This window comes from Deinococcus phoenicis, assembly GCF_000599865.1.
GTDB lineage: Bacteria > Deinococcota > Deinococci > Deinococcales > Deinococcaceae > Deinococcus > Deinococcus phoenicis.
In genome coordinates this window covers 115001-171072 of the sequence record NZ_JHAC01000017.1, presented here as the reverse complement: position 1 = coordinate 171072, position 56072 = coordinate 115001, and the positions used below count along the sequence as shown (strand labels likewise).

General features: G+C 69.1%; 53 protein-coding genes and 1 riboswitch (2 of these 54 running past the window's edge). Of the genes, 29 read left to right on the top strand and 24 right to left on the bottom strand.

Annotation, left to right across the window (positions count from 1 at the left end; all coding sequences use genetic code 11):
* The 6 genes from DEIPH_RS05915 to DEIPH_RS05890 all read right to left on the bottom strand — a co-directional run.
* On the bottom strand, window positions 1-45 hold the beginning of the coding sequence (locus DEIPH_RS05915) for a class I SAM-dependent methyltransferase family protein (protein ID WP_034355317.1). Its footprint begins 834 nt before the window's first position; 45 of the gene's 879 nt are visible here — the first part of the coding sequence; the start codon lies at window positions 43-45; its stop codon lies beyond the left edge, outside the window.
* Window positions 46-106: 61 nt separating this feature from the next.
* Complete coding sequence (locus DEIPH_RS05910; protein WP_200868159.1) at window positions 107-772, bottom strand: lysophospholipid acyltransferase family protein; 666 nt, start codon at window positions 770-772, stop codon at window positions 107-109.
* Complete coding sequence (locus DEIPH_RS05905) at window positions 769-1701, bottom strand: phosphatidate cytidylyltransferase (protein WP_034355314.1); 933 nt, start codon at window positions 1699-1701, stop codon at window positions 769-771. The genes DEIPH_RS05910 and DEIPH_RS05905 overlap by 4 nt, the downstream gene beginning before the upstream one ends.
* On the bottom strand, window positions 1698-2303 hold the full coding sequence (locus DEIPH_RS05900) for a CDP-alcohol phosphatidyltransferase family protein (protein WP_034355311.1): 606 nt from the start codon (window positions 2301-2303) through the stop codon (window positions 1698-1700). Before DEIPH_RS05900 ends, DEIPH_RS05905 begins: the two co-directional genes overlap by 4 nt.
* Window positions 2304-2307: 4 nt before the next feature.
* Window positions 2308-2637 (bottom strand): GNAT family N-acetyltransferase, encoded by a 330-nt coding sequence (locus DEIPH_RS20440; RefSeq protein ID WP_051517182.1) that lies wholly within the window; start codon window positions 2635-2637, stop codon window positions 2308-2310.
* A 98-nt stretch (window positions 2638-2735) separates the two neighbouring features.
* Complete coding sequence (locus DEIPH_RS05890; protein ID WP_034355308.1) at window positions 2736-3161, bottom strand: DUF805 domain-containing protein; 426 nt, start codon at window positions 3159-3161, stop codon at window positions 2736-2738.
* Between the two features lie 113 nt (window positions 3162-3274).
* On the opposite strand from DEIPH_RS05890, the gene DEIPH_RS05885 reads away from it, so the two are divergent.
* Complete coding sequence (locus DEIPH_RS05885; protein WP_034355305.1) at window positions 3275-4303, top strand: metallophosphoesterase; 1029 nt, start codon at window positions 3275-3277, stop codon at window positions 4301-4303.
* A 54-nt stretch (window positions 4304-4357) separates the two neighbouring features.
* Here DEIPH_RS05885 and DEIPH_RS05880 read toward each other — a convergent pair whose 3' ends face one another.
* Both DEIPH_RS05880 and infC read right to left on the bottom strand, forming a co-directional pair.
* Entirely contained in the window at window positions 4358-4603 is a 246-nt protein-coding gene (locus DEIPH_RS05880; RefSeq protein ID WP_034355301.1) for a glutaredoxin domain-containing protein, read from the bottom strand.
* 115 nt (window positions 4604-4718) lie between these two features.
* A complete protein-coding gene (gene infC, locus DEIPH_RS05875) occupies window positions 4719-5327 on the bottom strand; it encodes a translation initiation factor IF-3 (protein WP_034355297.1) in 609 nt (202 codons plus the stop codon).
* A gap of 213 nt (window positions 5328-5540) precedes the next feature.
* Here infC and DEIPH_RS05870 point away from each other — a divergent pair, with 213 nt between their 5' ends.
* The 6 genes from DEIPH_RS05870 (at window position 5541) to DEIPH_RS05845 (ending at window position 9180) form a co-directional block, all read left to right on the top strand.
* Entirely contained in the window at window positions 5541-6218 is a 678-nt protein-coding gene (locus DEIPH_RS05870) for an NUDIX hydrolase (protein ID WP_034355295.1), read from the top strand.
* Between the two features lie 71 nt (window positions 6219-6289).
* The gene (locus DEIPH_RS05865) at window positions 6290-6580 is read left to right on the top strand and encodes a YbaB/EbfC family nucleoid-associated protein (protein WP_034355293.1); all 291 of its coding nucleotides are present in this window, start codon (window positions 6290-6292) and stop codon (window positions 6578-6580) included.
* A 28-nt stretch (window positions 6581-6608) separates the two neighbouring features.
* Window positions 6609-7280, top strand: a complete 672-nt coding sequence (gene recR, locus DEIPH_RS05860; RefSeq protein ID WP_034355290.1) for a recombination mediator RecR — start codon at window positions 6609-6611, stop codon at window positions 7278-7280.
* 91 nt (window positions 7281-7371) lie between these two features.
* Window positions 7372-7995 (top strand): GNAT family N-acetyltransferase, encoded by a 624-nt coding sequence (locus DEIPH_RS05855; protein WP_034355442.1) that lies wholly within the window; start codon window positions 7372-7374, stop codon window positions 7993-7995.
* A gap of 57 nt (window positions 7996-8052) precedes the next feature.
* Complete coding sequence (locus tag DEIPH_RS05850) at window positions 8053-8529, top strand: hypothetical protein (protein ID WP_034355287.1); 477 nt, start codon at window positions 8053-8055, stop codon at window positions 8527-8529.
* Window positions 8530-8592: 63 nt separating this feature from the next.
* Window positions 8593-9180, top strand: coding sequence for a TetR family transcriptional regulator C-terminal domain-containing protein (locus tag DEIPH_RS05845; protein ID WP_034355284.1), 588 nt, complete (start codon window positions 8593-8595; stop codon window positions 9178-9180).
* Between the two features lie 13 nt (window positions 9181-9193).
* Here the strand turns inward: DEIPH_RS05845 and DEIPH_RS05840 are convergent, their stop codons facing one another.
* Window positions 9194-9931 carry a helical backbone metal receptor gene (locus tag DEIPH_RS05840; RefSeq protein ID WP_034355282.1) on the bottom strand — a complete coding sequence of 246 codons (738 nt, stop codon included), beginning with the start codon at window positions 9929-9931 and terminating at the stop codon, window positions 9194-9196.
* Between the two features lie 180 nt (window positions 9932-10111).
* Window positions 10112-12172: a vWA domain-containing protein gene (locus tag DEIPH_RS05835; RefSeq protein ID WP_034355279.1), complete on the bottom strand. Its 2061-nt coding sequence runs from the start codon at window positions 12170-12172 to the stop codon at window positions 10112-10114.
* 317 nt (window positions 12173-12489) lie between these two features.
* On the opposite strand from DEIPH_RS05835, the gene DEIPH_RS05830 reads away from it, so the two are divergent.
* Entirely contained in the window at window positions 12490-14454 is a 1965-nt protein-coding gene (locus DEIPH_RS05830; RefSeq protein ID WP_034355276.1) for a DNA topoisomerase subunit B, read from the top strand.
* Between the two features lie 51 nt (window positions 14455-14505).
* On the opposite strand, the gene DEIPH_RS05825 is transcribed toward DEIPH_RS05830, so the two are convergent.
* Window positions 14506-14868, bottom strand: a complete 363-nt coding sequence (locus DEIPH_RS05825; protein WP_034355273.1) for an endonuclease domain-containing protein — start codon at window positions 14866-14868, stop codon at window positions 14506-14508.
* A 138-nt stretch (window positions 14869-15006) separates the two neighbouring features.
* Window positions 15007-18147, bottom strand: coding sequence for a DEAD/DEAH box helicase (locus DEIPH_RS05820; RefSeq protein WP_034355270.1), 3141 nt, complete (start codon window positions 18145-18147; stop codon window positions 15007-15009).
* A 71-nt stretch (window positions 18148-18218) separates the two neighbouring features.
* Here DEIPH_RS05820 and DEIPH_RS05815 point away from each other — a divergent pair, with 71 nt between their 5' ends.
* On the top strand, window positions 18219-18689 hold the full coding sequence (locus tag DEIPH_RS05815; RefSeq protein ID WP_034355267.1) for a hypothetical protein: 471 nt from the start codon (window positions 18219-18221) through the stop codon (window positions 18687-18689).
* 53 nt (window positions 18690-18742) lie between these two features.
* Complete coding sequence (locus tag DEIPH_RS05810) at window positions 18743-19249, top strand: DinB family protein (RefSeq protein WP_051517181.1); 507 nt, start codon at window positions 18743-18745, stop codon at window positions 19247-19249.
* A gap of 62 nt (window positions 19250-19311) precedes the next feature.
* On the opposite strand, the gene DEIPH_RS05805 is transcribed toward DEIPH_RS05810, so the two are convergent.
* The gene (locus DEIPH_RS05805; RefSeq protein ID WP_034355264.1) at window positions 19312-19686 is read right to left on the bottom strand and encodes an MliC family protein; all 375 of its coding nucleotides are present in this window, start codon (window positions 19684-19686) and stop codon (window positions 19312-19314) included.
* Between the two features lie 126 nt (window positions 19687-19812).
* Between DEIPH_RS05805 and DEIPH_RS05800 the strand changes: the two genes are divergently transcribed.
* The 6 genes from DEIPH_RS05800 to DEIPH_RS05775 all read left to right on the top strand — a co-directional run bounded on the left by DEIPH_RS05800 (window position 19813) and on the right by DEIPH_RS05775 (window position 29845).
* Complete coding sequence (locus tag DEIPH_RS05800) at window positions 19813-20787, top strand: ABC transporter substrate-binding protein (protein ID WP_034355261.1); 975 nt, start codon at window positions 19813-19815, stop codon at window positions 20785-20787.
* A 206-nt stretch (window positions 20788-20993) separates the two neighbouring features.
* A complete protein-coding gene (locus DEIPH_RS05795; RefSeq protein WP_034355258.1) occupies window positions 20994-21740 on the top strand; it encodes a hypothetical protein in 747 nt (248 codons plus the stop codon).
* Between the two features lie 215 nt (window positions 21741-21955).
* Window positions 21956-24115, top strand: a complete 2160-nt coding sequence (glgX, locus tag DEIPH_RS05790; protein ID WP_034355255.1) for a glycogen debranching protein GlgX — start codon at window positions 21956-21958, stop codon at window positions 24113-24115.
* Between the two features lie 251 nt (window positions 24116-24366).
* Window positions 24367-26184: a malto-oligosyltrehalose trehalohydrolase gene (gene treZ, locus DEIPH_RS05785; protein ID WP_034355252.1), complete on the top strand. Its 1818-nt coding sequence runs from the start codon at window positions 24367-24369 to the stop codon at window positions 26182-26184.
* Window positions 26181-29030 (top strand): malto-oligosyltrehalose synthase, encoded by a 2850-nt coding sequence (gene treY, locus DEIPH_RS05780; RefSeq protein WP_051517180.1) that lies wholly within the window; start codon window positions 26181-26183, stop codon window positions 29028-29030. Before treZ ends, treY begins: the two co-directional genes overlap by 4 nt.
* Before the next feature lie 128 nt (window positions 29031-29158).
* Window positions 29159-29845: a Bax inhibitor-1/YccA family protein gene (locus DEIPH_RS05775; protein ID WP_034355250.1), complete on the top strand. Its 687-nt coding sequence runs from the start codon at window positions 29159-29161 to the stop codon at window positions 29843-29845.
* A gap of 69 nt (window positions 29846-29914) precedes the next feature.
* Here the strand turns inward: DEIPH_RS05775 and treS are convergent, their stop codons facing one another.
* Window positions 29915-31576, bottom strand: a complete 1662-nt coding sequence (treS, locus tag DEIPH_RS05770; protein WP_034355247.1) for a maltose alpha-D-glucosyltransferase — start codon at window positions 31574-31576, stop codon at window positions 29915-29917.
* Between the two features lie 124 nt (window positions 31577-31700).
* On the opposite strand from treS, the gene DEIPH_RS05765 reads away from it, so the two are divergent.
* The 4 genes from DEIPH_RS05765 to DEIPH_RS05750 all read left to right on the top strand — a co-directional run bounded on the left by DEIPH_RS05765 (window position 31701) and on the right by DEIPH_RS05750 (window position 36312).
* Window positions 31701-32591 (top strand): metal ABC transporter solute-binding protein, Zn/Mn family, encoded by an 891-nt coding sequence (locus tag DEIPH_RS05765; protein ID WP_034355244.1) that lies wholly within the window; start codon window positions 31701-31703, stop codon window positions 32589-32591.
* Window positions 32592-32693: 102 nt separating this feature from the next.
* Window positions 32694-33416, top strand: a complete 723-nt coding sequence (locus DEIPH_RS05760) for a metal ABC transporter ATP-binding protein (protein WP_034355241.1) — start codon at window positions 32694-32696, stop codon at window positions 33414-33416.
* Between the two features lie 85 nt (window positions 33417-33501).
* Complete coding sequence (locus DEIPH_RS05755; protein ID WP_034355238.1) at window positions 33502-34311, top strand: metal ABC transporter permease; 810 nt, start codon at window positions 33502-33504, stop codon at window positions 34309-34311.
* A 420-nt stretch (window positions 34312-34731) separates the two neighbouring features.
* Complete coding sequence (locus DEIPH_RS05750; protein ID WP_235183182.1) at window positions 34732-36312, top strand: ABC-F family ATP-binding cassette domain-containing protein; 1581 nt, start codon at window positions 34732-34734, stop codon at window positions 36310-36312.
* On the opposite strand, the gene DEIPH_RS05745 is transcribed toward DEIPH_RS05750, so the two are convergent.
* Window positions 36309-37556, bottom strand: coding sequence for a TCR/Tet family MFS transporter (locus DEIPH_RS05745; protein ID WP_034355233.1), 1248 nt, complete (start codon window positions 37554-37556; stop codon window positions 36309-36311). The genes DEIPH_RS05750 and DEIPH_RS05745 overlap by 4 nt on opposite strands.
* A gap of 214 nt (window positions 37557-37770) precedes the next feature.
* Window positions 37771-38391, bottom strand: a complete 621-nt coding sequence (locus tag DEIPH_RS05740; RefSeq protein ID WP_034355229.1) for a nitroreductase family protein — start codon at window positions 38389-38391, stop codon at window positions 37771-37773.
* A gap of 87 nt (window positions 38392-38478) precedes the next feature.
* On the opposite strand from DEIPH_RS05740, the gene DEIPH_RS05735 reads away from it, so the two are divergent.
* A complete protein-coding gene (locus DEIPH_RS05735) occupies window positions 38479-38829 on the top strand; it encodes a winged helix-turn-helix transcriptional regulator (protein WP_034355227.1) in 351 nt (116 codons plus the stop codon).
* Complete coding sequence (locus DEIPH_RS05730; RefSeq protein WP_034355225.1) at window positions 38826-39407, top strand: GrpB family protein; 582 nt, start codon at window positions 38826-38828, stop codon at window positions 39405-39407. Before DEIPH_RS05735 ends, DEIPH_RS05730 begins: the two co-directional genes overlap by 4 nt.
* Before the next feature lie 143 nt (window positions 39408-39550).
* Here DEIPH_RS05730 and DEIPH_RS05725 read toward each other — a convergent pair whose 3' ends face one another.
* Window positions 39551-39988: an OsmC family protein gene (locus DEIPH_RS05725; RefSeq protein WP_034355222.1), complete on the bottom strand. Its 438-nt coding sequence runs from the start codon at window positions 39986-39988 to the stop codon at window positions 39551-39553.
* 78 nt (window positions 39989-40066) lie between these two features.
* Between DEIPH_RS05725 and DEIPH_RS05720 the strand changes: the two genes are divergently transcribed.
* Window positions 40067-40951 carry an alpha/beta hydrolase gene (locus DEIPH_RS05720; protein WP_034355220.1) on the top strand — a complete coding sequence of 295 codons (885 nt, stop codon included), beginning with the start codon at window positions 40067-40069 and terminating at the stop codon, window positions 40949-40951.
* Here DEIPH_RS05720 and crtI read toward each other — a convergent pair.
* From crtI to DEIPH_RS05705, 3 genes are all read right to left on the bottom strand, one after another.
* A complete protein-coding gene (gene crtI, locus DEIPH_RS05715; protein ID WP_161636038.1) occupies window positions 40948-42624 on the bottom strand; it encodes a phytoene desaturase family protein in 1677 nt (558 codons plus the stop codon). The two genes, DEIPH_RS05720 and crtI, sit on opposite strands and share 4 nt — an antisense overlap.
* A 117-nt stretch (window positions 42625-42741) precedes the next feature.
* Window positions 42742-43620, bottom strand: coding sequence for a phytoene/squalene synthase family protein (locus DEIPH_RS05710; protein WP_051517178.1), 879 nt, complete (start codon window positions 43618-43620; stop codon window positions 42742-42744).
* Window positions 43621-43774: 154 nt separating this feature from the next.
* Complete coding sequence (locus DEIPH_RS05705) at window positions 43775-44467, bottom strand: class I SAM-dependent methyltransferase (RefSeq protein WP_051517177.1); 693 nt, start codon at window positions 44465-44467, stop codon at window positions 43775-43777.
* 58 nt (window positions 44468-44525) lie between these two features.
* Here DEIPH_RS05705 and DEIPH_RS05700 point away from each other — a divergent pair, with 58 nt between their 5' ends.
* The 3 genes from DEIPH_RS05700 (at window position 44526) to DEIPH_RS05690 (ending at window position 46600) form a co-directional block, all read left to right on the top strand.
* On the top strand, window positions 44526-45404 hold the full coding sequence (locus tag DEIPH_RS05700) for a phage holin family protein (RefSeq protein WP_034355214.1): 879 nt from the start codon (window positions 44526-44528) through the stop codon (window positions 45402-45404).
* Window positions 45404-46111, top strand: a complete 708-nt coding sequence (locus DEIPH_RS05695; RefSeq protein ID WP_034355211.1) for a hypothetical protein — start codon at window positions 45404-45406, stop codon at window positions 46109-46111. The genes DEIPH_RS05700 and DEIPH_RS05695 overlap by 1 nt, the downstream gene beginning before the upstream one ends.
* Window positions 46112-46213: 102 nt before the next feature.
* The gene (locus DEIPH_RS05690) at window positions 46214-46600 is read left to right on the top strand and encodes a Fur family transcriptional regulator (protein WP_034355208.1); all 387 of its coding nucleotides are present in this window, start codon (window positions 46214-46216) and stop codon (window positions 46598-46600) included.
* A gap of 173 nt (window positions 46601-46773) precedes the next feature.
* Here DEIPH_RS05690 and DEIPH_RS18670 read toward each other — a convergent pair whose 3' ends face one another.
* Complete coding sequence (locus DEIPH_RS18670; protein ID WP_152544820.1) at window positions 46774-47424, bottom strand: hypothetical protein; 651 nt, start codon at window positions 47422-47424, stop codon at window positions 46774-46776.
* A gap of 30 nt (window positions 47425-47454) precedes the next feature.
* Window positions 47455-49539: a zinc metalloprotease gene (locus DEIPH_RS05680; RefSeq protein ID WP_034355205.1), complete on the bottom strand. Its 2085-nt coding sequence runs from the start codon at window positions 49537-49539 to the stop codon at window positions 47455-47457.
* A 338-nt stretch (window positions 49540-49877) separates the two neighbouring features.
* Window positions 49878-49969, top strand: a riboswitch (SAM riboswitch).
* 150 nt (window positions 49970-50119) lie between these two features.
* Here DEIPH_RS05680 and DEIPH_RS05675 point away from each other — a divergent pair.
* From DEIPH_RS05675 to DEIPH_RS05665, 3 genes are all read left to right on the top strand, one after another.
* The gene (locus tag DEIPH_RS05675; protein ID WP_034355203.1) at window positions 50120-51457 is read left to right on the top strand and encodes an O-acetylhomoserine aminocarboxypropyltransferase/cysteine synthase family protein; all 1338 of its coding nucleotides are present in this window, start codon (window positions 50120-50122) and stop codon (window positions 51455-51457) included.
* Complete coding sequence (locus DEIPH_RS05670; RefSeq protein ID WP_034355200.1) at window positions 51454-52461, top strand: alpha/beta fold hydrolase; 1008 nt, start codon at window positions 51454-51456, stop codon at window positions 52459-52461. Before DEIPH_RS05675 ends, DEIPH_RS05670 begins: the two co-directional genes overlap by 4 nt.
* Before the next feature lie 160 nt (window positions 52462-52621).
* Entirely contained in the window at window positions 52622-53941 is a 1320-nt protein-coding gene (locus DEIPH_RS05665; protein WP_034355197.1) for a glycosyltransferase family 2 protein, read from the top strand.
* Window positions 53942-54010: 69 nt separating this feature from the next.
* Here DEIPH_RS05665 and DEIPH_RS05660 read toward each other — a convergent pair whose 3' ends face one another.
* Together DEIPH_RS05660 and purH are read right to left on the bottom strand one after the other, a co-directional pair.
* A complete protein-coding gene (locus tag DEIPH_RS05660; RefSeq protein WP_034355194.1) occupies window positions 54011-54880 on the bottom strand; it encodes a bifunctional 5,10-methylenetetrahydrofolate dehydrogenase/5,10-methenyltetrahydrofolate cyclohydrolase in 870 nt (289 codons plus the stop codon).
* Window positions 54881-54912: 32 nt separating this feature from the next.
* Window positions 54913-56072, bottom strand: partial view of a bifunctional phosphoribosylaminoimidazolecarboxamide formyltransferase/IMP cyclohydrolase gene (gene purH, locus DEIPH_RS05655; RefSeq protein WP_034355191.1) — the 3' portion only. Its footprint extends 385 nt past the window's final position; the window shows 1160 of its 1545 coding nt (coding positions 386-1545); its start codon lies off the right edge, out of view — the gene reads right to left on this strand; its stop codon occupies window positions 54913-54915.

The following is a 56072-nucleotide window of genomic DNA, read 5'->3' as shown; positions in this document are numbered from 1 at the left end:
GAGAGGCAGGGGGCGGGACAACTCCTCGTAGGTGGGGTCGGCCATGCTGCATGGTACGGGACGGAACCGGTCCGGCCGCTGGCACAACCTTCAACGTTGCCGCCCCTCAGTCCCAGCGGTAGGTGGGCAGCTCGGCTTCCAGACTGTCCAGCGCGGCCTCCACGGCGGCCAGAAAGGCGGCCTTGTCCGCCTGCCGGGGCACCGGCGTCCCCACCGCGACATACAGATTCAGCGGCACGGGCAGCCATTCCCCTTTGGGCAGCGCGTATCCCAGGCCGCGCAGGGCGACGGGAATCACCGGCACGTCCGGGTGACGGCGGGCCAGGTGCGCGAGGCCCGCTTTGAACGCCTCGCGGACCTCGGGCTGGCCGCGCGTGCCTTCGGGAAACAGCAGGATGATTTCCTGCCGCTCCAGGGAGGCGCTGAGGGGGGCCAGGGGGTCGCGGCGTCCGCCCGGCTGCCGGTCGATCAGCAGCGCCCCGATCAGTTCGCGGCTGACCCAGGCCAGCAGCGGCGTGCGGCTGAAGTAGTCGGCGGCGGCGGCGGGGCGCACCCAGGCCAGGGCGCGGGGCGCGAACAGCGAGAGCAGCAGCAGCGTATCCAGATGACTGTTGTGGTTGGCGACCACGATGGCTGGACCCCGCACGGGCAGCCGCTCGCGCCCGCGCACCCCCAGGCCGAAGCCCAGCAGCAGCGCGGGCCGCACCACGCCCAGAAAGAAGGCGGCGCGCAGGGCGGGCCAGCGCGGACGCACGTCGGCAGGGGCCGTCACCCGCGCACCGGGCCATACACGAAGTAGTAGATGAAGTGGAAGAACACCGGCGCCGTGAAGGTCAGGCTGTCCACCCGGTCCAGGATGCCGCCGTGACCGGGAATCAGGCTGGAGGCGTCCTTCACGCCCAGGTCGCGCTTCACGGCGCTGAGGGTCACGTCCCCGACAAAGCCCACGGCGGGCAGCAGCAGGCCCAGGGTGGCCGCCTCCCAGAGGTGCAGCGGGGTGAGCAGCGGCGCGATCAGGAGCGAGACGGCCAGCGTGACGCCCAGCCCCCCCAGGAAGCCTTCCCAGGTCTTGCCGGGGCTGACCTGCGGCACGATGCGGCGGCGGCCAAAGGCCTTGCCGGTCACGTACTGCGCCACGTCGTTGAGCTGGGTCACGATCACCACGTACAGCAGCAGGCCCACGCCACCCGCCGGATGCAGCGGCGGCAGCACCAGCAGATAGGCCAGGTGCCCCAGCGCGAACACCGTCAGCATCAGGCCCCAGTGCAGCGTGGCCGAGGCGCGCAGAAAGTGCGGGGTGACGCCCGTCAGCATCAGCCGGAAGGGCAGGAACAGGAACACGTACACCGGCACGAAGATGATGAACATGCCGTAGCGCCCGGTATAGACCCACAGGTACTGGAGCGGGATGGTGAGGTACACCCACAGCAGCACCCGCCGGTCCGCGCGGCGCTGCGGAATCAGGCTGAGGTACTCCTTGAGGGCCAGGTACGACAGCAGCATCACGAAGGCGATGCTGACCCGCCGGTCCAGCAGCAGCGCCAGCACGAAAAGGCCCGCCATCACCCACCACGCGCGCACCCGCTGGGCGAGTTCGGTCTTCGGCGCGGTCCCTTTCCAGCGCGGCAGCCCCTCCGAGATCAGGGTGGCGATCACCAGCAGCGTCAGGACGCCGCCCAGGACCAGGGGGACGCCGTTCACGCGCCTCCCCCGGCCAGACCGCGCCTTACCCGGTTGAGAATCGTCAGCACGCCCAGGACGCAGCCCAGCAGCAGCACTCCGGTCAGCCAGGAACCACCGGGCACGCCGAACGCCAGCGGCAGCGCCAGCAGCCCAAAGGCCAGCGCCCGGTCGCTCTTGCCCAGCGGGCCGTCGTAGCGCCGGTTTCCGCCCGCGACCTGCCCCAGCACGCCGGCCAGTTCCCCGGCTCCTGCCAGGGCCACCAGCACGGCGGCGGGCCAACCCCCCGGCAGCAGCGCGAACGGCAGATACAGCGCCGCGTCGGACACCACGTCGCCCAGTTCGTTCAGGTAGGCTCCCAGCGCACTCGTCTGGTGGCGCTCACGGGCGATCATGCCGTCAATGGCATTCAGGGCCATCCTCACCAGCAGAAAGGCGGGCAGCAGCGCAAAGACCCCGCGCCGTCCCCCGGACCCCGCCAGGGCCAGCCCCACGCCCAGCAGGACCGACAGCCCCATTGCCGCCAGCGTCACCGCGTTGGCCGTCACGCCCCGGTCGGCGAGGCGGTGGGCCAGCGGGCGCAGCAACCGTTGAAAGGCAGGCTTCACGGCGTAGAGGGTCACGGGATCAGCGTACCCATTTCAGGGAACTGGGGGACCGCCTCCTACGATCCGCGCAGGGGGTGAGGCGTGCACGCATCAGGGTGCGGGCCACGCCCTGCTTTCTGGCATCCGGGACGGTGTAGAGGTCGTCCAGTTTGGCCGTGCGGTGCGAATGGCCGGAGCGCAGATGGGGGCCGTGGTCGTGAACAGCGGCGTAGCCCAGCAGCCTCCGCCACCAGCAGGGAAAGCGGCCTGCCAGGGCGGCCTCGTCCTCCACGAAGCCCATGCCCCGCAGCATCGGGCGCAGGGCGAAGAAATCGGTGGGGACGGCGGGGCGGACGGTAGGCGGAAGCATGGGCACGTTCTTCTCGACTTCGGCGCGGGAGCGAATGCGTCACATGGCCCAGCACCAAAAAAAGCCCGGCCGCAGCCAGGCTCCGAAGTCGGCGCGGATTACCAGGCGGCCGGAGTCGTGCCCGCACTTCCCAGGCCCTTGGGATTCGGTCCCCACTTGTTGCTGCCAGGTTGGCTGTCCATGACGGTAAAGATCAGCAGGATGATCCCGCCCACGAAGGGAATCAGACCGATCAGCATCCACCAGCCGCTGCGGCCCGTGTCGTGCAGGCGGCGGACACCGACGGCCAGCGAGGGCACCAGGACGGCCAGCCCGTACAGGCTGGAAACGAGCAGGCTGAGCAGCGCCAGTCCAGAGAGTGACTCTCCAGCGGCCACCTGGGCGGCGCCCCCAAACAGATACGGCAGCTGGAGAATCAGGGTGATCACGCCGTTGATCAGCACGAACATCCAGTACTCGCGGCGGCGTGCCCGGCCCCGGAAGTCGGCGTAGTGGTTGCGGATCACGTTCAGATATTCATTCATACGGCCTCCCCGCCCAGTTCAGCCACACCCCAGGCGCGTGAGAACAGCGTAATGGAAACGTGAGGTGAATGTGACGCAAAGCCGTATTGGGCAGTGGGGGTAGCATTCCCCCCATGCGTTCCCTCCTGCCCCTCGGCCTGATGACCCTGCTGGCCGCCTGCGCGCCGGCCGTCACCGGGCCTGTCTCGCCGCTGCCGGATGTGGTGGCGGCGTTGCCCGCCCCCGCGAATCCAGGCCGCGTCCGCGTGATCGTGATGGGCGACCAGGGCACCGGGACTGACGTGCAGCGGCGCGTGGCGGCGGCCATGCGGACGGTGTGCCAGCGCGACGGCTGCGACCTGGGCGTGGGCCTGGGCGACAACTTCTATCCGGCGGGGCCGAAAGACGCCGCCTCGCCGCTGTTCCGGGAACGCTTCGCGGAGATGTACGGCGCGCTGGGCATCCCTTTCCTGATGGTCGCCGGGAACCACGACGAATCGTGGCTGCGGGGCGGCGACGGCGCAGATGCACGCGGCGCGGAGGCACAGGTGGCCTACGCCCGCACGAACCCGCAGTGGGTGATGCCCGCCCGCAGCTACCGCGCCCCGGTGGGTGACCTGCTGGAATTCTTCGCGGTGGACACCTCACCCCTGGCCGCCTACCTGCCGCCGCTGCGCCCGGACGAGCGGCCCGGCGGCCCCTGGGACGCGGCGCAGCGGGCCTGGCTGGCCGGGGCGCTCGCCAGCAGTCAGGCCCGCTGGCGGCTGGTGCTGGGGCATCATCCCCTCTTCAGCAACGGGAAACACGGGGACGCCGGGCACTACGACCGGCTGCCGCTGGCCTTTCAGCGGGGCGACGCGGTGCGGGCGCTGTACGGCGCGACCTGTGGCAAGGCCGACGGCCTGCTCAGTGGACACGACCACGCCCTGCAAGGCTTTGCGCCGCAGCCCGAATGCCCCGGCACCTGGCAGTGGGTCAGCGGCGCGGCGGGCAAGGTGGAGCCGGAGCGCAGCGGCGCGCGTCCGACCAGCTTCGAGGTGCTCGACCAGCCCGGCTTCCTGTGGCTGGAAGTGACGCGGGAGACATTGACCGCCCGCGCCTTCACAGTCGGGGAAGACGGAACCGTGCGTGCGATCCATACCGACACCCTGCACAAGCACTGAGCAACCATGCCAAAGGGCGGCCCCCTGGAGAAGCCGCCCCCGGGTGGGCCGCCTTTACAGCCCGGCTTCGGCCAGGAAGGCGTCGAGTTTCTGGGGACGGAATCCGCTGAGGCTGTGGGCCACGTCGCCGCTGACCAGGGTGGGCACGCTGCGCCGCCCGCCGTTGACGCTCATCACGTACTCGGCGGCCTGCGGGTCCTCCTCGATGTTGATTTCCTCGTAGGCCAGGCCCTTGGTGTTCAGGGCGCGCTTGGCGGCGTGGCAGTCGGGGCACCAGCTGGTCGTGTACATCTTGATCATGCCCCAACTTTACAAAACAAAGCATCGGACATGGTGAGGCGGCCCCACGCCCCCTTCACCGGGAACAGAAAAAGCGGCCTCCCGGAGGGGCAGGCCGCTGGGTTGGAGCCGGGGTTCAGGCGTTGGCGGCGGCTTCGGGCCGGGGGGCCTCGGCCTGGGGAGCAGCGGGAGCGTCGGCCTGCGGCGCTTCGCGCTTGGGAGCCGGGGCCGCCTTGGGGGCCATGATCATGTTCATGTCCATGCCCATCATGCTGGGCATGCCTTCGGGCGTGCCGATGTCGGCCAGCGTGTCTGCCACGCGGTGCAGGATGCGCTCACCCAGCTCGGGGTGGGTGCGTTCACGGCCACGGAACATGATCGTGACCTTGACCTTGTGGCCGTCTTCGAGGAAGCGGCGCACGTGCCCGGTCTTGGTGTTGAAGTCGTGGTCGTCGATCTTGACGCGGAACTTGATCGCCTTGACTTCCTGGGCGCGGGCACGCTTGCGGTTTTCCTTCTCGTTCTGCTGCTGCTCGTAGCGGAACCGGCCATAGTCGAGCAGGCGGCAGACGGGCGGAACGGCCTGGGGACTCACCATCACGAGATCCAGACTCTTTTCACGTGCCATCGCCATCGCGTCGCGCGTGTCGATGATTCCGATCTGCTCGCCCTCCGCACCGATCAGGCGAATCTGACGAACGCGAATCTGCTCGTTGACCTTATGTTCTTTCGCTATGTTTATCACCTCCGCGCGCCTCCCACACACTGGCGGGCAGGCGGCTTGTACGCCCTGTGGGGCATGACACGTCATTTTACCACGTGGGCCGCACCTGCCGCCGGAACCAGTCTCTCATGCGGCGTTGGGCACTTCTGTATCCGGCCTGGCCGCGCGCCGCAGGCCCCAGGCAAGGGCAACATCAGCTTGACCTTGTCCGGGACCCGGCCTAGAGTTTGTGTCATGGGGACACTCTCCCTGCCGCCACAAGCCACCCAGGTCGGTCTGGCCGTGGACGTGGCGGCCTTTGCCATGCACGCCGGGGAACTGCGCGTGCTGCTGGTGCAGCGCGGCGAACTGCCCCACGCGCGCGACTGGGCCTTGCCCGGCGGCTTCGTGCAGGTCGGTGAGGCGCTGCACGAGGCGGCGCTGCGCGAACTGCGCACCGAGACGACCGTGGAACTCGAACCCCGGCACCTGGAGCAGTTCTATACCTTCGGGGAACTGGGGCGCGATCCGCGTGGGCGCATCGTGTCGGTCGCGCACCTGGCGGTCCTGCCGCACGGCACCGTCCACGTGACGGGCGGCGGGCACACGCTCGGCGCGGCCTGGTTTCCGGCGCACCGTCCGCCCGCGCTGGCTTTCGACCATGCCCAGATTCTCGACCGGGCCATCAAGCGGCTCCAGGTGCGGCTGGAATACGCGAACCTGGCGCTGGAGTTCCTGCCCGACACCTTCACGCTGCCCGAACTCCAGGGCGTTCACGAGGCGATCCTGGACCGGCCGCTGGATAAGCGCAACTTTCGCAAACGGCTGCTGGCGCAGGGCGTGCTGGTGCCCAGCGGCGAGCGGCGCAGCGGCGTCGGCAGGCCCGCGCAACTGTACCGGCGCACCAAGGGCACGCGGACGGCGGCGCTGTAGCCCCGGCCCCGGCCGCGTCCCCGTTCTGCCCCCCACGTTCTGCCGCCCCGGCCCCCGCTAGAATCGCGCTCATGGACATGAAGAAGCTCATGAAGCAGATGCAGCAGGCGCAGGTGGCTGCCGCCAAGATTCAGGAGAACCTGGCCGCGCAGACGGTGGAGGGAACGGCCAGCGGCCTGGTGACGGTCAGCATGAACGGGCACGGCAAGGTCCTGGGCCTGAAGATCAAGCCCGAAGCGGTGGACCCAGGCGACGTGGAAGCTCTCGAAGACCTGCTGCTGGTGGCCTTGCAGGACGCGAACGCGAAGGCCGAGGCGCTTCAGCAGGACGCCACGCGCGGGCTGGGACTGCCCGGGTTCTGATGGGGCGCGGGCAAGCTGAGGTGAAGGCATGAAATACCCGCCCAGTCTGGTGGGGCTGATCCGGGAGCTGTCGCGGCTGCCGGGCATCGGGCCGAAAAGCGCGCAGCGGCTGGCCTTCCACCTGTTCGATCAACCGCGTGAGGACATCGAGCGGCTGGCTGGGGCGCTCCTCTCGGCCAAACGCGACCTCCACACCTGCCCGGTCTGCTTCAACATCACCGACGCCGAGCGCTGCGACGTGTGCAGCGACCCGGCGCGCGACCAGAACGTGATCTGCGTGGTGGAGGAACCGGGCGACGTGATCGCCATCGAGCGCAGCGGCGAATACCGGGGCCTGTATCACGTGCTGCACGGAGTCCTGAGTCCGATGAACGGCGTCGGCCCGGAGCGGCTGCATATCCGGCCACTGCTGCCGCGCGTGCAGGAAGGCCAGGAAGTGATCCTGGCCACCGGCACCACGGTGGAGGGGGACGCCACCGCGCTGTACCTCCAGCGCCTGCTGGAGCCGCTGGGCGCGGTCGTGAGCCGGATTGCCTACGGCTTGCCGGTGGGCGGCGCCCTGGAATACGCCGACGAGGTGACGCTGGGCCGCGCCCTGACCGGGCGGCAACGGGTGAGCCAACCCCCGGCGTCTCCCCTACCCCGCCGGGACGATGAGGATGGGCAGGGCGGGTCGGTCCCGGTGCCCACGCCCCGGTAGATCACCCCCTGAGCAAGAGGTTCTCGCCCTGCCCGGCCCCGTCCGGCGGGGCGTTTGCTTTTGCGGACCCCCGAGGTACGGTAGGCGCGTGATACCCCCCTCCGTTCTTCCCGCCCCCGCCCCACTGTCCGAATGGCTGACGCCCGTCACGCTGACCGGACGGCACGTGACGCTGGTGCCGCTCACGGAGGCCCACGCGGCGGACCTGCACGCCGGAGCCGACGAGGACACCTATGCGCTGCTCGCGCGGGGCGGCCCGGAGGAGCGCACGGCAGAAGGCTGGGCCGCCTATATCAAGCAGCTCAATGCCCTGCCCCTGCGGGTGAACTGGGCGGTGCTGCTGCGGGGCCGGGCGGCAGGCCGCATCAGCTACAGCGAGGTGAGGGCGAGCGACCGCTGGGCCGAGATCGGCACGATGCTGGTGCCCACCGCCCAGGGCACCGCCGCGAACCCCGAGGCCAAACTGCTGCTGATGGCCCGCGCCTTCGAGGGGCTGGGCGCGAACCGTGTCCATTTCAAGGTGGACGCCCGCAATGCCCGCAGCCTGCGCGCGATGCAGAAGCTCGGCGCGGTGCAGGAAGGCACGTTGCGGCAGTACCAGGTGCGGCCCGACGGCTTTGCCCGTGACAGCGTGATGTTCAGCGTGCTGTGCGGCGAGTGGCCCGCCGTGAAGGCCGGGCTTCAGGCCAGACTGGACGCCTTTCCCAGGAGCTGACCGGGGCATGAGAAGGGGACACGCGCTTGTCACGGGCGGCTGGGTACACTGACCGGTATGCGCGCCGCCTCCTGCCTGCCCCGCCCGCCGCTGGTGGCCCTCGCCCTGGCGGTGACGCTCGCCGCGCCCGCCCAGGCGCTGGTCGTGCCCCTGAGCGGCTGGACTCCGGTGAACGGCAACGCCAACGTGTGGACCGACGCGGCGGGCGCGTGCCTGCTGCGTGAGGAACGGCACGGGCAGGCGTTTCCCAGTTTCAGGACGCGGGACGAGGCCCACACGTTTGCCCTGCGCCTCCAGAAGACCCTGGGCAGAAGCCGGGTCAGCGAGATCGTCACGCAGCCGGTGGAGCGGGCGGGGGCCTGGACCGTCCTGGCCGCCTATACCCACGAGGCCGGTGGGGTCGCGTACCGGATCAGCCAGCTTTATATCAGTGACGCGGGCCTTCTGCGGACCGTGACCGGCAGCAGCGCCCAGCACGAGGCGAGCGCCTGCGTGAACGAGATGCGGGACTTCATCCGGTACCTGGCGAACTGAGGAGCGAGGGGCGGGCGGCCTTCCCGAACCCGGACGGCCCTCCCGCCTGTTAGCCTGCGCCTCATGGCGCGGCGTGTGAATCCCATTCAGGACCGGGTGCGGCGGGCGGCGCTGGAGAAGGCGGCTTACCTGGCGATCTATGAGCGGGGCTATGCGGGCGTGACGCTCTCGGACATCGCGGGGTATGCGGGCGTCAGCAAGGGGACGTTGGCGTACCACTTCGGGAGCCGCGCCGGGCTGCTCGCGGCGGTGATGCGGCGCTTCACCCGGGCCATCACGGTCGCCACCCGCCGGGCGCTGCGGCAGGCGGGCACCCCGGCGGCCAAGCTCGCCGCCTACGTCGAAAACCAGTTCTACGGCGTGGAGAACACCCGGCGTTTTTACACCGTCTCGCTGGACTTCCTGGCCGCCGCGACCCGCGACCCGGACCTGATGGCCGTGCAGCGCGACTTTCAGCAGGAAACGCTGGCGCTCGACCTCGAACTCGCGCGGCTGGCGGGAGAGGCCGGGGCAGAGGAACGCGCGCGGCTGCTGCGGGCGCTGGTCGAGGGCCTGAGTGTGCGCTTTCTGGCGGACCCGGCCCCGGACCTGGCCGCCTACCGCGCGGAATGCCTGCGGGGCCTGCGGGCGATTCTGGACTGGGAAGCCTGAACCGGGCCGGCCTCTACGCCAGCCGCAGCCCCGCCAGGGCCGCCGCGATCTGGCGCGCGCCCTCGATCAACCGGGGACCGGGGCGACCCAGACCGCTCTCGGGGACGCACACGACGGGAACGCCCAGACCCCGGGCCTCGATCACCTCCGGGCGCAGCTTGCGTGCGCCGCACCACGAACACACGATCAGGTCGGGGGCGGCCTCCCGGACCTCATCCAGCGTGAGGGGCGTGCTGCGGCCCGGGCGCTCGCCCAGCGCATTGACCGCGCCCAGCGTTTCCAGCAGGTCCGTGACCCAAGAGTCGCGCGTGGCCGCGATGATCGGGCGGGGCCACCACTCGGCCAGCACGCGCGGGGGGCGGGGGTAAACGCGGCCCAGAGCACGCAGGTCCGCGTCCAGCCCCGCCGCCAGAGCCTCCGCCCGCCCCGGGAGGCCCAGGACCGCGCCGATCGCCCGGATGTCGCGCAGGGTGTCCGGCACGCTGACCGGGTCCAGGATCAGGGTCTTCAGCCCCGCCCGGCGCAGGCCCTCCACCACCTGCTCCATGCCGGGCACGCTCAGACTCGCCAGCACCAGGTCCGGTCGGGCGGCCTGCACCGCCGCCACGTCGATGTTCAGGTCCGGCCCCACGCGCACCGCCCGGTCCAGCCCCGGCGCGTCGCTGTGGCTGTCGGCGGCCACCACCCAGTCCGCCACCCCCAGCGCCGCGAGAATGTCCGAGTTGCTGGAGGTCAGGGAGGCGAGGTGCATGGGGCAGAGGATAGCGTCGGGGGCTGGCCGGGCCTGCGCCGGGCCGCCCGGAAGTCATACGGGATTGCTCCGATTCCCGAACATCCGGGAGAGCGCCGGATGTTCGTCCACCTCCGCGACCCCGTCCTTTTTGCTTCTCGCTTCGCCCGGATGATTCAAAGGAATCATCGCCATCTGGTCTCAGTCCACCGCCGGCAGTTCGAGCTGGACCTGGGTCGGCAGATAGGTGCCGGGGCGCAGCTCGGCCCCGTCCTCGGCGCGGCGCAGGGTGACGCCGGCGGGCAGGGCGGCCAGCAGGATGCGCGGACCGCTGAGCGTGAGCTTCAGGCCCTGCAAGGCGGCGGCCCCGAACGCTGTGCCCAGGTCCGTGATGCCGGGCCGGAGGGTGAGCGCATGGTCCCCGTAGGGACCGGTGACATGGAGGGTGACGCCGTCGGTCCGCAGGCGCAGCGGCAGGCCCAGCCCGACCAGCGTGCCCAGTGGCGGGTACGGCGAGCGGGCGGGCCGGGCGACCGCCACCCCCAGCAGCGTGCCGGGCCGGATCACGTCGTCTCCCCGCAGCAGGCGGGCACCCTGGCTGACCTCCAGATCGGCGGGCACACGGAGCACGCGCAGGCCGACGCGGTCCTGCTCGAAACGCAGGCCGCTGAGGTGCGGCACGCGGGCCATCTGCCCCAGGTCGAAGGGGCCGCCCAGGGGCGTGGGCACCGCCGTCACCAGACCGGCCGCGCCGACCAGTGCCAGCGTCCGGTCCTCGCTGTACTGGATGCCCTCGACCCCGGGAGGCGCGGAGGACGGCGCGGCCGGAGGGGACGGGCGCACCCGGCGGCGCCGCCAGGCCAACAGCCCCCCACCCAGCAGCGCCAGCAGCAGCAGCGCGCCGAGCAGCAGGCCCGGCAGGCGGGGCGACTTCCCGGACGGCGGCCCCGCGCCAGGGGAGGCGGCGGGCGGCGACCCCGGCGACACGTTCAGGATAATCACCGGCACGGTACGGCTCCCCTCCGTGCCCGTGATGGCGGGAAGGGGGAAGGTGCGGCCCCCGGCGGAAGTCAATCCGGGGGTGACGGCCCTGCCGCCCGCCAGACCCGCGTTCTTGAGGCGCACCGCCAGCTCGCGCCCCCCGGGCAACCGCAGCAGCTCCCCGGCCAAGCCCGGCGGGAGGGTCAGGCGGCCGGGGTCGGTCCCCGCGTCCAGACGGTAGCGCAGCGTGACCGTCTCGCCCGGACGCAGGGTGCGGTCGGCCCCGGGGTTCAGCCAGGTCAGGCCGGGTTCGGGGCCGACATTCAGCCGCAACAGGACGCGGCGCACTCCCTCCCCCGGCGCGGAGGGCGGGGCACACAGCAGCGCGGGGGTGCCGGAGGGCAGCCGTCCGGACACGCTCAGCCGCGCCCATCCACCGCGCGCCTCGCCTTCTGCCAGCCGCACCTGCCCCCCCGCCTCCCCGGCGGCGAGCGTCAGCGGCGTGCCGTCGGGAAAGGGGGCCGGTACGCGGGCCGGGTCGGTCACGGTGACGACCGTGCTGCCCAGCCCCGTCAGCGTCGGCGCCTGCCCCACGGGCAGGGTGAGGCCCTGCGCGTAGCGGCTCTCTTGCAGGGCCGCGCGGGCGTCGGCGGGAATCTCGGTGCCCAGCGCCACGTAGTGCAGCGTGTCGAGCGGGCCACGGGCGTGGAAGGCGGCCAGGGCGCGGGCGGCCGTCTGGGCGGGATCGGGATCGTTGTCGATGCCGTCGGTCAGGACAAACACGCTGGTCGCGTACCGTCCGGCGGCGTCCAGCGGGGCGAGCGCCTCCGCCACGCTGCGGTAGAGGTACGTGTTGCGCCCGTCGGCCTGCACCGCTCCCAGTTCGGCATTCCAGCGCGCCTCGTCGCCCGGAAACGCATAGCCTCGCCGGCTGCGCGGGCCGCTGTCGAACGTCACCAGGTCCACCCGGTCCGGCTTCCGCGTCCGCACGTAGGCATTCACCGCCGCCTTGACCGGCCCGAAAATGTCCGCCTTGCCGTCCCCGATGCCGCGCATGCTGCCGCTGGTGTCCAGAATGAACACCGCCCGCGTCTGCGTGGGCAGCGGCCCCGTGGGAAGCGTGCAGACCGCGCCGGGAACCTGCGGGGCACGCCGGAGCGTGACGCTGGGCGCCGCGCTGCCGGACTGGGCCTGCGCGGCCTGGGCCGGTGCGACCTGGGCATGAGGAAGCGGGCCGCTGGCAAGCAGGGCAGTGAGCATGAGGACGGCGGCAGGACGCATGCGGCCCCCATTGTGCCTGTCGCGCGGGGTGCCGTGAAGGGTATCCACTTTTCCGCGCCCGCGTTGCTCTGCCCGGCCCCTGAAGGCCTCTGCCGTTCCAGGAGAAGCCGAGCGCGTGTCAGACGGAATTTTGCGGGCCAGCCAGCGGAGACAAGTCGCCAGCCCTGATTACGCCCTTTACGTAATCCATTTGACCCGTTTCAACTCAGGTTGTATACTGGAAAGACCTTCGGAGGCGCGCGCAGCGCCATTTTTCAGCACCACAGCTTCCGAATTCGAACATCATCGCTGCCCCACCGGGGCCACGCAGGAGGACCATGACGCAGACCCACGAGTACAACGCCAGCTCCATCTCCATTCTCAAGGGGCTGGAAGCGGTTCGCAAACGCCCCGGCATGTACGTGCAGGGAGGCACCGGCGTGGACGGTTACCACCAGCTGCTGACCGAGATCATTGACAACGCCATCGACGAGGGCCTGGGCGGCTTTGCCGACGAGGTTCACGTGATCATGCACGCCGACGGCAGCGCCACCGTCACCGACAACGGGCGCGGCATTCCCGTGGACATCATGAAGTCCGAGGGCCGCAGCGCCATCGAGGTCATCTTTACCGAGCTGCACGCGGGCGGCAAGTTCGGCGGCGGCGCGTACAAGGTGTCGGGCGGCCTGCACGGCGTCGGCAGCAGCGTGGTGAACGCCCTCTCCACCTATTTCGACGCGACGGTCAACAAGGACGGCAAGCTGCACCACATCCGCTTCAAGAAGGGGGCCGTGTCCACGCCGCTCGAAGTGCTGGGCAAGACGCCCGCCGACGTGAAGTGGTCCACCAAGATTACCTTCCACCCCGACCCGGAAGTCTTTTCCGAGTTCGAGAACCTCTTCAACTACGACCGCATCCGGGGCCGGCTGCGCGAGCTGGCCTACCTGACCGGCCTGAAGATCGTGATCCGCGACGAACGCACCGAACTGCACGGCGGCGAGGTCCGCGAGGAAACCTTCTTCGAGCAGGGCGGCATCGCCAACTTCGCACGCGCCCTGGTCACCGACGATTCCAAGCTGCTGTACGACCAGCCTATTGTGATGCGCGGGAGCCACAGCGAGGTGGAGGTCGAGGTCGCGTTCATCCACGCGAACACCTACTCGTCGGACAACATCCTGACCTACGCGAACATGATTCGCACGCGCGACGGCGGCACGCCGCTGACCGGCTTCAAGACCGCCTACACACGCATTCTGAACAAGTACGCCAAGGACAAGAACCTGATCAAGTCCGGCAACCCGGTGCCCAGTGGCGACGACTTGCTGGAAGGCATCTACTGCGTGGTGTCGGTCAAGCTGGGCGAGCCGCAGTTCGAGTCGCAGGCGAAAGTCAAGCTGCTGAACAGCGAGGCGCAGACGGCCGTCAACGCCATCGTGGGCGAGAAGTTCGCGGAGTTCCTGGAGGAAAACCCCAAGGTCGGCAAGACCATCGTGGAAAAGGCCGCCGAGGCCGCCCGCGCCCGCGAGGCCGCCCGCAAGGCCCGCGACATCGTGCGCCGCTCCAACCCGCTGGAAAACGACGACCTGCCCGGCAAGCTGGCCGACTGCTCTTCCCAGGACCCCTCCGAGTCCGAGCTGTTCATCGTGGAAGGCATCTCGGCAGGCGGCAGCGCCAAGGGGGGCCGTGAACGGCGCTTCCAGGCGATTTTGCCCCTGCGCGGCAAGATCCTGAACGTCGAGAAGTCCGAGCTGAACAAGATCCTCAAGAACGCCGAGATTCGCGCCCTGATCGGGGCCATCGGCGCGGGCGTGGAGGGCACCGGCGACCGGATGCACTTCGACCTGAGTAACCTGCGCTACCACAAGATCATCATCATGACCGACGCGGACATGGACGGCGGGCACATCGCCACGCTGCTGCTGACGTTCTTCTACCGCTACATGCGTCCAGTCGTCGAGCAGGGCTACCTCTATATCGCGCAGCCGCCCCTCTACCGCATCATGGTGGGCCGCGAGAAGAAGGGAACCTACCTCTACACCGAGGAAGAACTCAAGACGCACGTCGCCCGCGCCAACAGGGAAAGCAAGAAGTACGAGATTCAGCGCTTCAAGGGGCTGGGCGAGATGAATGCCGACCAGCTGTGGGACACCACCATGAACCCCGAAACGCGCGCGCTGAAGCAGGTGAAGGTCGAGGACCTGATCGTCACCAACGAGATCTTCGAGGACCTGATGGGCAACGAAGTCGCGCCCCGCAAGAAGTTCATTCAGGACAACGCGCGGTTTGCCGAGATCAGCGTGTAAGGAAAAAAGTCTGGAGCCGCCTGCCCGTGGGGTGGGCGGTTTTTCTTGCACTCAGAATGGAGCATCACCCCGGCAAACCCCGTCAATTGCCGCGCCCACCTCGACGAACTGGCCCAGCACCTCCGCATTGCTGAAGCGCACGACCCGAATCCCGCTCGCCGTGAGCTGCCGCGTGCGCTCGGCGTCGTATTGCTGCGCGGCCTGCCCATCGTGGCTGCGACCATCCAGTTCGATACACAGCTTCAGCGAGGGCGAGTAGAAGTCGAGGATGTAGCCGTGCAGCGGCACCTGACGGCGGAACTTGACGGGGTGGGTGCGGAGGAACTCGAACCACAATTTCCGTTCAGCGGGCGTCTGGTGGTTACGGAGTTCGCTGGCGCGGGACGCCAAGCTGCGGGTGTAGGCGTCGCGCATAGGGAAAGATAACCCCTCAGTCAGCTTCGCTGACAGCTCCCCTCAAGGGGAGCCTTGAAGCGCACGAAACTGGAAAAGCGTTGCCCACGACGGCCTCCCTTTAAGGGGAGGTGCCCCCAAAGGGGGCAGATGGGTTCCTCACCCGAAATACCCCAAAAGATCAATCAACGTCCGCGCGTAGTCGTCCGGCTTCAGCCCGCGCTTTTCCAGCTTCACGGCGGGTGGGAAGGTCGTGACCTCGGTCTTGTGGGGGTAGCGTTTCAGGCCGGCCGCGTCGTAGTCCAACCCCTTGTAGGCGAAGGTCACCTGAAGGTCCGTCATCGTCTCCCCGATGCTCAGGGCGCGCTTGGCGACGGCGGTCAGGCGCAGCTTGGCGAGGTCAATGAAGTTCTGGACCTCGGGCGTGGGCGGGCCGTACTTCTTGCGCAGGTCACGTTCGACACGGCTGATGGCCTGGAGGGTCCGCGCCTCGGACAGGCGGCCATACGTGGCGATGCGCGCTTCCTCGTCGCCGTCGAAATATTCGGGTGTGAGGCGCGAGTTGATGGGGAGGTCGATGCTGAAGCTGGCGGGCGTCTCGATTGTCTCCCCTTTCAGCCGGGCGACGGCCTGCGCGAGCATCTCGGTGTACACGTCGATACTGACGGCCTGGACGTGCCCGTGCTGCTCCTCGCCCAGAATGTTGCCCACGCCGCGAATCTCCATGTCTTTCTCCGCCAGCAGGTGCCCGGAGCCGAGGTCTTGCAGGTCGGCAATCGCCCACAGGCGGCGCTGCGCGTTCTCGGTCATGCGCGGCGGGTAGAAGAGGTAGGCGTAGGCGGTCTGCTGCCGCCGCCCCACCCGCCCGCGAAGCTGGTAGAGCTGCGCCAGCCCCAGCCGGTCGGCCCGCTCGATCAGGATGGTGTTCGCCTCGGGAATATCCAGCCCCGTCTCGACGATGGTGGTGGAGAGCAGCACGTCGAAGGCCCCCTGCTCGAAGCCCAGCATGATCTCCTCCAGCTCCTCCTCGTTCATGCGCCCGTGCGCCACGCCGATGCGCGCTTCCGGCACGAGGTTGCGGAGGTAGAGGCTGCGCGCGCCGATGGAGGCGATGCGGTCGTGGATATAGAAGACCTTGCCGCCGCGCTCGATCTCGGAGAGGATCGCGTCACGCACTGTCACGGGGTCGAAGGGGGCCAGGATGGTCTGGATGGGCTTGCGACCCTTGGGCGGCGTCTGGATGCTGCTCATGTCGCGCAGGCCCACCATGCTCATGTAGAGGGTGCGCGGAATCGGCGTGGCCGACAGCGCCAGCGTGTCCACCGCCTTCACGCCCTCGGGTATGTCCAGCTTGCCGTCCTTGGGCACGTCGGGGAGGCCGCGCAGGGCACGCAGCTTTTCCTTCTGCCCCACGCCGAAGCGGTGTTCCTCGTCCACGATGATGAGGCCCAGGTCCCCAAACTGCACGTCGCTGGAAAGGAGGCGGTGCGTGCCGATGATGATGTCCACCTTGCCCTGCGCGAGGTCCGCCAGAATCTGCCGCCCCTGCTTGTCCCCCGTGAAGCGGGAGAGGCCCTCCACCCGCACGGGCAGGTCCTTGAAGCGCTCAACGAAGGTGGAGGTGTGCTGCTCGGCCAGCAGGGTCGTGGGCACCAGCATCGCCACCTGCTTGCCCTGCCCGATGACGCGGTGGGCGGCACGCAGGGCCACCTCGGTCTTGCCGAAGCCCACGTCACCGGAAATCAGGCGGTCGGCGGGGTGGGGGGCTTCCAGGTCCCTCAGCGTTTCCTTCAGCGCCGTCTTCTGGTCGGCCGTCAGGTCGAACTTGAAGTTCTTCTCCACCTGCGCGTCCCACTCGGGCTGCGGGGGGAAAGCGTTGCCGGGCGTGACCTGCCGCGCCGCGTACTGCACCAGCAGCTTGGCGGCCACCTCTTCCGCGTTCTTGCGGGCCTTTTCCTTGGCCCTGGCCCAGTCCTTCTTGTCGAAGGAGGACAGCACGGGCGGGTCGTCGGTGGTGCCGGGGTGACGGCGCAGCACCGGCAGTTGCTCGATGGGCACCGCGAGCCGCGCGCCGTTCCGGTATTCCAGGTTCAGATAATCGCGGGTCACGCCCAGCACCGTGCGCGTTTCCAGGCCCTGAAACTGGCCGATGCCATGTTCGGGGTGAATCAGGTAGTCACCCACGTGCAGGCCCAGCGCGTCGGTGACGGGCTTGCCGGCCAGCTTCCTGCCGCGTAGGGCCGAGCCGCCCTGGAAGCCGTAGATCAGGTCCTCGGTAAGGACGACCGTGCGGTGTTCGGGAATGGCGAAACCGCCCTCGCCGTTCGCGCGCAGGAAGCCCAGGCCGCCTTCCTCCACACGGGGCACGCTCAGCCAGGGAATCTCGTGGGTGTTCAGCAATTTATCCGCGAGGTAGGCCGCAGTGCGGTCGTGGCGGACCAGAATCATTACGCGGTAGCCCGCCCCGCGCCACTCGTCCACATCGCGCTCCAGGTCGGAGAGGCGGGCGCGGTAGAAGGGCAGAACCTTCAGGCCCAGGTCAAAGTCGGTGAGGTCCAGCGGTGCGCGGCCAAACGAGGTCACGTCCCGCTCGCGCAGCCGGGGCCAGAGGGTGTCCGTCAGCGGCCCCAGCGCGGAAGCGTAGAACTCCGGCGCGTCCAGAAAGACCCGGCCCGGCAGCAGATCGAGGCGGGCCGCGTCCCACTTCGTGGCCGTGAGGTAGTCGGCGGTGGGTTCCAGCGTGAACGTGCCGATCTTCTCACCCGTCAGCTCCCCCGGCGCGAGCTGGCGCAGGGTGTCCAGTTCGTCCCCGAAGAACTCCGCGCGGATCCACACCGGGTCTTCTCCATCGGGTACGCCCGCACCCGGCTCCAGCCGCAGTTCCAGCATGTCGCCGCGCAGCAGGTAGCCCGCCTCGCCGTCGTCCGGGTCTTGCAGGCGTTCGTAGCCGAGGCGTTCCAGGCGGTTCAGCAGGTCCTCGCGCGCATAGCTCGCGCCGACGCGCAGGGTCAGGGCGTGGTCTTCGGGGTGGGCGGGAAAGAGGTCCAGGGCCGTCTGCACGTCCAGCACGACATGTTCGTGGCGTGCCTCCCAGTCGCGCAGGCCGGGATTCACGGTGATCGGCGCACCCAGCGCCCCCGCCGAGGCGTAGGTCGCCACACGGTCTGGCGTGGTGAGCAGCACGGCGGGGCCGGGGTGGGCGGCGAACAGGGCGGCACGGGCCACCTGCGGCAACAACAGCACATTCCCGACCGGCACGGTCGGCAGGAGTCTGGAGAGGTTGGGGGCGGCGACCGTCACTCAGGGATTGTACGCGGACCGGGGAAACGGGAGGGCGAGGGAAGGAACGATGGGGGCGGTACAGTCGGGACATGACGGAGGACATTCACGCCCTGCTCATGGCGTACGACTCCCCAGACCCCAAAGATTGGGAAGCCCCAGCAGGCTTCGACGAACAGGAGCGGCAAGCTCTTCTGACGCAGGTGCGGACTCTGGCGGGCCGAATTGAGACACTTCTGGGCGTACCGGTCAAGTACGACGACCAGTATCAAGACGCGAGCTGTGCCGCTGACCTGTACATCAAAACCGCCGATGGGCGAGAGGCCGTGATTCGCTTCTCAAGCTTCGGGCGGATGGCCGTGATCTTCTGGTGGTCTCCAGGGACTCGTTTACCCGTTCGCAGCCCACTGGAACCGGAGCTTCTGCCTCTCGTTCAGCAAGTCGGCTTCCACGCTATCCCACCCGGAGTTCTGTCTCACCCTTATGACGGTCTTTATGGCGTGTGCTCAGGTCCATTCAACGACCCGATGACGTGGTTCGAGCGGTACTTCGACTACCTCTGAACACGGAGACGAAAGGGCGCGGGAGGTAACGATACAGGGCAGTACAGTGACCCATGACCACCGGGATGACCGACAGGGCAGACGCGGCCCTGCGTGCCCACATCCGCGCGCTGCTCACCGCGCGGCAGGCCCACGTCACGCTGGACGACGTGCTGAAGGATTTTCCCCTGGAGCGCATCAATGACCGCGGGGAGAACCTCCCCTACTCCGCCTGGGAACTCCTCTCGCACCTGCGCTTCACCCAGCGCGACATCCTCAATTTCGTGCGGGACGCCGGCTATACGGAACCCGACTGGCCCGCCGACTACTGGCCGGGCAGGAGCAGAGCGGCCACCGCAGAAGACTGGCAGGCCGAGGCACAGGCGTTCCGGGACGACCTGGCCGCGCTGCTGGGGCTGCTGGACGACCTGCGAACCGACCTGCTCGCCACCGTCCCCAACGGAGCCGCGCCCCACGGAAAGGGTCAGACGTGGCTGCGGGAATTCCTGCTGGCCGCGGACCACAATGCCTACCACGTGGGGCAACTGCTGCTGCTGAAGCGGCGGCTGGGCAGCGGTTAGGTTTCTTCCAGCAATGCGGGGGAGGCAGGCGGATTCCCGTGCCTGCGCGCCCACGCCTCATTTCAGCGCCGGGGCTTGCAGTTGGTCAGCAGGGCGCGGGTGTCGCGGGTGTCGGTGCCCACGAAGGTCTTCAGGTCGGCCTGTCCCTGATGTTCCCACCATTCCAGGCCGCCATCCGCCGTGGTGGGGCCGTACAGGCTCGCGTAGCGCGCGCCGCTGGCCGAGATCGCCTGCGAGAGGCCGTACTGCTGGCCCCGCCAGTTCAGCACCGCGAACAGGGGACCGTTCTTGCCGTAGTTCACGTAGGAAACGTCGATTTTCCTGCCGCCGTCGCAGGTGTAATGGAAGGTGCGGTAGCTGATAGAGGTGGGCGCGGCGGCACCGACACTTCCGAGCAGGGCAGCGGCGGCGGTCAGGAGCAGCACTCTGGGCTTCATGGCCCCAGGGTAAGGGAGGCCGCCGCCCCCTGTCCTCCTGACTTTACACACCATGCACATCCCGGCGGTGGCACCCGTCCAGCCTAGTTTACAAAAGAAGTAAACTTATCTGCTATCTTTTCCCCCATGAAGGGCATCCTCCTCTCTCTCAGCACGCTGGCCCTCCTCGCGGGCAGCTCGAACGCGCAGCAGGCCAGAGAACTCCGCCTGGGCGTTTTTCCCAACGTGACGCATGCCGCCGGACTGGTCGGGGTGCAGCGCGGCCTGTTCCAGAAGGAACTGGGCAACGTCAAACTGGTCGTCAAGGAGTTCGCCAACGGCTCACAGATCAACGAGGCCTTTGCGGCGGGGGCCATCGACGCGGCCTACGTCGGCCCCGGCCCGGCGATGAACGCCTTTATGCGGGGCGTGCCGATTCAGGTCTATGCGGGCGCGGCGAACGCGGGCGCGGTGCTGGTGGGACGGAAGGACAGCGGCCTGCGCAACGTGAAGGGCCTGAGCGGCAAGAAGGTCGCCGTGCCCACGCGCGGCTCCACCCAGGACATCAGCCTGCGCCACCTGCTGCACGAGAACGGCCTGAAGGCGACCGACGAGGGCGGCACCGTGACCGTCGTGCCGATCGACCCGGCCAACATGCCCGCCGCCTTCGCGGGCAAGCAGGTGGACGCCGCGCTGGTGCAGGAACCCTGGGGCGCGGTGATGGAGTCGCAGGGCGCGAAACTCCTCGCGAGCGAAAAAGCCATCTGGGCCGGCGGCAACTACACGACGACTGTGCTGGTCGTGAACACGAAGTACGCCGCGCAGAACCCGGAAGCCGTGAGGGGGCTGCTGCGCGGGCACCTCGCCGCCATCACCTTTATCGGCAAGAGCAATGCGGGCGCGCAAAAGGCGATCGCGGACCAGATCTACGCCTTCACCGGGAAGCGGCCCAACACGGCGGAGCTGTTCAAGGCTCTGGCGCGCACGAAGGTCACCTGGGACATCAACCTGAAGACCCTGGCCGAGTACGCCCAGCTCAACAAGGAGGCGGGCTTCGCGCGCGACGTGCCGGACCTGAACAGGTTCGTGGACCTGAGCGTGGTGCGCGGGCTGGCGAAGTAAGACGGCTTCCGGGAGCCGGATGAACGGCCGGTGCTCCTCCAAGCTGGTCAGGAATCAGGACGGAGTCCGTATCAGAAGCGCCCAGCCGTCCGCAAGCAGCCCAGCCAGCAGCCCAATAAGCAGCAAAGACGCAAAGCCCCGGCCCCCGCTGGGGCTTGTGTGTTGCTGGCCGCTGGACGCTGGCGGCTGGCCGCTACACTACCCCCATGACCGGACCGAAGAAGGGATCAAGAGGCCGCGCGCCCAAACGGAACATGGCGCAGGGGCGTGGTGGCGCCACCCGGGACACCACCCGGCCCGTGCAGGAGCGTTCCTCCCGCCAGGAGGACCGGGGGGAAGGCCGTTCGGCTCAGCCCAGGGCCGCGCAGTCAGGGAAGGCCCAGCCGAAGTCGGCCCAGGCCCGGCGGGAAGATGCCCGCAGCGGCGCGGCCCGGCGGGGCAGCATCAACCCGGCCCGCCGCAAACCCGGCGAGGGGGAAGAGCGCGGCGGACCGGGGGAGCGGACCTTCAAACCCGGCCCGGCCCGCCAGCTCCCACCGAAGCTGGCGAAGAAAAAGCCCCTGCCCGAACTCAAGCGGGTGCAGCTCGACGCGCCCGCCGCCGAGACTGTCTTTCGTGACCGCGACGGCGAGCGGCTGACCTTTCCCGACAGCAACCTCAAAAGAGTCGCGGCCCGCATCCTGACCGAGAAGAACAAGGCGTGGCGCTACCGGGCCTTTCCCTTCCCACTGTTCACCGACAGGGGCAACGAGCAGTCCTTCTACTTCGATTTCTACATCTACGACGCCGAGGACAGCGTGATCCGGCTTCTGCTGGTCGTGCCGTTCGAGTCGCGCGAGGTCTGGGACCGGGTGGGCCGCTTCAAGCGTCAGTACCCGATGTACACCTACGAACTCTGGACGCCCGAGAAGCTGGCCCAGCTCCAGGGGCCGCGCGGACGGCTGGGCTTCTGACAGCCCGGATTCTGACGTCGCCCCGGCCCTTGCGCCATTCTTGAGAAACGGCGTCTGCCGGGGTCTGTGTAAGCCATTTCGCGTGCGGGATGAGAGCATTCTGGTAACGTTTCCAAAGCTGGGCGGCGACTTCACGGGTTGACCGGGAGCCGCCGCTTTTTTTGTTTCCCCTCTCTTTTCCCTATTGACCGGGCCGCGTGCCCGTGGAGGCCAGCATGACGACCACCGAACCCGCTCTCCCCGTGTCTGTGGCAGACACCGCCACCTCGAACATCCTGCCCGGCAGTCCCTATCCCCTCGGCGCGACCTGGGACGGCAAGGGCACCAACTTCGCCCTGTATTCCGAGAACGCGGCCGCCGTGGAGCTGTGCCTGTTCGGCGAGGACGGCCAGGAGACCCGTTACCCGCTCACCGAGCAGACCGCCTTCGTGTGGCACGGCTATCTGCCTGCGGCCCGACCGGGGCAGAGGTACGGCTACCGGGTACACGGCGAGTACGCCCCGGAGCGGGGGCTGCGCTTCAACCCGAATGTGGTGCTGCTCGACCCCTACGCCAAGGCGCTCGACGGCACCGAACGCTTTGACGCGGGCGTGTTCGGCTACGTGCCCGGCGAAGAGGACACCGTGATGCAGCCCGAAGAGCAGCGCGGCGCGCCCCTGGGCATCGTGATCGACCCGGGCTTCAACTGGGTGGGGGATCAGAAGCCGGGTGTGCCCTTTCACCGCTCGGTGATCTACGAGGCCCACGTCAAGGGCCTGACCATGACGCATCCCGACGTGCCCGAGGCGTTGAGGGGCACCTACGCGGGCGTGGCGACCGAGCCGGTCCTGAACTACCTGCGGGACCTGGGCATCACCGCCATCGAGTTCCTGCCGGTGCATCAGCATGTGGACGACCCCTTTTTGCTGGACAAGGGCCTGACCAACTACTGGGGCTACTCCACCCTGAGTTTCTTCGCGCCGGACGTGCGCTACTCGGCGGCGGCGCGGCGCGGCGACCCGGCGGGCGCGGTGCCCGAGTTCAAGAACATGGTGCGCGCCCTGCACGACGCAGGCATCGAGGTGATTCTGGACGTGGTGTACAACCACACCGCCGAGGGCAACCACATGGGGCCGACCCTGAGCTTCAAGGGCATCGACAACCCCACCTATTACCGGCTGGTGGCGGAGAACCCCCGCTTCTACTTCGACTACACCGGCACCGGCAACAGCCTGAACGTCCGGCACCCGCAGACCCTCCAGCTGATCATGGACTCGCTGCGCTACTGGGTCACCGACATGCACGTGGACGGCTTCCGCTTCGACCTGGCGAGTACGCTGGCGCGCGGGCTGCACGAAGTCGACCAGCTCTCGGGCTTTTTCACCATCATCCACCAGGACCCGGTCATCAGCCGCGTCAAGCTGATCGCCGAACCCTGGGACGTGGGCGAGGGCGGCTATCAGGTCGGCAACTTTCCGGTGAACTGGGCCGAGTGGAACGGCATCTACCGCGACGACATGCGCGCTTTCTGGAAGGGCGAGGGCGGCTTGGCCTCCGAGATCGGCTACCGCCTGACGGGCAGCAGCGACCTCTATCAGAACGATGGCCGCAAGCCGTACGCCTCCATCAACTTCGTGACCGCCCACGACGGCTTTACCCTGCGCGACTCGGTGACCTACGAGCACAAGCACAACGAGGCGAACGGCGAGGGCAACCAGGACGGCCACAACCACAACCTCACCTGGAACTGCGGCGTGGAGGGCGAAACCGACGACCCGGAGATCAACCGGCTGCGGCGGCAGCAGCAGCGCAACTTCCTGGCGACTCTGCTGCTGGGGCAGGGCACGCCGATGCTGCTGGGCGGCGACGAGATCGGGCGCACCCAGGGGGGCAACAACAACGCCTACTGTCAGGACAACCCCATCAGCTGGTACGACTGGCAGAACGTGGACGCGGACCTGCTGGCCTTTACCCGCAAGCTGATTGCGCTGCGCAAGTCGCACCCGGCGCTGCACCGCCGCAAGTTCTTCAGTGGCCGCACCATTCGCGGCGAGGACGTGCGTGACATCGTGTGGCTGCGTTTCGACGGCCAGGAGATGAGCGACGCCGACTGGAACAACCCGCAGACCCAGTCGCTGGGCATGTTCCTCGATGGCGGTGGCCTGGACGATGTGGACGCGGGCGGCCAGCCCCTGCACGACGACCACCTGCTGCTGCTGCTCAGCTCCTCCTACGTGGATCTGCCTTTCCGGCTGCCGGAACTGGGCGGCTGCCGCACCTGGGACCTGCTGCTCGACACCAGTGACGACGCCGCCGAGGAAACCCTGGACGCCGGCCAGGAAACGTCCCTGCGGGCACGCAGCGTGAAGCTCTACCGCTGCGCACGCCACCCCTAGCACCCGCCCCTTTACTCGTCCCAGGCGGATGGGGAGCGGAAGCCTACAGAGCCTGCCTGTTCAACACAGAAGTGGGCGGCCTGCGGGCGTTCATCCGCGACGAACAGGCTTTCTTCATCGTTTTCTGTTGCGTCCTACAGCCTCGGGCCAGCGACCTTGAGCCTCGGCTCACCTGTGGCTGACCCGGCACCCCTACCCTGACCCGTTTGCCGCCGTTCGACCCCGGACGGGCGGCCTGGAAGGAGCCTTGCATGACGACCTCTCCGAAGGATCACCCGACACCCGAATCCGCCTCCGACACCCTCGCCACCCGGCTGGGTGCCCACCTGCTGCCCGGGGGGAGCGGCACCCGCTTTCGCGTCTGGACCACCACGGCGCGGGAGGTCGGCGTGCGCGTGAACGGGGTCGTTTACCCCATGCCCGCGCTCGGGGACGGCTTTTTCGAGCTGGTCGTGCCCGTCCAGGTAGGGGCGCGCTACCTGTTCCTGCTGGACGGCGTGCCCACGCCCGATCCCTACGCCCGCTTCCTGCCGGACGGCGTCCACGGCGAGGCCGAGGTGGTGGACCCGCACGCTTACGAGTGGCAGAACACGGGCTGGCGCGGCCTCCCGCTCTCCGACTGTGTGTTCTACGAGCTGCATGTCGGTACCTTTACCCTGGAAGGGACCTACCGGGCGGCGCTGGGGAAACTGCCGGAGCTGAAGGCGCTGGGCGTGACGGCCATCGAACTGATGCCGTTGGCGGCCTTTCCCGGCCAGCGGGGGTGGGGCTACGACGGCGCAGCGCTCTATGCCCCCTACGCGCCCTATGGCCGACCGGAAGACCTGATGGCCTTCGTGGACGCCGCGCACGGGCTGGGGCTGGGTGTGTTTCTCGATGCCGTCTACAACCACTTCGGGCCGGACGGAAATTACCTGAGCGCCTACAGCCCCCGCTACTTCACCGACCGTTTCCAGACCCCCTGGGGGGCCGGGCTGGACTACGCCGAACCGCATATGCGGCGGTACATCACCGGCAATGCCCGGATGTGGCTGCGCGACTACCGCTTCGACGGACTGCGGCTGGACGCCACCCAGGAGATGCAGGACGACTCCCCGGTCCACATCCTGCGCGAACTGGCGGACGAGGTCCACAAGCTGGGCGGCACCCACCTGCTGCTGGCCGAGGACTACCGCAACCTTCCCGAAGTGGTCACCGAGTACCACCTCGACGGCATGTGGGTGGACGACTTCCACCACGAGGTGCGCGTCACGCTGACCGGCGACCGCGACGGCTATTACGGGCCGTTCCGGGGCGGGGCGGCGGCATTGGCGAACGTGATCGACCGGGGCTGGGTCTTCGAGGGGCAGGAGTGGCCGCTGGAGAAGGCTCCACGTGGCAAACCCGCGGGCGCGCTGAACTCGCCCAGCTTCGTCTACTTCATCCAGAACCACGACCAGATCGGCAACCGCGCGGTGGGCGACCGGGTGCATCACCTGGAGCGGGTCACGCCAGCCATGTTCCGGGGCGCTTCCATGCTGCTGCTGAGCCTGCCCACCACGCCGCTGCTGTTCCAGGGGCAGGAGTGGGCCGCGTCCGCGCCCTTCCCCTTCTTCAGTGACCACCACGGCGAACTGGGCCACCTCGTCAGCGAGGGCCGCAAGAAGGAATTCGGCCACTTCGAGGGCTTCAGCGGCGAGAACGTGCTGGACCCACAGGCCGAGGCGACCTTCGAGCTGGCGAAACTGGACTGGGCCGAACGCGAGGGGGGCGAGCACGCCCGCACCCTGGCCCTCTACCGCGAGTTGCTGAGGCTGCGCCGCGAGGACGCCGTGCTGAAGGACCGTGAGCGCCGCAACCTCAGCGCCGGAGCGGTGTCTTCCGGGAATGGCGGGGACGTGCTGTGGGTGCGCCACGCCACGCAGGACGGCGCACGGGTGCTGCTGTGGAACGTGGGGCGGGAAGCGGTGGACGCGGAAAGCCTGGACCTGCCCTTCCCCCTCCCGGCGCGGGTGTTCCTGCACTCCGAGGGCCGCGAGGACCGCACGCTGGAACGCGGCGAGGCCGCCTTGCTGGGGTCCGGGGCATGACCGACCCCACACCCCACACCTCACAGCCCCCGACCCACATCCCTTCCGCCACCTACCGCCTGCAACTGCACGCGGGCTTCGACTTCGCGGCGGCGCGGCGGGTGCTGCCGTACCTGAAACGGCTGGGTATCACCGACCTGTACCTCTCCCCCGTCTGGACGAGCGCACCAGGGTCCACGCACGGCTACGACGTGACCGACCATGCCCAGGTGGACCCCGAGCTGGGCGGCGAGGCCGGCTTGCGGCGGCTGGCGGCGCGGGCGGGGGAACTCGGGCTGGGCCTGATCGTGGATTTCGTGCCCAACCACATGGGCATCCAGGGCGGCCACAACCCCTACTGGGAGGACGTGCTGACCCACGGGCAGGCCAGCCGCTACGCCCACTTCTTCGACATCTCCTGGCAGCCCCTGAAGCGGGCGCTGGAAAATAAAGTGCTGCTGCCGGTGCTGGGCGACCAGTACGGGCGCGTGCTGGAACGCGGTGAGCTGCACCTGACGCGGGAAGGCGGACGCTTCGGGCTGACGTACTGGGAACGGCAGCTGCCTCTCTCGCCCCGCACCCTCGCACCGCTGCTAGAGGAGGTGGCCGCAGAGCTGGCCCCCGGCACGCCGCACGCCGAACAGGCGGAACTGTCCAGCATCGCGCGGGCGGCGGGCAACCTGCCCCGTGCGGGCAGCGCCGACCTGACCGACGAAGGCCGCCTGGCCCGCGCCCAGGAGGGCGAGGTAATGACCCGCCGTCTGGGGGCATTGGCGGACGTGTCCCGCCCGGTCCGGGAAACCCTGGACCGCGTGGTGGAGGCCGTCAACGCCGACCCCGCCCGGCTCGACGCGCTGATTCAGGAGCAGAACTACCGCCTGGCGTCGTGGCGGGTGGCCGCTGAGCAGATCAACTACCGGCGCTTTTTCGACATCAACGATCTGGCGGCGCTGCGGATGGAAGACCCGCGCGTGTTCGCCTGGGCACACGCCAAGCTGCTGGAGCTGGTCCGGGACGGCGTGGTGAAGGGTGTGCGGCTGGACCACACCGACGGCCTGTTCGACCCCGCCGGGTATTTCCAGGCGCTGCAACGCGGCGCGGCGGAGGCGCTGGGGCGCGAGTGGCGGGAGGGCGAACCTCTTCCCCTCTACGTGGTCGCGGAAAAGATTCTGGAACCGGGCGAGCGGCTGCCGGACGGCTGGGCCGTTCACGGCACGACCGGCTATGACTTCCTGGCCCAACTGAACGGCGTGTTCGTGGACGGGACGAACGAGGAGGAGCTGACGGCCATGTACCGCCGCTTCACCGGGGACCGCGAGAGCTACGGCGACCACCTCTACCGGGGCAAACTGCTGATTCAGCGCGTGTCGTTGCCCGGTGAGGTGAACGTGCTGGCCGAGCACCTGGAACGCATCGCCGAGGCGGACCTGCGCTCGCGCGACTTCACCCTGAGTGCGCTGCGCGACGTGATCCGCGAGGTGATCGCCGCCTTCCCGGTGTACCGCACCTACGTCCGCGCGGACGGGTCGCGCGAGCCGGGCGACAACGCCAAGATCGAGCGGGCCATCCGCGACGCGCGGAGCCACAGTCGCCAGGGCCAGCGCGACCTCGACCCCAGCCTCTTCGACTTTCTGGAGGCGGTCCTCAAGCTGGACGCGCCGGACGAGGCCACCCGCGAGCGGTATGCGGGCTTCGCGCTGAAGTTCCAGCAGCTCACCGGTCCGGTGACCGCGAAGGGGGCGGAGGATACGGCCTTTTACCGTTACGCGCGCCTCCTCTCGCTGAACGAGGTGGGCGGCGACCCGGCGCTGTTCGGCACGCCGCTGCGGGCCTTCCACCGGGACGCGGGGCAACGGGCGGAACGCTGGCCCGGCTCCATGCTCGCGGGCAGCACCCACGACACGAAGCGGGGCGAGGACACCCGCGCCCGCATCAGCGTGCTGAGCGAGATGCCGCAGACCTGGGCGGCGTACCTGAGCGGCTGGTCGCCCCTGATCCGCAGCCTGGAGCGCCCGCTCGACCTGGGGCCGGCCCCCACCGCGCTCGACACCTACACCTTTCTCCAGTCCGCCCTGGGGGCCTACCCGCTGGACGGCCAGACGGACGACTTCGCCGACCGCCTGAGCGCGTATGCCCTCAAGGCTGCCCGTGAGGCCAAACTCCGCACGAGCTGGGCCGCCCCCGACCAGGAGTACGAGGAGGCGCTGGATGGCCTGGTGCGCGGGTTGCTGGCAGAGGGACGATTCGCGGAAAGTCTGCGCGAACTGCACACCCGCATCAGCCCCTACGGCGCGCAGAACGGCCTCTCGGCGGCGCTGGTACGCCTGACCGCGCCCGGCATGCCCGACACCTACCAGGGCGGCGAGGGCTGGAACCAGAGCCTGGTGGACCCCGACAACCGCCGCCCGGTGGACTACGCCTGGCGTACCCGGCTCCTTTCCCGCATCGAGAAACGCCACGCGGAAGACGGCCTGAAACTCGCCCACGATCTCCTCGCCCGCTACGAGGACGGCGGCGTGAAACTGCTGGTCACCTGGGCGGCCCTGCGAGCACGCGCCGCCTTCCCCAACCTGTTCCGGCACGGCAGCTACCGCCCCATCGAGGCCGGAAAGTACCTGCTGGCCTTTGCCAGACAGCACGGGGACGAGGTGGCCGTCACGGTCGCGCCGCGCTTCACGTATACCCTCACGCGCGAGGGAACGCCCTGGGCGCGGGGTGAAACCTGGGGCAACCGCCAACTGACCCTCCCCCGCCCCGGCACCTACGAGAACGTGCTGACCGGGCAACGCTTCCGCGCCCGCAGCGAGAAAATCCCGCTGGCGAAGGTGCTGGAGGAGTTCCCGCTGGCGCTGCTGGTGAGAAGGTAGGGGAGCCGCCAGCAGAAGACGGAAAAGCTCTGGCCTGTGCGGGGGCCTTTTTGTTGCTGCAAGCTGAGAGCTGACCCCTGACGGCTCCCCGGGAACCTTTCGCCCCGCCGCCCCGTATCCTCTTCCGTATGCAACTGACTGCTACCCGAACGGAAACTCTGGTCCGCACCTTCATGGCGCGGACGTACTCGTGGATGGCGGCGGGGCTGGCCCTGACCGCTGGGGTCGCCTACCTGACCTGGCAGAACGAGGGGCTGGCGTATCAGGTGATGAGCCTGCGGCTGCCGCTGGTGCTGGCGCAGCTTGCCCTGGTCTTTGTGCTGAGCATGTTCGCGCAGCGCCTCAGCAGCGCTGTGGCGGGTCTGCTGTTTATCGCCTACGCCGCATTGACCGGCCTGACCTTCAGCGCCCTGCTGTTCGCGTACAGCCCCAGTGCGGTGATCTCGGCCTTTCTGACCACGGCGGGCACCTTCGCCGCCATGAGCGTGGCGGGCTTCGTGATCAAGCGTGACCTCAGCGCGATGGGCCGCTTCTTCCTGTTCGCCGTCCTGGGCCTGTTCGTCGCCATGATCGTGAACATGTTCGTGGCGAGCAGCGCCCTGACGTTGGGCATCAGCATCGTCGGCGTGCTGCTGTTCGCGGGCTTGACCGCCTACGACACGCAGATGCTGCGCAACCTGGCCCTCAGCGGCATCAGTGGCGAAACCGCCGAGCGGGCCGCCATCAACGGCGCGCTGGCCCTGTATCTGGACTTCATCAACATGTTCCTGTTCATTCTGCGGCTGTTCGGAATCGGCGGCAGCAGCAACGACTGAGGAAAGCTTCCAGCCAACAAGAATGCCCCAGCGTTTGCCGGGGCATTCTTGTTGTGGCTGCCCGAAGCTTCAGTTCAGCCGCAGCCAGTAATAGTCGTACTTGCCCAGAATCATGGGATACGGCCCTTCCGCGACGGGCGGGAAGGGACTGGCCCCGGCCAGCGTCACCGGCACCCGGCCCATATACGCCGAGAGGTCGAGGTGCGCCGCCTGCGCGTTCCCGGCAAAATTGCTCACGATCAGAAGCGTCTCGTCGGGGGTGGTGCGGACAAAGGCCAGCACGGCGGGATTGCCCGACTCGATAAAGGTCAGGTCGCCGACGGCAAAGGCCGGATGGGCGCGGCGCAGTTCGAGCTGGCGCGACATCCATTTCAGCAGGCTGCTGGGGTCCTGTTCCTGCGCGTTCACGTTCACGCGCTGATAGCCGTACACCGGGTCCTGGTTGGGCGGAAAGAAGCACTGTTCGGGCAGGGCGGTGGAAAAGCCGCCGCTGATGCCCGCGTTCCACTGCATCGGGGTCCGCACGCCGTTGCGGTCGGCCAGCGAGAGGTTGTCGCCCATGCCGATCTCGTCGCCGTAATACAGGATGGGGCTGCCGGGCAGGGCCAGCAGCACGGTGGTCAGCAGCTCGACGCGGCGGCGGTCGTTGTCGAGCAGCGGCGCCAGGCGGCGGCGAATGCCCACGTTAATTTTCATGCGGGTGTCGGGCGCGTAGGCCGCGTACATGAAGGCCCGCTCGTCGTCGGTCACCATCTCCAGCGTCAGTTCGTCGTGGTTGCGCAGGAAGGTCGCCCACTGGCCGAAGCTGGGAATCTGGGGCAGGCGGCCCATGATCTCGCGGATGGAGGAAGTGTCCTCACGCTTCAGGCTCATGTACAGCCGGGGCATCACTGGAAAGTTGAAGCACATGTGGAACTCGGGCGCGGCCTCCGTGCCGAAGTACTCCACGACCTCCTCGGGCCACTGGTTCGCCTCCGCGAGCAGCAGGCGGCCCGGATATTCCTCGTCCACGACGCGGCGGAGATGCTGCAAAATGGCGTGCGTCTCGGGGAGGTTCTCGCAGTTGGTCCCCTCGCGCTCGATCAGGTAGGGCACGGCGTCCACCCGGAAGCCGTCCAACCCCAGGTCCAGCCAGAAGCGCAGAGCGTTCAGCAGTTCCTCCTGTACCTTCGGGTTGTCGTAATTGAGGTCGGGCTGTGAGGCGAAGAAGCGGTGCCAGTAGTACTTCCCGGCCACCTCGTCGTAGGTCCAATTGCTCGTCTCGGTGTCGGTGAAGATGATGCGTGCGCCCGCGTACTCGGTGCCCGTGTCGCTCCAGACGTAGTAGTCGAAGTACTCGTTGGGGCTGCCGTCGGGCAGGGTGGGGCCGCGCCGCGCCGCCTGGAACCACGGGTGATCGGAGGACGTGTGGTTGGTCACCAGGTCGCCGATCACGCGCAGGCCGCGCCCATGCGCCTCCCTTAGGAAGACCTTGAAGTCGTCCAGCGTGCCCAGGTCGGGGTGAATGCCGGTGTAGTCGGCCACGTCGTAGCCGTCGTCGCGCAGGGGGCTGGGGAAGAAGGGCAGGAGCCACAGGCAGTCCACGCCCAGGTTCTTGAGGTAGTCGAGTTTCCCGGTCAGGCCGGGAAAGTCGCCCTTGCCGTCGCCGTTGCCGTCGGCGTAGGTGCGGACCGAGAGTTCGTAGAAGACGGCGCTCTTGTACCATTCGGGGAGGGGGGCAGCCTGGGTCATGGGGCGCAGTGTAAGCCGCCCTGTGGAACCGCTGCCAGGGGGGGCAGGCCGGCCACAGCACACACCGCGAGGATGAGCCGCCATTCATCCGCACCGCTCTACTTTTTGATAAAGATAAATCATTATGCCTCTTCCCCACTTCCCGGCCTCCCTGCGGCTCGCCGTCATCCTCGCCGTCTGCGGCCTGCCCACGGCGAAGGCCGCCGCCCTGCCCGTCAGCGCGACCACCAGCATCATCGGCGACTTCGTGAAGGCGGTGGGAGGCACCCGCGTCCGCGTGAACGTGATCGTGCCGCCGGGCAGCGACGCGCACACCTTCCAGCCGACCACGGGGGCCATTCGCAGTCTGGCGGGAAGCCGGGTGCTGTTCGCCAACGGCGCGGGCCTGGAACCCTGGCTGCCGAAACTGAAGGCCGCCGCGCCCAGAGTCCCGGTGCAGGAACTCACGGCGGGCCTGAAGCTGCGGGCGGCCCCCGGTGGCCGCGCTCCCGACCCACACGCCTGGTGGGACCCGGCCCTCGCCGTGGGCTACGCCCGCAACGCCGCCACTGCGCTGATCAAGCTCGACCCCGCCGGAAAGAAAAGCTACGAGGACAACCTGAACACCTTCGTGGAGCAGGTGATCGGCCTGGACGGCTACGCCAGGAAGCAGTTCGCCACCCTCCCCGCCGCGCGCCGCCAGATCGTCACGAACCATGACAGCCTGCATTACCTCGCGGACCGCTACGGGCTGAAGGTGATCGGGACGGTCATTCCCGGCCTGGGCACCGAGCGCGAACCCAGCGCCCGCGAACTGGCCGGGCTGATCCAGGCCGTGAAGAAAAGCGGCGCGCGCGTGATTTTCACCGAGAACACCGTGAACGCCCGGCTGGCCCAGACCCTCGCCCGCGAAACCGGCACGAAGATCGCCCCGCCGCTCTACACCGACGCCCTCGGCCCCAGCGGCAGCGCGGGCGACACGTACCTGAAGGCGTTCCGGGCGAACGTGGACACGATGGTCAGGGCGCTGAGGTAGGGAGGCGGTGTGCCGGGCGCGGGACGCGGTCAAGAGCTTGTCCCGTCCAGCTTCTTGATTCCGCCCTCGCAATATCAACTCCCCGCGCGCTATGCTGCCCGGATGCTGGGTGTGGAGAACCTGACGGTGCGGTACGGCACCCATCTGGCGCTGGAAGACGCGACGGTGCAGTTCGCGCCGGGCACCTTCAGCGCCGTGATCGGGCCGAACGGGGCGGGCAAAAGCACGCTCCTCAAGACGCTGGTGGGCCTGAATGCGCCCACGGCGGGCGAGGTGGTGTTCACGGAGGGGGGCAGCGCGCGGGACGACGTGGCCTACGTGCCCCAGCAGCAGACCCTGGACTGGGCCTTTCCGGTGACGGTCTGGGACGTGGCGATGATGGGCCGCACCGGGCGGGTGGGCTGGCTGCGCTGGCCGGGCCGCACCGACCGCGAGCGGGTGGCGGACGCCCTGCGGCAGACCGGCGTGTACAAGCTGCGCGGGCGGCACATCGGCGCCCTGAGCGGCGGGCAGCGCCAGCGGGTGCTGCTGGCCCGGATGCTCGCGCGGGACGCCCGCGTGCTGCTGCTGGACGAACCGCTGACCGGGGTGGACGCGGCCACGCAGGAGCAGCTGATGGCCCTGCTGCGCGCCCAGGCCGACGCGGGCCGCGCGGTGGTGATGGTCACCCACGACCTGGAGCAGGCCCGGCGCTGGTGCGATCACCTGGTGCTGGTGAACCGGCGCGTCGTCGCGGACGGCACGCCCGCCGAGGTGTACACGCCGCACAACATCGAGGCCACCTTCAGCTCCAGCCACCTCGGGCACACCCACGCGGAGGCGTGAAGCAGATGGCAGAGCAGACGGCAAACCGCGCGCCGCATCCCGCACCCCACTGTCCCACCGACCACCCGACGCCGAAGGCGACCCCATGCACCTGCTGACCGACCCCCTGCAATTCGACTTCTTCGTGCGGGCGCTGCTGGCGGTCGTGCTGGTGAGCGTGCTGTGCGCGCTGGTGGGCGCGTGGGTGGTGCTGCGCGGCCTGAGCTATATCGGGGACGCGATGAGCCACGCCGTCTTTCCGGGCATCGTGGGGGCGTTTCTGGCGGGCGGGAATCTGCTGGTGGGCGCGCTGGTCGCCGCCGTGCTGACGGCCCTGGGCATCGGGGCCGTTGGGCAGCGCAGCGGGCTGAAGCAGGACAGCGCCATCGGCATCGTGTTCGTGGGGATGTTCGCGCTGGGCGTGGTGATGCTCTCGCGCGCGCCCACCTTCACCACCGACCTCAGCAACTTCCTGATCGGGAACCCGCTGGGGGTCACGCCGGGCGACCTGTGGAGCGCGCTGGGCGTGACGGTGCTCGTGGGTGCCCTGCTGACCGCCGTCCAGAAGGAACTGCTGCTGGCCTCCTTCGACCCCACCGAGGCCCGCGCCACCGGTCTGCCAGTGCGTGGGCTGAACAACCTGTTGCTGATCCTGATCGGGCTGGTGGTGGTGCTGACCGTGCAGCTCGTCGGCACCACCCTCAGCGTGAGCCTGCTGATCACGTCCAGCGCGGCCGCCCGCCTGCTGGCCCGCAGCCTCAAGAAGATGATCGGGCTGGCGGCCCTGCTGGGCACCGTCGGCGGCGTGGTGGGGCTGTACCTCAGCTACTTCCTGAACACCGCGCCGGGCGCAACCATCGTGCTGGTCAACACGGCCATTTTTCTGCTGGCGCTGACGCTGCGCCGGCGGGAGTGATACGACCTTCGGACTGGTCGGAGACGAATCCGGGCTGAGCGAGACGAAGACCGGCGGGCGGCGATAGACCAGGAGCAGGTCTGCTTCCGCCCCTTCCTGCAAGAAGGGCAAAGGGCCGCCCCTGAGCCTGTGGAGAAGATCCGGTGGCTTGCCCGGATGTTCTGGAATCAGAGAGTTGGTCTGACTCGGCCATCTGGCGGAGCCTGTGCGCCCCGCCCGTGCGCTAACCTGACCGCAGCGGTCCGGGTTGCCCGGCGCTCCTGCCTTCCTCCATTCAAAGGATTCCCGGTCTTGCGCCTCCTCCCCCTGCTCTGAAACCGGCTTGAAGCCACGTCCCGCCCGGTCCCGGCGATCCGGGAAAGGTGGGACGGCTCGCCCGCAGGGGGTGACCGTTTGTTGCGGTTGAATGGAGTCGCGCGCGTGTTCGGCGACCGGACGATTTTTGAGGCGGTGGACTTGGAGATCGGTGCGGGCGAGCGGCTCGCGCTGGTCGGAGAAAATGGCGGCGGTAAAACGTCGCTGCTGCGCGTCATGGCGGGCGTGGACCCGCCGGACGCGGGAACGGTGTGGCGAACGGGACGGGTGGCCCTGCTGGCCCAGCACGCCGGCACCGGGACGGGCACGGTGCTGGACGCGGTGACCCCGGAAAACCTGCGGGCGGCGCACCAGGCGTTCAATCTCGCCTCGGCCCGGCTCACCGAGGGCACGGACGAGGCGCTGAGCACCTTTGCCGACGCCGAGGAAACGTACCGCCTGGCCGGTGGCTACGACTTCGGGGCGCGGGCCGCCAGCGTTCTGCATGGCCTGGACCTCGACCCGCAGGCGGTCGCCGCGCGGCTCTCGGGCGGGCAGACCCGGCGCGTGATGCTCTCAAGGCTGCTGCTCTCGCCCGCCGACCTGTACCTGCTGGACGAACCCACCAACCACCTCGACGCCGGCGGCGCGGCCTGGCTGGAAGGCTGGATTCGTGCATCGGACGCGGCCTTCGTGCTGGCGAGCCACGACCGCGCCTTTCTGGACGCGGTGACGACCCGCACGGCGGAGCTGGAACGGGGGCGGCTGACCGTCTATCCCGGTGGGTACACGGCGGCGATGGAGGTGAAAGCTGGGCTGCGGGAGGCCCAGGAGCGGGACCATGCGGCGTACCGGCGCAAACGCGAGGCGCTGATGCAGGAACAGGGCCGCCTGCGTTCGGCGGGCGAGAGTGCCGGGAAGTTCAACCACCGCCGCGCCGGGAATCAGGCCCTGCTGCCCGCGAAGAACAAGGCCGAGAACGTCTCCAACACGCTCGCCGGGCGTGCCCGTGCCCTGGACCGTCAACTGGAACGCCTGGACGCCCAGGCGGGCGACAAGCCCTTTCAGGACCGCCGCACCGTCCGGCTGGACCTGCCGGACGCGCCTCCCGGCCCCGCGGAGGTCCTGACCGTCCGTGACCTGACCGTGACGCGCGACGGGCACGAAGTCCTGTCCGGCGTCCGGCTGGACGTGCGCCGGGGCGACCGGATCGCCCTGACCGGGCCGAACGGCGGTGGCAAAAGTACGTTGCTGGCGGCCCTGCTCGGCACCTTGCCCCACACGGGAGAGGTCCGCTGGGGCCAGGGCCTGGGGGTGTACGCGGCGGGCCAGCACGGCGAGGAACTGGCGGACGTGGCAACGGTCGGGGAGGCACTGCTGGACGCCAACCCCGTCCTCACGCCGCACCAGCTCCACGAGGTCGCCGCGCAAGTGGGCCTTCCCGGCGGCCCCGACTTTCCTGTCCCCGGGCTGTCGGGGGGGCAGCGCACCCGCCTGAGCCTCGCGCGGCTGAGCGTGACGCGGGCGCAGGTGCTCGTGCTGGACGAACCCACCAATCACCTGGACATCCGGGCCATCGAGGCGCTGGAGGGCCTGTTGCTGACTTTCCCCGGCACGGTGCTGCTCGCCAGCCATGACCGCACGCTGGTGGGCCGGGTGGCCACGCGGGTCTGGGAGGTGGGCGGGGGCGGTGTGCGGGAGGGTTAGTCTCCGCCCACCTCTGCGCCGGCCTCCGGCCTCTGTGCGGGCATCCGCCGCAGCACGCTCCAGACCAGCAGTGTCCCGAGAACGGCGAAGGCCGCCCCCATCAGGAACGCCGCGCCGGGCAGGCGGAAGGGTGCGCCGCCGCCGTTGAAGTACGCGAAGACGGCGGTGGCGACGATGGGGCCGACCACGCCCACCAGGCTGTTCAGGCTGGTGATCGCGCCCTGCACGCGCCCCTGCTCGGTTTCGCTGACCTGACGGCTGATCAGGCCTTGTAGGGCGGGACCGGCCAGGCCACCCAGCGCCCCGAAGACCAGCGAGAGGTACAGCAGGGGCGAGGTGCGCGCGAGGCTCAGCACCAGGAATTCCCCGACCGACATCACCAGCCCCAGCAGGATGGTGCGCCGCTCGCCCAGCACCTGAATCGACTTGCCGATCAGCCCGGCCTGCACGCCCGCCGTCAGCAGGCCGAAAAAGGCGAGCGCCACGCCGTTCTGCGCGGGCGACCACCTCAGCACCGCCTCGGTGTATAGCACCCAGGTGCTGAAGATCACCTGCCCCGCCAGCCCCAGCAGCACGAACGTTCCCGCGAGGTTGCGCGTGATGGGGTACTCGGTGAGTGCCTTCAGCGGCGTGAAGGGGTTCAGGGCCTGGCGGCCCAGTGCCCGGCCGCGTGCCGAGGCGGGTAGCGATTCGGGCAGCACGAACAGGCCGTACAGGAAGTTCAGCAGCGTGAGGCCCGCCGCCACCAGGAACGGGAGACGCAGCCCGAAGTCACCCAGCAGGCCGCCCAGCGCCGGCCCCAGGATGAACCCCACGCCGAAGGTCGCCCCCAGCAACCCGAAGTTTTTTGCCCGGGCTTCGGGCGGGGACACGTCGGCGATGTAGGCGTTCGCCACCGTCAGGCTCGCGCCGGTCACCCCGGCCACGATCCGGCCCACCAGCAGCCACCCCAGGCTCGGCGCGAAGAAGAGCAGCAGGTAATCGAGCGCCATTCCCAGCATGCTCAGCAGCAGCACGGGCCGCCGCCCGTAGCGGTCCGAGAGCGTCCCCAGAATCGGCGCGCACAGAAACTGCATCACCGCGTAGGCCGCCGTCAGCCACCCGATAAAGCGCGCGCCCCCCGCCTCCGACCCCGCGAGGTCCTTGACCAGTCCCGGCAGCACCGGAATGATCAGGCCGATGCCCATCACGTCGATCAGGGCGGTCAGCAGAATGAAGATCAGGGCAGCGGGGCGCCGGCGCATAACGGTCCACTCTACCCGCCGGGAATCCGGGGAGGGATAGCGCGACTGGCTTACGGGACGGCGCCAGACGGTCAGCGGCACCCGCCCATTCGTCTCCCCGGCTTGTACTGGGGCGTGTGTTCGCTCGGCACCGGTCAGAGGAGGGGTTCGGAAACCAGCAAAAACCGCCCCCGGTCGGGAGCGGCTGCTGGCTGGACGCCGGGGGCTGAACGCTTCAGTAGAAGGTGGCGATGCGCTCGACGCTGTGGCGGTGGTGCGGGAAGCCTTCTTCCGCGCGCTTGCCGATGGGCAGCATTCCGGCGAACTGCACGTGCGCGGGCAGGCCCAGGAGTTCCCTGACCTTCTCGGGGTCGAAGCCGAGCATGGGCACCGTGTCGTAGCCCAGGCCGCGCGCCGCAACCATCAGGAAACCGAAGGCGATGTTCGCCTGGGTCAGGCCCCACTGGCCGCGCTGGGCCACGTCCTGCTGGACGAAGTTCTGGCGCAGGCCCTCGGCGCGGGTCTTGATCTGCTCCTCGCCCATGCCGGGGTGGACGGTCTCCTCGGCACGCGCCAGCACGTCTTCCATATCGCTGTAGACGACGATGACGGCGGGGGCGCTGGTCACCTGGGCCTGGCCGTAGGCCGCTTCCTGAAGTTTCGCCTGGAGTTCGGGGTTCTGAATCACGGCGAAGCGGGTCGGCTGCACGTTGTTCGCCGTGGGCGCGAGGCTGGCGAGGCGCAGGATTTCGCGCAGGTCCTCCTGGTTCATGGGTTCGGGCACGAACTTGCGGACGCTGCGGCGGGTCTGGATGGCCTCGGTGACGGTCAGCGGACGGGTGAGGGTCGCGGTCATGGCGAAAGGTTATCTCCACCAGTTTAGAATGTCAAGTGATGTGATTTGCGCCGCACTTTATCTGCCCTGAAGGTGTACAGTTGAGGCATGCATCCCGCACCCCCAGCCTTTTGCCCGGTCTACCGGGCCATCGGCGTGTTGCAGGAGAAATGGGTGCTGCACATCGTCCGCGCGCTGCTGGACGGCGAGAAAGGCTTCAACGAACTCGCCCGCGCCGTGGGCGGCTGCAACAGCGCCACCCTCACGCAACGCCTCGAACACCTCGAAGCCCTCGCCCTCATCGCCAAACGCACCGAGGACTCCCAGGGCAAACTTGCCCGCAGCGTCTACAGCCTCACCCCCGCTGGCCGGGAACTCCAGGGTGTGATCGACGCCATCGGCAACTGGGCACGCGAACATCTGGACGAGGCCCCCCACGCTCCCGCTCCTCTGGCGTGAACGCCGCCAGGCGCGTCGTCATCGTTCCGCCTGACCCGGCCTGGCCCGCCCGCTTCCAGGCGGTGGCCCGTGACCTGCGGCGCACACTCGGGGAGCGGGTTTCGGCCATCCACCACATCGGCTCGACCAGCGTGCCCGGCCTCTGGGCCAAGGACGTGCTGGACGTGCAACTCACCGTCCCGGACCTCGGGGCGGCGGAAATGGTCTTCCCGGCGCTCAGGGGCCTGGGCCTCACGCTGCGCCCGGAGGTGACGGCGGACCACCTCCCGCCCGGCCTGGACCTGCCACCGAACGAACTCGCCAAACGGTACGCGCACCGGCCCGGCACCCTGTATATGCATATCCGGGAGGCGGGCCGTTTCAACCAGCGGTATCCCCTGCTGATGCGCGACTTCTTGCGCGCCACGCCCGCCGCGCGGGAGGCCTATGCCGAGATCAAGCGGCAACTGGCCCGGCTGCATCCCACCGACGTGACCGCCTATTACGCCGTCAAGGACCCGGTGATGGATTTGCTGTCCGCAGGCGCGGAACACTGGGCGGCGCGCACAGGCTGGGACCTTCCGCCGTCCGACGCTTAGAGCATTTGTCAAAAAGAGAACTCCTTTTTGACCGAGCGGGCAAGCAGACGCGCAGGGGCCAAAAAGCTCAGAACCCTGACGCCAGCCAAAAGCGCCCCGGTCCAGACCAGGGCGCTGAAAGCTCACCGCTGAAAGCTGCGGGCTTACTCCAGCACCGCCTCGTGCGTGATCTCCACGTTTCCCTTCATCACGCGGCTCAACGGGCACATGTCAGCGGCCTGCTGCACGTGCTTCTCGAACTCGGCGGCGTCGATATTGCCGACCTTGCCGCGCACGGTCAGGCGCATGGTGCTGATCTTGAAGCCGGGGCCGTCCTTGACCATCTCGCAGGTCGCCTCGGTGCGGAGGTCCTGGGGATCGTGGCCGTCGCTGGCCAGCAGCGCCGAGAGCTGCATGGTGAAGCAGCCCGCGTGCGCGGCGGCGAGCAGTTCTTCGGGGTTGGTGCCGTTGCCGTTCTCGAAGCGGGTCTTGAAGGAGTATGGCGCGCCTTCAAGAACGCCGCTCCCGGTGCTGACGGTGCCCTGCCCACTCCGGAGGTCGCCCTTCCACTGGGCGCTGGCCTTGCGTGCGATGTCTGCCATGTCAGGCAGTCTGCGCCGGATGGGGTGACCCGCGCGTTCAGTCTCGCTTCATCTGGGGCGGCCGCTACACTGCGGGGTATGCAATACGCAAGCTGGGAACCGTCCGTCTGGGACCTGTCCACCGGGCAGGGGGCTGCTCCCGTCCGGGGCTACGTCTGGCACGCGAAGCAGCCCCGCGCCGCCGTGCTGCTCACGCACGGGCTGGGCGAGTACGCGGGGCGGTATGTGGACCGCTACAGCCGCCTGATTCCGGCGCTGGTGGAGGCAGGCTTCACGGTGTACGCCTCCGACCTGCGCGGGCACGGACAGTCGGCGGGCCGGCGGGCGGTGGTGGACGCGCGGGAACTGGTGGAAGACCATCTGCGGGCGCGCGAGAGCCTCCGCAGCCAGCCGCTCCCGGTGTTCGCCTTCGGGCACTCGCTGGGCGGCCTGGTCACGGCGGCGAGCGCGGCCCGCGACCCGCGCGGCCTGGGCGGCGTGATTCTGTCCAGCCCCGCCCTGCTGATTGGGGAGGGCGAACCCGCCTGGCTCAAGGCGCTGGCCCCCCTGCTGGCGAAGGTCGCGCCCGCCGCACCCGCCACTGCCCTGGGCACGGAGGGCCTGTCGCGCCTCGCGGGTGAGGTGAGCGCCTACCGCGCCGACCCTCACATTTTCCAGGGGAAGGTGCCCGCGCTGACCGCCGCATCCATGCTGCGCCTGAGCGGCGAGCTGTGGTCTCACTACGCGCGCTGGACGCTGCCCACCCTGGTCGTTCACGGCACCGCCGACCGCCTCACCGACGTGAACGGCTCGCGCCGCTTCGTGGAGGCCATCCCCGCCCCCGACAAGACCCTGCATCTGGTGGAGGGCGGCTACCACGAACTCCTGAACGACGAATCGCGCGAAGATGTCCTGGGCTGGATTCTGGCCTGGCTGCGCGAGCGGACGGAGGGTGCCGGCAGCCGACCCACTGCTCTCCGCTAGCCCTCTCCCCCTTCCCCCTCTGCCCCGTCCCGGACCGCCGGATGCAGCCCGAAGTCCTGCGCGATCAGCCGCGCCGTCATCTTGGCGCTCATCATCACGCTGGGGGTGCCCGCGCCGGGTTGCACGCCCGCACCGACGAGGTAGAGGTTTCGCACGTCCTCCGAGCGGTTGTGGGGGCGAAAGTACGCGCTCTGCACCAGGGTCGGTTCCGGTCCGAAGGCGTTGCCCAGGTAACTGTCCAGCGTGCCCTCAAAGTGGTCGGGCGTGATGGAGTCGAGGTACGTGAGGCGGGCGCGCAGGTCCGGGATATAGCCGCGTTCTTCCAAAAAGGCCAGCACCCGCTCCACCAGCCGCGGCCCCTCCACCTCCCAGTTCAGGCCGCTGCCCTGGTGCGGCACCGGAATCAGCGTATAGGCGGCATGGTGCCCCGGCGGCGCGAGGCTGGGGTCGGTGAGGGTGGGGACATGGAGGTACTGGCTGAAGTCCTGGCCCAGCACCTTCTGCCCGAAGATTTCCCGCAGCAGCTCCTCGTAGCGCGGCCCCAGGATGATGTTGTGGTGGCGCAGGTTCAGCGGGTGGCCGTCATCGCGGAAGCCGAAATAGATCACCAGCAGGCTCATGCTCTGGCGGGCGGCCTTCACACGCAAGTCGCTGTTCACGCGCCTGGCCTGCCGGGGCACCAGCTTGAGGTACGTGTTGGCCCAGTCGGCGTTGCTGACCACGAGGTCGGCGTGCCGTTCCTCGCCGTCCCGGAGCCGCACACCGCGCGCTGTCCGCCGTCCGAACGGCGAACGGACCGGACGCCCCCGGCCGTCCGTCACCAGGATTTCCTCCACCTCTGCGCCGTACTCGATACGCCCGCCGAGTTCCCCGAACTTGCGGACAAAGGCGCGCACGAGTTCGCCGGTCCCCCCCATCACGTAGTGGATGCCCCAGGTCTTCTCGACAAAATGAATCATCGCGTAGATCGCGGGCACGCTGAGGGGATTGCCGCCCACCAGCAGCGTCTCGAAGGAGAAGACCTGACGCAGTTTGGGAGACTGGAAATACCGGCTGGTAAAGGAAAAGAGCGTCCGCACGGCGTCCAGGCGCAGCAGGTCGGGCACGGTGCGCAGCATGGTCGCCATGTCCCCGAAATGCGTGTAGCCGAGGTCCAGAAAGCCGCGCTCGAAAATCGCTTTCGCGTCCTGATGAAACCGCTCGTAGCCGGCCAGATCACCGGGGGCCAGTGCCCGAATCTGGCGGCGGGTGGAGTCGGGGTCGCCGTCGTAGTCGAAGAAGGTGCCGTCGTCGAAGGAGATGCGGTAGAAGGGCAGGATCGGCACCAGCCGCACGTATTCCCGGGTGCGGGGGCCGCCGCTCTCGCCTTCCCGGACGCGCTCTCCCGTCAGCACATGGGCCGGATAGTCGGGCTGATCGAGCCTGCCGCCGTCCCGCTCCAGCGCGAACAGTTCCTCGATGAAGTGCGGCACGGTGATCACGGTCGGCCCCATGTCGAAGACGTAGCCGTCCGGCGTGCGCTTCTGGGAGGCCCGGCCGCCCGGCCCGTCCTGCTTTTCCAGGATGGTCGTGTCGAAGCCCAGGCTCTGGAGCCGGATGCCGAGGCTCAGGCCACCGAAGCCGGAGCCGATGATGAGGGCGGTCTTGCGGGTATGGGGAAGAGGTTGGGACACGGGGATTCCTTGGGGAGAGGCTCTGAGCTGCGAGCGGTGTGGGCCGTGAACCGGCAGCAGAACGCTTCCGCTTCTGCCTGGGCCATTGCCGGAGCGGTCTTTTTCAGGGCTTGCGGCTCACGGCCCCTCGCTCTTTTCATAGCCCACCTGATAGCCCACCGCGCCCTGCCCCCGCAGTTCCCACCACGCCTGCGGCAGCATCAGCAGCTTGCGGGGGCCGCTGACATGCGCCCGGCGGCGGAAATTGTCGAAGCCCGCGCGGGCGAGGTCGTCCAGAATCCCCTCGTAGGAACGGGCCGCCGTCTGCACCGCCAGGCGGGCGCTGCCGTGCAGGCAGGGAATCCCGGCGCGGCCCTCGGCGTACCACGCGCGGGCGAGGCCGGAGAGATGGCGCATCAGCGCGCGGTATTCGGGCGTGACCCTCCCGGCCTCCAGCATGGCGGACGTCACGCCGTACTCGCGCCGCAGCGTCTCGGGCAGGTAGACCCGCCCGCGTTCCAGGTCCTCGCCCACGTCGCGCAGGATGTTGGTGAGCTGCATGGCCTGCCCCAGCAGCAGCGCGTGGTGCAGGGTGCGTGCGCCTCCGCTGTACCCGCAGATCGGCGCGATCATGAACCCCACCACACCCGCCACCCGGCGGCAGTACATCGTCAGGTCGTCCAGATCGTGGTAGCGGTGGCCGCGCAGGTCCATCTGTAACCCCTCGTGCAGTTCCTCGAAGGCCGACAGGGGAACCGGCCAGTGTGCGGCGGCCCAGGCCAGCGCCGTATCGGCGGGGTGCGGTCCCGGCCTGCCCGCGAAGGCGGCCTGTACCCGCGCCCACCACCACCCGAGCTGCTCCCGCGCCTGCGCGCCCGGCCGTTCGTCCACGATGTCGTCCCCGGCGCGGCAGGTGGCGTACACGGCCCACACGGCTTCCCGCTGACGGGGCGGGAAAAAGCGCGACCCCAGGTAAAAGGTCTGGCTGTGCCTGCGCGTCACGTCCCGGCAGTGCATGACCGCCTCCGCCAGGGGGCGCGGGGGGACGGCAGGCGGGGGGGCAGTGTTCAGCACGGTCAGGGTCCTCTGCGTGCGAGTGTAAGCGGGAAGCAGCCGGGGAACGTCACGCTTTCTTACAGAAACAGCCCGCGCTGTCCCGCAGGCGGGTCCCTCAGCCCCTCATCCTGGCGTACCGCTCGAAGACCACGGCACCCACCTTCAGCATATCGGTGCGCGTGCAGCCGGGCAGCTGCCGGGCCACCCAGGCCGGATCGGGAAAGGTCAGGCCACCCAGGAGCGGGACAGACAGGGCGCGTTGGAGGGCCACACCCGCGCGCCCCAGGTACATCAGCCACAGTTGCCCCCCGGGCCGCGTCAGCCGGTCGAGTTCGGCCAGGAGGCGGGCGGGGTCGCGTGTCTCGTTGAGGGTCGCGCCGACCGTCACGCCGTCGAAGCTGGCGTCAGGCAGGCCGCTGTCTTCCAGGTTCGTCAGGAGCCAGCCGATGTCCGCCAGCCCTTCCGGGTGCCCGCCTTCTTTGCGGCGGGCGGCGGCCAGCATCGGGGCGCTGAGGTCGGCGGCCACCACGCGGCACCCGGCCCGCGCCAGCACGCCCGCGTAAAAACCGGTGCTGGTGCCCGCGTCCAGCCAGAGTTCGCCGGGCTGTGGCCGGCACAGGCCCCGGAACAGGGCCGCCTCCCGCCCCGGCGAGAACGGCTCCCCCGCCAGCAGGGTCAGAGACCGCCGCCGCCAGGCGGGATACCCCCAGGCAGTGAGCGGCCAGAGGTTGCTGCGCTGCGCCAGAGTGAGGGCAGGCCGGGGGTTCAGCGTTTCTTGGCTCTGGCGCGGAGTGCTCACGACGTTCATTATGCTGGGCAGGACTGGTCGCCCCGTGCAGGTGCCGGGGCGACCTGCGGAGGCAAGCATGCAAGAAGAACGCAAGAGCATAGGGGGCGCGCTGGTCGATGTGTTCGACGCGGGCGTCACGCTCGTCAAGACCGAGATCCGCGCTGTGGCCCGGCAGGTGGGCAATGTGGCCAAGGCCAAGGGCATCGGCGTGGTGCTGCTGCTGGGCGCCGTCGGCCCGCTGCTGATGGGCCTGATTTTCCTGATTCTGGCGGTGTTCTACGGGTTGATGCGTCTGGGCCTGGGCGCCTGGGCCGCCGCGCTCCTGATCGCCCTGGTGGCCTTCGTGCTGACCGGCGTCCTGATCATGATGGGCCTGAAAAAACTGGGGGCCGAGGTTCCGAACGACGACGCCGACCGCCGGCCCCTGCACCCCGACCACATGACGGAAGACGAGCGCCTCGAAGCCCAGTACCAGGCCGAGCAGGCGGCCAAGGCCCGCGCGGCGGCCGCCCCGACCTCTGGCCAGAGCGAGCGGGTCACGGTTCCGACCGGTGGGACGGTGATCGCCACTGCGGGGACGACCGCTGCGACCACTGCGGGCAGCAGCGCAGCGAGCGACCTGCGCCCCGGCACCGACTACAGTGTGCCGAGCGGCGCGGCAGACCGGGTGGAAGGCAGCGTCACGATTCCCGTGCCGCGCAGCGTGGACGGTCGCACCGAGACGCTGCCGATCTACGGGACCAATCCCGACAACAGTCAGCCCGCCCACGGCGGGGACGTGACCGACTTCGGCGTGCTGGAGACGGAAGACGACCGGGAAGGCGGGGATCACGCCGGGCACGCCCAGCGCCATGACCCGAACATTCAGCACCCCGTCGTGTTGAAAGACGAGCCGGGCATCGAGGTCAGCACCACACCCACCTTCCGCGAGGACATGAAAAAGGAGGGCTACTGATGGCCGGTGACGCCTTTCCCCACGGTTCTGCCCGCACCGAACGCGAGGAAGCCCGGGAACGCCTGAAAGCCAGTGTGGACGCCCTGGCCGAACGCGCCAACCTTCAGGTGCAGATGCAGAAAGAACCCCTCAAGATGCTCGGGGGGGCCTCGGCGGTCGGGGCGCTGCTCGGCATGGTGATCGGGCGGCAGTTCCGCCGCAGCAAGAAGATCTACGTGGACGCGGACAGCCCCGACAGGCACCAGAAGGCGCTGATCAAGGCCCAGAAAAACCAGAAGGGGGGCGGCGTGGGCGGCGCACTGGTCGCGACCCTCAGCACCCTGGCGGTCAAGACGCTCAGCGACCGGGTGATCACCCCCAAACTGGAGGAGATCGCGGGCGGCCTGCTGGACCGGGCCGGGCAGGAGGCGTCCCGGAAACCAGCCGGGCAGAAGACGCAGCCGCCCTCCTCCGGACAGCCGGCGGCCTCCTGGTCCCTCAGAGGCGAGCGGTCCGGCCCCGAGCCGACCAGCACCAGCGCTACGGCCAGCTTCCTGAAGCGCGACGAGGGCGCGGAGGCCAGCGACGCGGCCCGGACCGGGGTGCCCGGTGGCCTGAGTATCCCCGGCACCGGCAGCAGCGTCCCGACCCCCAAAAGCACCGTCGAGGCCAAGGCCAAGGGCAGTCCTATCGGTCCCCAGGAAAAGGCGAACCCGAATATCCGCTGAGCCTGCGCCGTCACCCTCAGTCCCGGTCCATCCGTTCTCGGTGGGCCGGGTTTTGTGTGCTGCTTTTTGATAGGCCGGAATCAGTTCTGCTAGCCTGAAGCCATGACCGCCACCCGCAGCACCCGCCAGCGCGACGTGATCGCCCGCGTTCTTGAGGGTGCGGAAGGCCCGCTGGCGGTGGGCGACGTGCTGGCCCGCGCACAGGCCGACCTGCCGGGCCTGGGGGTCGCCACCGTGTACCGCACCCTCAAGCTGCTGACCGAGCAGGGCCACATCCACCCCGTCACCCTCGACGGCGAAACCCGCTACGAACGGGCCGGACGCGGCCACCACCACCACTTTTCCTGCATCCACTGTGGGCGGGTGTTCACGCTGCACACCTGCCCGGTGGCCCTGCCCAGCGGCACCGTGTATCCCGGCGGGTTCATCGTCGAGGCACACGAGGTCACCCTGTACGGGAAATGCCCCCAGTGTGCTGGAGCGGCCTGAGAAGGACTCCGAAAGGTTGACACGTCAACCTGAAATCCGGGCGGACTTGCAAAGCTGCGCAGCAGAGCGAGAAGGAGAAAGACAGGTTCCGTCTATTTTGTCGACAAACTAGGAAAGCGCCGGTTCCACGCCCGGAATCCGGATCAGCCGCAGCAGGCCGCCCGGAGAGGCCCTCAGCGGGCCAGACGCTCCAGCAGGCGCTGGAGGGTGGCGGCGCTGGCCCCCCCCGCCTCGCGGTAGGGATTCAATTCGGGCGAGGCCGCGACCCGGCGGACCAGGGCGGCTCCACCCGGCAGCATGAAGCCGTAGCGGTACACGTTCAGATTGACCGGACCGTCAGGTGAGGCGAAACGCGAACGCGCCAGCAGCAGACTGGCCCGGCGTTCCAGTTCGGCGCGGGCCTGGTCCAGCGTGTCCTGCTGCTCGCCCGTCAGGACGGCCCGCAGGCGTTCCAGGGTTCGCTGGGCGGCCAAGGGGCCGAGCGTGGGCCGGGTCCCCTGCTCCCGGAGGATGACGGTCAGGGCTGAGCGGGCGGGGGCGTCCAGACCCAACCCGTCCCTGGCCGTCAGGTCGGCCAGCAGGCGCACCGTGACCAGCAGGTCCAGCACCGGGCGCACCCGCGCCAGCTCGGGCGAGGGGTCGGCGGCCGGGGCGGAGTGGGAGGGCGGGGGAGTCATCCGGGGGGAAGTGGCTCCCGCCATGCCCAGTGACAGGCCGGCGAGGAGCAGGGCACGTTTCATCCTCCGAGCGTAGCGGCCACAGATGATGGCGGGCTGATACGGGCCGGGCCGCAGCGGCAGGAAGGCAGGAGGGGCAACCCTCACGCGCTGCCCCTCCTGCCTTCTGGTCCGGCCTCAGGGGGCCAGGCGCAATTCGCGCTGCTCGCGCGTTTCCTCGGGGAAGATGACGGCCCCCGGCTGGGGCGTGAAGGTGTGGCTCACGCGGGGCTTGCGCTTCACCGACTGGGTAGACAGGCCGCTGAGGTGCTCGTACCACTTGTAGGGCTGCACGTTCACCCCGGCGGCCAGCGCGGCGTCCAGCACGGCGCGGTAGCCCTGGTGGGCGAGCTGGGCGGCGTCGAAGTACGCCAGCCCGTCATATTTGCCCTCGGCCTGCGCGAAGAGGCTGTCGGCGCTCTGGGCGGCGGTGCTCACCTTGCTGGCCTGTCCGGCGCGACGCACCACTTCCAGGACAGCGTTGGTGTTGTTCAGGTAGGCCGCCGTCAGGTAACGGTACTGGGCGTCGAGATTGAACTGCCCGAAGGTCTTGGCCAGGTCGTTGTAGGACATGATGCTGGCGCTCTCGTCGCCCACGTTGGTGAAGTAGAAGTCACCGGAGGGGCCGTAGGAGAGGTCCTGCTCGCTGTCGTAGCCGTCGTGGGGGTGCGACAGGCTGAGGTGGTGGCCGACCTCGTGGACGGTGGTGTCGGTGAAGCCGTAGCCAGCCTCCACGGCGCTGGGCGTCAGGAACGAGTACACGAAGCTCTGGGTGCCGGTCTCGCCATCGTCGTAGGCGATGCCCAGCAGTTCTTCCTGGCTGTCGTCGTTGTCGTTGAAGGCGTACACCGGCAGCAGGTAGCGGCCCTCGGGCACCGTCTTGTAGCTCTCGCGCAGTTCCTTCACGCCGAACTGAAAGAGCTTCTCGCCGCTGAAGTCGGCGTATTCCGGCGAGCAGATGTCCTCGGCCTCCACCGGGAAGAAGCATTTGTACACGTCGGCCAGATCGCCGTCCAGCGGCGTCTGCCGGACCACGTTCGAGAACCTGGTGAAGGGCTGGAGCACCGAGACCCGGTCCTGCACCAGCCCGGCGTTCAGCAGCTCCTGGGGGTCGATGGCCCCCTCGCCCTGCTCGACGTGCAGGTCGAGCTGGATGTCCTCGGGCATGCGCGGCGGCGTCAGCGTCACGCGGTAGATGGGGCTGGGCGTGAACAGGAGGTTCAGCGCCGCATAGCGCGTGACGCGGGCGAGGTCGGGGCTGACCTTGCGGCCATAGCCGATGCTGGCCTTGCGGGTGCCGTATTCCCAGATGGGCGGCATCCGGTAATCCGCTTCCTTGTCGCCGTCCACGTCGTCATGGGTCACGTCGTAGGCCTTGGTCCAGGGGTCGGGGTTGGCCGAGAGGTCATAGAACCACACGCGCTGCGCGGCCTGATTGCCCCGGGTGCTGCCGCCCCAGGCGATCAGGCGGCGGCTGCCGCTGGTGCCCGCCCGGTAGCCGGTGTCGCTGTCGGGCACGTCCGCGCGGGTGTACGAGTGGAACTTGAAGTCGGGGCGGTCGTACCAGTTCACCAGATAGACGGTGTACTCGCCGGGCTTCACGCCCACGCGCGCCACATTGTCGGCCAGCCAGTTCTCGGTCTTGGCGGCGTCGATCTCCAGGTTCCCGGTGATCTCGCGGTTGATGTTGGGAGACACGTCCGGGCAGGCGTAGGCCGAGACCAGGGTGTCCGGGTTCAGCGGCGCGGCCAGCTTGGTCAGCTTCTTGACGTCGGTGACCTGGCAGTTGTAAAAGGCCTGCTGCGCCGTCAGGGACTGCTCGCTGCCGCTCGCCTTGAGGAAGCCGAAAAAGTCGTCCTCGAACTTCTGATCCGCGAAAACGTAGTTGTACTGGTAGTCAAAGGCGTTGCCGGTGTATTCCACCGAGCCGTAGGCGCTGGGGCTGCGGGCAATCGTCTCGTAGCTGCGGGGCAGGATGCTCTGGAAATCGCGGGTGTTCACGTCACGGGCCGTGGCGACCTGGCCGGGCAGCGTTTCACGGTAGCCCACGAACACCACGTTGACCTTCAGGGCCGTGCGGATGGTGTCCTGCTCGCCGGGTTTGAGAGTGGTCAGGCGACCGAAGTCCGTCTGTGTTCCAGCGGGCGGGGTGGGGTTGTTCGGCCCACAGGCGGCGAGCAGTGAGGCACTGAGGAGGGTGGCGGCAGCAATGCGAAGTTTCATAGGCCTCCTGGGTCCGGCACCGGACCGTGAGCGGACTGACGGGGAGCCAGCACAGAAGCCACAGAAGAACCCGGCCGGGATGCCAGGGCCGCTCCGCCTCGTGCCTGCTGCCTGTCGGTCAGATATAAGCACAAAAGTTCTTCTCATGCCCATCATTTTCAGCAGGGCAAAGCTGCCCCCAGCTTGCCAAATGCCAGCGCAGCAACTGGCGGGCCGGCCTCCGGCCACCTTCATCTTTCACAGGCGGCAGGTCCCGGGCGGGCAGCCGGGCAGCGGCCGTCCCGGTTGACCCTCCTGCACCGCCCTGCTACCCTCTTTCCTAGCTCCCGCGTGGAGCGACCCTATCCAGAGCGCCCGAGAGACCTGGCTCGTCGACGGCGCGGCAACCGGACCTCATCACGTCACGGTGCCAAGGCCAGCCCGGTGCAGTGTCAACGATGACTGCTGCACCTGGGACCGATCAGGGAAGGTCACGCGGACGAACATTGCCCCGCCCCTTCTCGAATCCCGAGAGGGGGCGCGCGCTTTGGCCCGCTCCCCCACAGGCACCCGAACTTTTTCCTGTGAGGAGGGCCGCTTCATGGCTTCCAACCCCAATCATCTGCACTTCGAGACGCTCCAGGTTCACGCCGGCCAGCACCCCGACCCCGCGACGGGCGCGCAGGCGGTGCCCATCTACGCCACCAACTCCTACGTGTTCGAGTCGCCGGAACACGCCGCGAACCTGTTCGGCCTGCGCGCCTTCGGCAACATCTACAGCCGCATCATGAATCCCACGAACGCGGTGCTGGAGGAACGTATCGCAGCGCTGGAGGGCGGCGTGGGGGCGCTGGCGGTGGCGAGCGGGCACGCGGCGCAGTTCGTGGCGATCACCAACGTCGCGCAGGCCGGGGACAACATCGTCAGCACGCCGAACCTGTACGGCGGCACGGTCAACCAGTTCCGCGTGACCCTGCAACGGCTGGGGATCGAGGTGCGCTTCACGGGCAAGGACGAGCGCCCGGAGGAATTCGCCGCCCTGATCGACGACCGCACGCGGGCGGTGTACCTCGAAACCATCGGGAATCCGGCGCTGAACATTCCCGATTTCGAGGCGATCGCCGAGGTCGCCCACGCGCGCGGGGTGGCCGTGTTCGTGGACAACACCTTCGGGGCCGGGGGGTACTACTGCCAGCCCCTCAAACACGGTGCGGACGTGGTGCTGCACTCGGCCAGCAAGTGGATCGGCGGGCACGGCAACGGCATCGGCGGGATCATCGTGGACGGCGGGACCTTCGACTGGGGCAACGGGCGCTATCCGCTGCTGACCGAACCCAGCCCCAGCTACCACGGCCTGAACTTCTGGGAAGCCTTTGGCGAGGGCAATGCGCTGGGCCTGCCCAACGTGGCCTTTATCACCCGCGCCCGCACCGAGGGGCTGCGTGACCTGGGGCCGACGCTGGCCCCGCAGCAGGCCTGGCAGTTCCTGCAGGGGGTGGAGACGCTCTCCCTGCGCTGCGAGCGGCAGGCGCAGAACGCGTTGAGCCTGGCCTCGTGGTTGAGCACGCACCCGGACGTGTCGCGCGTGACCTACCCCGGCCTGAGCAACCACCCGCACTTCGACCGGGCGCAAACCTACCTGCCGCGCGGGGCGGGCGCGGTGCTGACCTTCGAGCTGCGGGGGGGCCGGGCGGCGGGCGAGGCGTTCATCAAAGCGGTGCAGCTCGCGCAGCACGTCGCCAACGTGGGCGATACCCGCACGCTGGTCATCCATCCCGCCAGCACGACCCACTCGCAACTCGACGATCTGCGGCAGGCGGCGGCGGGCGTCACGCCGGGGCTGGTGCGGGTGTCGCTGGGGATCGAGCACATCGACGACATCCGCGAGGACTTCGCGCAGGCGCTGGCGACCGCCCTGGTGGGGGCGGAGGGAGCATGACCGCCGTGACCTTTCCCGGGCACCTCCCCCCGCCCCCCGAACAGCAGCGATGTTCCGGCCCCCGGACGGCGCTGCTGTTCGGGCGGGAACCGCTGCTGCTGGACTGCGGCCAGCCGGTGCAGGGCGTGCGGGTGGCGTACCACACCTACGGCACGCCGTCGGACCACGCCGTGCTGGTGCTGCATGCCCTGACCGGCACCAGCGCCGTGCATGAGTGGTGGCCGGAGTTTCTGGGCGAGGGCCGGCCCCTGGACCCCAGTCGCGACTACATCATCTGCGCGAACGTGCTGGGCGGCTGCGCGGGCACGACCGGCCCGGCGGAGCTGCCCCAGATCGGCGGCGAGGACGCGCCTCTCACCCTGCGTGACATGGCCCGGGTAGGGCGGGCGCTGCTGGAGGAACTCGGCGTGCGCCGCGTCTCGGTGATCGGCGCGAGCATGGGCGGGATGCTGGCCTATGCCTGGCTGCTGGAATGCCCCGACTTGGTGGACCGGGCGGTGATCATCGGTGCCCCGGCGCGGCACTCGCCCTGGGCCACGGGGCTGAACGCGGCGGCCCGCAGCGCCATCCGCGCGGCCCCCGGCGGCGAGGGGCTGAAGGTCGCGCGGCAGATCGCCATGCTGAGTTACCGCAGCCCCGAGAGTTTCGCGCTGACGCAGGCGGGACCGAGTGCGCGGCGGCCCGGCACGCCCGCCATCACCAGCTACCTGGAGTACCAGGGCGAGAAACTGGCCGCCCGCTTCTGCGAGCGCAGTTACCTCGCCCTGACCGGGGCGATGGACCGCTTTCAACCGTCCGGCGCCGAGCTGCGGAGCATCCGCGTGCCGGTGCTGGCGGTCGGCATCTCCAGCGACGTGCTGTATCCGGCGGCCGAGGTGAGCGCCCACGCGGCCCAGCTTCCCCGGAGCACCTACCGCGAACTCTGTAGCCCCCACGGCCACGACGCCTTTCTGATGGACGCCCAGGAACTGCCGACGTGGGTGAGCGAGTTTCTGCACGGCTGAAGAGTGACGGCTGCCGCTTTCCGCTGAACGGCCAGAGAACCGCCAAGCCTGGGCCGGTTCTCTTTTCATGAAACCCGCCCTCAATCCAGTAGTGTTCTCTTTATCTCCCGTGCATAGTAGGGGGGTGAAGCAGGTCTGGTCAGGCCTGCCGAGGTGAACCTTGACGAACTTCTTCACTGCACTGGACCTGATCGGGCTGCTTCTGCTCTGTTTTTATAGCCTCCAGCTGTTGCTCGCGGCCCTGCTGCCCAGGCCCAGACGTTCCTTTCCGGCGGACCGCCGCCTGCGGTTCACCTTTCTGATTCCCGCCCTGAACGAGGCGCAGGTCATCGAGGCCACGGTCCGGAACCTGCGCCTCGTCGCGCCGGATGGCCGGGTGGCCGTGATCGACGACGGCAGCGACGACGCGACGGCCGTGCTGGTCTCGGCGCTGGCGGCCTCGGACCCGGGCGTGCTGCTGCTGCGGCGCACGGCCCCGGAAGCCCGCCAGGGCAAGGGCAAGGCGCTGAACTGGGCCGTCACGAACCTGCTGCATGGCCTGCACGCCGAGGGGGCCGACCTCTCCCGCGAGGTCTTCGCTGTGATCGACGCCGACGGGCGGCTCGGGCCGGAACTGCTGGAGGAAGCGCGCCAGGTGCTGGGCGACCCGCAGGTGATGGGCGCGCAGGCCCGGGTGCGGATCCGGCAGTCGGTGGAGCGCCTGCGCCCCGGCACCGTGATCGGCCACATGCTGGAGCAGCAGCAGGACGTGGAATTCTTCATCACCCGCCACCTGCAGGTGTTGCGTTCGCACTGGCACACGGTCGCGCTGTGCGGCAACGGCCAGTTCATGCGGGCCAGCTACGTGGCCGAGCAGTTCGCACGCGGCGTGGCCCCCTGGCCGGACGTGCTGCTCGAGGACTTCGCCAGCGGCCTGGAAGTGCGGCTGGCGCGGCCCACCCACCGCCTCGCCTTCCTGGAACACGGGATCACGCAGCAGGGCCTGCCCGACCTGCGCCGCTTTACCCGGCAGCGGGCGCGCTGGACCCAGGGCACGTTGCAGTGTCTACCCTACCTGGGCCGGCTGTGGACCACCCGCGTGCCCTGGCTGGCGCGGCTGGACTTTTCCTACTTCATCCTCGGCCCCTGGCTGAATCTGGTGATCGTGCTGACGCTCCTGACGCAGCCGCTGCGCTGGGCGACCGGCACCCACGGCCTGATCCTGGCCCCCGAGGTGGGCCTGACGGTCAGCCTGCTGAATCTCGCGCTGCAACTGAACTGGCTGGTGCGCTACCAGCTGGAAAACCGCATGACGCCCGGACGCGTGCTGTTCACGGTGGCCAGCTTCCCGGTGTATGGCTTCGCCCTGTTCCTGAGCCTGCCGCTGGCCTTCAAGAACCACTTCACGGGCCGCCGCACCTGGGACAAGACCGCCCGTCACGCTGAACCGGAAGGCCCCGCGCGCGGCCAGGGCGTGAGCGCCGCGCCGTCCGGCGACTGATCCCGGAGGGCAGGCAGGAGGGGGACGTGGGCCAGCCGCCGCGTCCCCCTCCTGCTGCTCTGTTCTCCGCTATTCCACCGGCTCACCGCGCTGCAACTTCACCGCGCGCACGAGGTTCTGATACATCAGGGCGCTGGTGAGGGGGCCGACGCCGCCGGGCACAGGCGTCTGGGCGCGGACGGGCAGGTCCGGCAGGGCGTCCCCGACCACCCCTTCCGGCGTCACATTGATGCCCGCGTCGATCACGAGGTGGTGCGGCTGGACGTGTTCGGGGCGCAGCAGGCCCGCGTGTCCCACGGCGACCACCACCGCGTCCTGCGGGGCCAGCACCGCCGTCAGGTCGCGGGTATGTTCGTTGCAGAGGGTGACAGTCACGCCCCGGTTGTTCAGCATGAAGGTGAGGGGCCGCCCCACCGTGCGGCCCGGCCCGATCACGGCCACGCGCCGGCCACGCAGGTCGTCGCCCAGCACCTCGCGCAGCAGGAAGCGCACCGAGCGGGGCGTCGGCGGCAGCAGCGCCTCGGCCTCGCGTCCGGCAGCGATCAGGGCGAGGTTTGCGGGCGTCAGGCCCTCCACGTCCTTGCGCGGGGCGATATGCAGCAGCGCGGCGTCGGCGTCCAGGCCCGGCGAAAGCGGCAGCTCCAGCACGATGCCGTGAACGTCCGCGTCGGTGGAAAGGGCCTGCAAGGCCGCGTGCAGCTCATCCTGGGCAGCGCCTGGCCCCAGGTCCCGCACGGTAAAGCGCACGCCCAGGCGTCCGGCCTGCCGGGCCTTGCTGTGGACATACACGCGCGACGCCTCGTCCGCCGAGGCCAGCACGCTGACCAGATGGGGCCGGAACTCCGCCCCTGTCCAGACGGCCAGCGCCTCGCGGACGCCGCGCGTCACCTCGTCGGCCAGGGGCTTGCCGGGGAGAGGGCGCATTTGTTGTTCTGTCATCTGTCTCCTGGGCTGACGGCTGAAAGCTTCCCTCAATGCCGGAAATGCCGCGACCCCGTGAACACCATGCTGAGGCCGAGTTCGTTCGCCGCCGCGATCACCTCGGGGTCGCGTTTCGCGCCGCCGGGCTGGAGCACCGCCGTCGCGCCCGCCCCCGCCGCGAGGCGCACCACGTCGTCGAAGGGGAAGAAGGCTTCGGAGGCGAGGACCGCCGCGCGTGCCCGTTCCCCCGCGTTCTGCACGGCCCGCTCGGCGGCCCAGATGCGGCTGACCGCACCCGCGCCCAGGCCGACCGTCACGCCGCCTTTTGCCAGCACCACGGCGTTGCTGCGCGCGTGCTTCACGACCGCCCAGGCAAAGCGCAGGTCCAGCCATTCCTGCTCGGTCGGCTGGCGGTCTGTGACCACCTCGGGGCAGAGGTCGTCCCAGGGGCGGGTGTCGCGGCGCTGCACGGCGAAGCCCCCGGCGAGAGGCCGCACATCCAGCGTGCCGGGATGGGCGGCGCTGTCGGCCACCAGCACGCGCAGGTCGGGTTTCTTCGCGGCGAACCAGTCCACCGCCTCGGGCGTCACGTCGGGCGCGATCAGGACTTCCAGGAAGGTGCCGCGCATGCTCTGCGCCGCCGCGAGGTCCACCGGGCGGCTGACCGCCACCACCCCGCCGAACACGCTGAGGGTGTCGGCATCGCGGGCCTGTTCCCAGGCGGCCTGCACGCTATCCGCCACGGCCACGCCGCAGGGGTTGGCGTGCTTGACGGCCACGCAGACGGCGCGGGTCCCGGCGGGCTGGTCTTCCTGCGCGGCCAGTTCGCGCGCGAGTGCCCAGGCCGCGTCGGCGTCGGCGTAATTGTTGAAGCTCATCGGCTTGCCGGCCACCACGCGGGCGTCCAGCACCGGGCCACGTTCCGCGCCGAGGCGGTACACCGCGCCGGGCTGGTGCGGGTTCTCGCCGTAGCGCACCTGGGCCACGCGGGAGAGGCCCAGGGTGAGGTGGTCGGGGAGCGTCTCCCCCGCCCCGCCTGCACCCTCCAGATAGGCCGTGATGGCCGCGTCGTATTCGCTGGTATGGCGAAACGCCTTGGCGGCGAGGCGGCGGCGGTCGGCGCTGGACACCTCAGCTTGCAGGGCCAGCCCATAGTCGGCGGGGTCCACCAGCACCAGCACGCCCGCGTGGTTCTTGGCGGCGGCGCGGA

Coding starts and splice junctions, on each gene's coding strand:
- DEIPH_RS05865 (WP_034355293.1), top strand. CDS start 6,290: ATGGACATGAAGAAGCTCATGAAGCAGATGCAGCAGGCGCAGGTGGCT.
- DEIPH_RS05700 (WP_034355214.1), top strand. CDS start 44,526: ATGCAAGAAGAACGCAAGAGCATAGGGGGCGCGCTGGTCGATGTGTTC.
- DEIPH_RS05890 (WP_034355308.1), bottom strand. CDS start 3,161: ATGAATGAATATCTGAACGTGATCCGCAACCACTACGCCGACTTCCGG.
- DEIPH_RS05870 (WP_034355295.1), top strand. CDS start 5,541: ATGGGGACACTCTCCCTGCCGCCACAAGCCACCCAGGTCGGTCTGGCC.
- DEIPH_RS05795 (WP_034355258.1), top strand. CDS start 20,994: ATGACCGGACCGAAGAAGGGATCAAGAGGCCGCGCGCCCAAACGGAAC.
- DEIPH_RS05830 (WP_034355276.1), top strand. CDS start 12,490: ATGACGCAGACCCACGAGTACAACGCCAGCTCCATCTCCATTCTCAAG.
- DEIPH_RS05745 (WP_034355233.1), bottom strand. CDS start 37,556: ATGCGCCGGCGCCCCGCTGCCCTGATCTTCATTCTGCTGACCGCCCTG.
- treY (WP_051517180.1), top strand. CDS start 26,181: ATGACCGACCCCACACCCCACACCTCACAGCCCCCGACCCACATCCCT.
- glgX (WP_034355255.1), top strand. CDS start 21,956: ATGACGACCACCGAACCCGCTCTCCCCGTGTCTGTGGCAGACACCGCC.
- DEIPH_RS05880 (WP_034355301.1), bottom strand. CDS start 4,603: ATGATCAAGATGTACACGACCAGCTGGTGCCCCGACTGCCACGCCGCC.
- DEIPH_RS05695 (WP_034355211.1), top strand. CDS start 45,404: ATGGCCGGTGACGCCTTTCCCCACGGTTCTGCCCGCACCGAACGCGAG.
- DEIPH_RS05725 (WP_034355222.1), bottom strand. CDS start 39,988: ATGGCAGACATCGCACGCAAGGCCAGCGCCCAGTGGAAGGGCGACCTC.
- DEIPH_RS05775 (WP_034355250.1), top strand. CDS start 29,159: ATGCAACTGACTGCTACCCGAACGGAAACTCTGGTCCGCACCTTCATG.
- DEIPH_RS05690 (WP_034355208.1), top strand. CDS start 46,214: ATGACCGCCACCCGCAGCACCCGCCAGCGCGACGTGATCGCCCGCGTT.
- DEIPH_RS05815 (WP_034355267.1), top strand. CDS start 18,219: ATGACGGAGGACATTCACGCCCTGCTCATGGCGTACGACTCCCCAGAC.
- DEIPH_RS05835 (WP_034355279.1), bottom strand. CDS start 12,172: ATGCGTCCTGCCGCCGTCCTCATGCTCACTGCCCTGCTTGCCAGCGGC.
- DEIPH_RS05680 (WP_034355205.1), bottom strand. CDS start 49,539: ATGAAACTTCGCATTGCTGCCGCCACCCTCCTCAGTGCCTCACTGCTC.
- DEIPH_RS05825 (WP_034355273.1), bottom strand. CDS start 14,868: ATGCGCGACGCCTACACCCGCAGCTTGGCGTCCCGCGCCAGCGAACTC.
- DEIPH_RS05850 (WP_034355287.1), top strand. CDS start 8,053: ATGCGCGCCGCCTCCTGCCTGCCCCGCCCGCCGCTGGTGGCCCTCGCC.
- DEIPH_RS05755 (WP_034355238.1), top strand. CDS start 33,502: ATGCACCTGCTGACCGACCCCCTGCAATTCGACTTCTTCGTGCGGGCG.
- DEIPH_RS05760 (WP_034355241.1), top strand. CDS start 32,694: ATGCTGGGTGTGGAGAACCTGACGGTGCGGTACGGCACCCATCTGGCG.
- DEIPH_RS05660 (WP_034355194.1), bottom strand. CDS start 54,880: ATGACAGAACAACAAATGCGCCCTCTCCCCGGCAAGCCCCTGGCCGAC.
- DEIPH_RS05885 (WP_034355305.1), top strand. CDS start 3,275: ATGCGTTCCCTCCTGCCCCTCGGCCTGATGACCCTGCTGGCCGCCTGC.
- DEIPH_RS05735 (WP_034355227.1), top strand. CDS start 38,479: ATGCATCCCGCACCCCCAGCCTTTTGCCCGGTCTACCGGGCCATCGGC.
- treS (WP_034355247.1), bottom strand. CDS start 31,576: ATGACCCAGGCTGCCCCCCTCCCCGAATGGTACAAGAGCGCCGTCTTC.
- DEIPH_RS05765 (WP_034355244.1), top strand. CDS start 31,701: ATGCCTCTTCCCCACTTCCCGGCCTCCCTGCGGCTCGCCGTCATCCTC.
- DEIPH_RS05805 (WP_034355264.1), bottom strand. CDS start 19,686: ATGAAGCCCAGAGTGCTGCTCCTGACCGCCGCCGCTGCCCTGCTCGGA.
- DEIPH_RS05845 (WP_034355284.1), top strand. CDS start 8,593: ATGGCGCGGCGTGTGAATCCCATTCAGGACCGGGTGCGGCGGGCGGCG.
- DEIPH_RS05710 (WP_051517178.1), bottom strand. CDS start 43,620: ATGCACTGCCGGGACGTGACGCGCAGGCACAGCCAGACCTTTTACCTG.
- DEIPH_RS20440 (WP_051517182.1), bottom strand. CDS start 2,637: ATGCTTCCGCCTACCGTCCGCCCCGCCGTCCCCACCGATTTCTTCGCC.
- DEIPH_RS05800 (WP_034355261.1), top strand. CDS start 19,813: ATGAAGGGCATCCTCCTCTCTCTCAGCACGCTGGCCCTCCTCGCGGGC.
- DEIPH_RS05740 (WP_034355229.1), bottom strand. CDS start 38,391: ATGACCGCGACCCTCACCCGTCCGCTGACCGTCACCGAGGCCATCCAG.
- DEIPH_RS05810 (WP_051517181.1), top strand. CDS start 18,743: ATGACCACCGGGATGACCGACAGGGCAGACGCGGCCCTGCGTGCCCAC.
- DEIPH_RS05670 (WP_034355200.1), top strand. CDS start 51,454: ATGACCGCCGTGACCTTTCCCGGGCACCTCCCCCCGCCCCCCGAACAG.
- DEIPH_RS05840 (WP_034355282.1), bottom strand. CDS start 9,931: ATGCACCTCGCCTCCCTGACCTCCAGCAACTCGGACATTCTCGCGGCG.
- DEIPH_RS05720 (WP_034355220.1), top strand. CDS start 40,067: ATGCAATACGCAAGCTGGGAACCGTCCGTCTGGGACCTGTCCACCGGG.
- DEIPH_RS05675 (WP_034355203.1), top strand. CDS start 50,120: ATGGCTTCCAACCCCAATCATCTGCACTTCGAGACGCTCCAGGTTCAC.
- recR (WP_034355290.1), top strand. CDS start 6,609: ATGAAATACCCGCCCAGTCTGGTGGGGCTGATCCGGGAGCTGTCGCGG.
- DEIPH_RS05705 (WP_051517177.1), bottom strand. CDS start 44,467: ATGAACGTCGTGAGCACTCCGCGCCAGAGCCAAGAAACGCTGAACCCC.
- treZ (WP_034355252.1), top strand. CDS start 24,367: ATGACGACCTCTCCGAAGGATCACCCGACACCCGAATCCGCCTCCGAC.